We start from the raw sequence: 55,457 nt of genomic DNA on the forward strand, positions 1-55,457 counted from the left end.
GCGCGCCTGGCGATCGCCGCGGAGGCCTGACAGATCAATAATGCAACCCTCGTCCTGCCTGGAGGAATTTGAGTGTCCACGGGTGGGGGAGTTTGAAGTGTCGATCGGGGGGACCAGGACCTGCGCCGGGCCGAGGAGCGGCATGCGGCGCAGGAAAAGCGCATGCTCGAGGAGGTCGACCGCGCTCGCCAGTTGGTGAAACAACTTGATGCTGGGGGCGCCAAGGAACAGCAACGCCGCATCCAGAGCGAGGAAGCCGCGGCCCAGACGCTGGAGGCCGGGCGCCGGATGCTCCGCGAGACGCAGCAAGCGGCGCAACAAGTCGAACGCGAGCTTCGCGATCGCCTCGCCGATCAGGCCAGCCTGCTGGCGCAGGCCCAGTCGCAAGCCTCGACGCTGCAGCAGCGGCTGGATGACGTTGAACGGCACTTGAGCGAAGAGAAGACCGTGCACGAAGCCACGCGAGGGTTGCTCGCCGGCGCCCTGGCCGTGCCCAGCGCGGGCAAGCCGCCACCAAAGACGGCTGCTCGGCGAGGCAAGGCGTCATCACCCCAGCGCGAGTGAGGAGAGAGCTTCATATGCACGCGCTAAGGCGGTGACGTCACGAGCGCGGCGATGAAGGGCCACGCGAGCCGGGGGGAACAACTTAGGCGGCCAAGCACATCACCAAGGACGGCCAGATTGATGACCGTATCGTGATCGAGGGCGATGCAAAGGAAATTGCCTTCAAAGTCTAGGGCCGAACCGTTTGAAGGCCCACTGACAATCGACAAGTCAAGCGACTGTTCCAATGATATTGATTCCAATGCCATGCGGATTTTCAAGCGGTGTCCCGGTCTGGACGGGTTCCGATCCGACAGATCTGGTGATGGCCCTTGGCCAGACCGCGCGGAGACATGGGCTTCTATGACGGACTCCTCATCCACCACTCAGTTCACGACCAATTCACTGGCACGTTCCTCCAGAATACGCGCACGTCGTCCACGGTACGCCGACGACCTAGACGCAGTTCGTAATACAGCCCGGCGACACGGTCGCGCGCATAGAGCCCACGCCACTAGGTCACGGTGCTGCGGTTCTTGCTCACCGGCTGCGTTACATCGGTGCTGGCGTTGCCCGGCCCCCCTGCACGCCAGAACGAGGTGCGCCCTCAGCGTCAGCACGGCAGGCAACGAACGTGACCTCGCCATTGAACTCAATTCGGCACGTTCGACATCAGTGGGCGCAATCTCGGTGCGAATGTTTGCATTGGGCATGTCGACATCTCCAAGGATGCCTCAAGCCAAGCAGTTTTGACGGGACAGGGCACTAGATCAATGCAGACATGCCGGGCTTCTGATGACCATCCGGCTCCGCTTCACTTTGATCGAAGTCATCCATGGGCCGAACTTCTAGACATTTATCATGCATAGCAACCTCCAATTAAAACTAGACCTTCACGAGCCGAATCAAGCCCGCACCAAATCCTTGTCCTTCCAAATCGTACACGCCCGAATACCTAACATCAAACTGAGGTAACTCTTTTTTTATCCAGGCGAGAAACTTCTCGACGTAGTAGGCCCGAAGGGTCAAACCAATTTTTCCTGTTCTATGATCAAAAAGAACGTGTTGCTGAACGAACGAGGGAACGTTGTCGGATCGTTGCGAATGAATTCGGGCTTCAAAATCATCTAGGACGGTGCTAAAGGAAATACCAAGTTGCCGCGCAATTCCATGGGCTATGAAGACCCTCCGTACATGCGACTGAAGGTACCTTTTGTAAGGATCGAAATTCCAAGGCTTGTTTGTTACCGCTATATCGATTAATAGTTCATCTTTGGACTCCATGTGACGAGCAGCCATCAACAAAAAGCTCTCCGTCCCGCAATCCAAATTTCCCAGCGTGTTGCCCAGGATAGAGAATAAGCGCGGCGATTTTGTAGCACTATTGATGTGTTCAAAGATGAAATCCTGTCCGTCTTCGAAGTCCCCGAGCAAACCAAAGGGGACGGTTATTCCGGCCTCGCGAAGTCGGCTGGCGGAGTGGTGGATTAGGCTTTCGCTTATATCGACAGGCACGTATTCAATGGCTCGACGACGCCCGCGGAGTTTTTTGCATATCTGAGTGTCGCGCCGTCCGTCACCAGGACCGAAGGAGATAAAGCTTTGCCATTCCGAGTCGGCCAATGCTTCAACCGTGTAAAGGTCCTCTGCATTTCTTGAGTTTTCCGTAAGTACGCTGCTGAATTCTTCGTTTGCATATGCCAGCCACGCTCTTGCCCCTTCGGTGCTAGAATATAGCGCGCGCTGATGCCAATCTGAGGGGAGTTGATTCGAGTTAATTTTTTGAGCCACATTCGAATCTACTTTCACATGAATACAGTTTGGATGATTTTTTACAGGCGCACCCGCTACGTCTGCTTGGCTACTCTCCACTCCTTTTATCTCTGATGTCTTTCCGCCTGCCGGGCCAAGTGCTGCCCGGTTACGATCGGTGGCAGATTGGTGTGTCTCATCCTGTGCATTCGAGCGCTTAGCGGCGGGATCAGAAACGCCTAGCCGACTGACCACCTCCCCGATTGCAACGCAAGCGGGGCCAAGCGCAGCTTGCCAGTTACGGTCTGTGCGGTCTGCGTCGTATGTTGCGGGGGACAAGCCGAGAAGATCACTCGGCAGATGCGAAGAGTCAACGCGCGGAGCAAGGATGAAACACCTCTCGCGACCAAGGCGTCCGACAAACATTCCAAGCTCGAAAATCACGTTGTCCCGTACCGTCTTATGTTCTTTACCACGCATGAAGAGCACATCGTCTGGTCCGAAGACAAAGATGCCAAAGTCCGTCTTGAAGAGGGCATCAGCGAGTGCTTCCAGGCTGTATTTGGAAGGTGTGAAAACCCCTTGGGTCCACACCGTGATCTCAGCTACGCGCTCCAGGTTGGCATGAACTGCGTACGCGATGTCCAGTTTTTCACTAGACGAACCGATGAACAGTCGTGGCTTCATTGCTTGCCCCACGGGAAAAAGGTATGTTCTCGTACTAACGCCCGACCGAAATAAGAACCGGCCAGCGACAGTTGTTAGGCTCAATCGCGAGCAGATTCTGGATGGCAACCTGAGGCATTGCAAGCACCGGCCGAGAAGCTTTGCTGGGAATTGGCACAGATTTTGTTTAGTCGGGGGTGGTCGTACGCAGGTGATAGACGAGCCTCGTCCTGCCAGAGACCGAGCCGGTAAATTGGCTGCCCTACGTTCTGGAGCCGGCCATGTCTTCCTTCGCCTGGGTTTGATCGGGCCAAGAGGCTCCTTCCGTCCCGGCTGAGCGAGTTTGACCGTGAGCACTTCTTCGAGCTTGGATCGGCGGACGTTGAAACGATCACGGAGCAATTTCGAGCCCAGCCATCGCTTGCTCGCTGCCTTGATGGTGCTGTTCCTGAAAAGGCCGAACTCCGACTTGAGAACTTCAAACTCGGGCACGCCAACATTCTTGGCAGCGCTTCGCCGCGGGTGCCGGGAGGCCACGTTCTGCCCGCTGAGCGAACTCCTGACGATGCACACGTCGCCGGAACTGGCGTACCTGGAAGCCAAGTGGGCGGCGCAAGTCTCCTTCGCATCGGTCAGGGCGCTGCTGCAGGAGGTGCTGCCGATCGAACATGGATTGCATCAGGAGACCATCCGCCAGCACGTTCTGGCCACCGCCGAGCGACTCGAGGCGCAGCTTGGCCCGGAACAGTTCGCTTACGACGGCGGCTCCCAGCGCGAGATCGAAGCTTCGCCGGAGCCTGCCGCCCCGATCACGGTCGGGCTGGATGGAGGGTACATCCGAGGCCGCGACCGCCTGCCTGGCGCCAACGGTTGTTTCGAAGTCATCGCCGGAAGGAGCATTCCGCAAGAAGGTGCGGCCAAGGTCTTCGCCTTCGTTCATCGAGTTGACCAAAAGCCCAAGCGGCGGTTGCGCGCCGTGCTCGAGTCGCAAGGCATTCTCCCTCGTCAGCACATCACCTTCCTTTGTGACGGCGGCGACACGGTGCGCGAGCTCGGCGCATTCGTGCACCCGCGATCCGAGCACATCCTGGACTGGTTCCATGTCGCCATGCGCATCGAGCAGCTCCTGCAGACAACCCGAGGACTGCAAGGCTCAGAGAGGGAGCATCTCCTCAAGGACATCGAGCGCGTCAAATGGTTCTTGTGGCATGGAAACGTGCTCCACGCCGAAGGAGCCTTGTACAACCTGCTTGAGGACATTGCCGATGCACGTGAGGAGCAGCGCAAGGCGGGACTGCCGAGTTCAGTCGTGCTCAAGAAGCTTGATCGGGCGCTGGACGAATTCGCGACCTACATCGACAACAATGCCGGCGCCATCGTCAACTATGGGGAGCGGTACCGATGCGGGGAACGGATTTCCACCGGCTTTGTCGAGTCCGCGGTCAACCAGGTGATCGCCAAGCGGTTCGTGAAGGAAGAAGCCGCAGATGCGCTGGACGCCGCGGGGAGCACATCTGCTGCTCCAGGTTCGTACCCAGGTCCTGAATGACGAACTACGAGCGTCCTTCGAGAGGTGGTATCCGCGCTTCGGCGCTCAGGTTCAAGCGCCGCTCGCAGCGTAGCCGCGGAAGCAGAGTGCTGCACTGCACACCCCCAAGAAATGGATGGACTACAGACATCCCCAAGCCTGGCGCCGCACGCCGTCCAGCGGCCCGTAAGACGAAATAGTCGGCCGGCGATTCGGTTGGCCTATACGCTCTCCTTCACGACGATTGAGCCTTCCCAGCTTCAGGGATGGATGCCTGGCCTGGTCACTTTTCCTCGTGGTCAAGTCGCCGTAGACCGCGCCCCTATTGCACGTGGTGACCGCAGTCATTCAGACCGATCTGCACGAGCAGGGGCGAGCATATTTTGTGAACCAATCCGAGCAGTCCCTGCGGGAGTGCGAATCAAGGCGCATCATGGGTTGATGAATATCCAGCTCGGTTTTGAAATCGCCTACCAGTTTCCCCAGCCGACGCCGATGATCCTGACCCTCAGCATTCATTACTCGCGCGCCTCGGATCTCCTGCGCCCGGACCTTCTGCTCACGAAGCCGGCCGTGCCCACCAGCGCGTACCGCGATCTGTTTGGAAACTGGTGCACACGCCTGGTCGCACCCGCGGGCCGCTTTGTACTGAGTACGGATACCGTGATCCACGACAGCGGCGCGCTGGACATCGTCGTGCCCTCGGCACTGCAGACGCCGGTGGAGTACCTGCCCGAGTCCACCCTGCTCTACCTACTGGGTAGCCGCTACTGCGAAACCGACCTGCTGTCCGATTTTGCTTGGCAGCGCTTTGGGGCTGGACCGACCGGCTGGGGCCGCGTGCAGGCGGTCTGCGATTTCGTGCACCAGCATATCGAGTTCGGCTACCAGTACGCCCGGCGCACCCGGTCGGCCTTTGAAGCCTTCAAGGAAGGGCAAGGCGTGTGCCGCGACTATGCGCACCTGGCGATCACCCTATGCCGCTGCCTGAACATTCCGGCCCGCTATTGCACCGGCTACCTCGGCGATATTGGGACCCTGCCGCCGTACGGCACGATGGACTTTGCGGGCTGGTTCGAGGCTTTCCTGGGTGACCGCTGGTACACCTTCGATGCGCGCAACAACGTGCCCCGCATCGGCCGCGTGCTGATTGCGCAGGGGCGCGACGCCAGCGACGTGGCGTTGTCCAGCACCTTCGGCCCCAACGAGTTGGACGGATTCAAGGTCTGGTGCGACGAGGTTCAGTGATCGAAAAGGAACGCAGCGAACTCTCCGTGGCAGGGCCCCAGGGTGGCCCCAGCGGCCCGACTGACACCAGCGGCCCCAGGGGGCGAGCGGATGGTGGCATGTTCGGCCAGGGGCCCCTTGGGGGGCGTCGGCTTGGCGCGGGCGACGAAGGAGTGCTCACGAATTTCTCTGGTGGGAATTGGTCCGCCCTATTGGTTCCAAGGGTCCCTGTGGTTACGCTCGGCATTTCACTGCACAGGGCCGACGATGAAGGTCATTCACGACGACGAGCCAGCGACCCCACCGGTTGCCGTGGAGCCTGTGCTGCTCCGAGAGCCCCTGGTCGCCCGAGCGCCTGAAGTTCCCCAAGCGCCCGTGGTGCCCAAAGCGCCAGTGGTTCCGGCGGCGAATCCTGACGACTTCCCATTCAGCGCCCCCTGGTGGGTGCGGTATCCGCTGGGAGCGCTTGTGATGTATGGAGCGTGGTACTGCGCCTTCGAGTGGCAATCCACCCAGATCCCGCTGGCCCATTGGATCTTCGCGGGCATGCTGGCGATCATCTCGCTCGGTCTCGTGCGCGAACTCTTCCTTGGCATACTAGTGGCCGTCGTGGTTGGCCTTTTGCTCTGGGCAGGAGGTGCAGCCATCGCTGCTCTACCAGTGAGCGTAGCCGTCATCATCGGCGCGTTGATCATTGCCGGAGCGATGAAGAAGTAGCCAGGACCCCACGGTCCCTCCAGGAAGCCAGCAATCGAGCCAGGAGGAGTCTGGACTTCGAGTTGAAGTTGACCCGATTTCGCGGACACCCGATCCTTACCGAAGAAGAGCAGATTCATCGCAGTTGCGCGTGTTCATTGTCTGGAGGCAGGGATGATTTCATTGCAATCAAGGCTGCGCGATCGATGCGGCGCGACCATGCGTACGTTCGCGATGCTTTTCCTTTTGACGACGCATGTGGTGTTCGCGGGCGCGCAGCCTGCGACACCACAGTTGAAGGCGCAGTCGTCTTCTCAAAGGATCGCACTCGTCATTGCCAACTCCGCCTATGCCGACCCCAAGGACGTGCTCTCGGGCGCCGCCCGCGACGGCAAGGACATCAGGGACGCGCTTGAGCGTCTCGGGTTCACCGTCAGGCTGGAGCAGAACGCGACTCGCGAAAAAATGAAGTCGGCGATCCTACAGTTTCAGGGCGCGCTGCAGTTCGCAGGACCGAGCAGCATCGGGTTCCTGTACTACGTGGGGCACGGCGCCTCGGACCCCGCAGGCAATTCAAACTACCTGATCCCGGTGGACGTGAAGGGAGTCGGCTCGGTGGACGTCGTGAAAGACGGACTCTCCGTCAATGCCGATGTCACGCGCGTGTTGCGGGCGATCGAACCTCATTCTGCGATCGTCGTTGTCGTCGATGCATGCAGAACGCCGTCAACGGAACGGGGCAACGGAAGTTCCTCGCGTGGAGTTCCTGCGTCCGTCGCGCGGATGGCCGACCCGGAGAAGTTTGATGATCTCGGTTTCCTTCTGGCCAATTCGACCAGCGAGGGAAAGCCTGCCTCCGATGGCGGCGACTACGCGAGAGCACTGACTGCAGCGCTTGAAACCCGCGGCATATCCCTGGAGGAGGCATTCGATCAGGCGCGCCGGAAAGTCATCACCTCCAATACTTCACAGCGTCCGATCTTTAGATCGACGCTGACGGAGCGGATCTGCCTCATGGGCTGCCAGAGCGTTGGCAGCGGTCCCGATGCGTTCGCAGTCCTCAAGTCGGCGGTGGAGGTCCGCGCGCTCGGAGACGTCGGGCAGGTGGCCGCGGCCGGTCAACTGGTCAAGGAAGGAAAAAGCCTTGCCGGATTGGATCTGCAGGGCGTCTTCCTCGGTCACGCCGATCTTCCTCACGCCGACTTCAGTGGCGCGCTGCTCGGTGGCGTGGATCTGACCGGGGCGACTCTCAGTCGGGCCAAGCTTGCCAAGGCCGACCTGCGTTTCGCGCGCATGAAGGGTGTGGTGCTCGATGACGAAGCAGACGCCGCGTCCACACGGTTCTATTTCGTTGCGGCGGAGGACGCACGTTTTCCCGGACTCGTCGCCCCGCAGAGCAACTGGTTTGGGGCGTCTCTGCGCAACGCGAACTTCGGCGGCGCAAAGCTCGCGGGTGCGAGCTTCATGGCCGCCGACTTGCGTAATGCCGATTTTCGCGGCGCCGATCTTCGTGGCACATACTTCAGCGGTGCCAACATCATCGGCGCCCGCTTCGACGGTGCGACGCTTGGCAACACGGATGTCACATCCGTTGTCGGCGAGGTCCGCCAGTTCAGCTCGCAGCAGCAGAATCTCCTTTGCGCGAGTTCGGGATCGAGGGGTCTGCGGCTGACGGTGCGCCGTGTCTCTAGGAACGCGCAATCCAGCACCGGATACCGCTATGAGACGTTGATGGATAGCTGGCTCATGGTCAGCGACGGATTCCAGTACATCGACCGTTGCACGGCAGGCGACCCGCAACCCGCCGGATCGATTGTGAGCTACCAGGAAGGGGCGGGACGAGCGCTCAACTACCAGCAGACCTTTGATCTGCCGTACGAAGTGTTCGGGTCTGCTCAACGCGAAGAGGATGCGATAGCACGGGCGCAATCCCTAGTGAAATTCTCGAATGAATCCCACAAGGACGGGCCGATCCTGCGCTTGACCGGCAATGAGCACCAGGCGCTGCTGAAGGCTTTGCAGCAGAATGTGAACGAGACCCGGCTTCTCACCGACGCTAGATTGGACGCGGACGCCTTCGTGATGTATGGACTCAAATTCCATCCGGACACGGACGTCTTCGGAAACTGGAGTGACATGGCTGGCAGTTGGCTCGGCCGTGAAAGCTCGCAGCAGGACAGTCACCCCAATCGATGGTCGGTCTTCTATCCGCCGAAGACCGACTCGTCGCAACTGGCAACGCCCCACGTTGAAGTCTTCAAGCGCTGGACCATCGCCCGCGCCAAGGCCTGTCCCTCAGAGGTGACCCTGCTGCTTCCCGATGTTGAGGGACTGCGCACGGACATCTGGTATCCGAAGGCGCCTCCCGCTGGCGAGGAGGCTGCCCTGACCCTCAGGCCCATGAAAAAGATCGCCGTGGGCGACAACTACTACAGTACGCAGGCAAGGTCCCTAATACGGCCCGATGATAGGCATCTCATGGTGTTCGGGGGGCCGCCGGGTGTGTCAGTATCGGTAAAGTTTCCACGTCCGCTCGACGACTATGTGGTTGAAATTTCGCGCAGCAGATTGGCAGAGCTCAAGGGAAAGCGGATCGGCGCGCGTGTCCGCCTCCGGATTCGCGATGCGACCGTCGTGAGCAACGGGGAAATCCGCGGAGAGATTCTCGACGGCGATTTGCTCGATCTGAAGCTGCTCGGCGAAGACGGCAAGGCCCTGAACTGAAATCGCTCGCGTCCGACTGAGGCGCCATTGACTATCTTGGCGGAATCGCAGGTGCCTCCGCCAAGATACTCTCGTAGAGAAGGGAGGCTGGAAACTGTGTCGACGCGCTGGCTTGAAGCAGAGCGATCGCCTGGAGGCGCCATGTAGGTCCGCCCTCGCGCCAGAGCCACATGGCCCAGGCCGCGCCTTCTGGGTCGGGCTTCCACGTTTTGCCGGCCGCAATCCAGTCCGGTCTGGGGAGTTCGGGCGCAGTCGCCCGCCGGAAATTGACTCCCGCACTCTGACCTGCGCTGTCGACGACAGCCAGCCGCGTGATCGTCTTCGTCCCTTGGTCAAGCGGAATGGTGCAGTCGCCGCGCTCGCCCACCGGAAGCGTCGCAACCACGGTCGCCTGCATGTTCTGCCCCTCGCAGGTGTAGGGCGCAAGCCCGGCGCGCCAAGCCAAATGAACCGGAACCTCGGCCGCAACGACCTGTCCCGAAAGCCGCCGCAACGCGTTGATGAGACGCAGCGGCTCCCTGATGTTCGACTCCTGTCCATTGCGAATGTTGGTACGGATCTCAGCCTTCAAGGGTGCCTGCAAGTCCCCTGCAGCATCCCATGCCGCATCCACGTACTGACGAATCGCCAGAGCAACGGCCGAGGCACCGGAGGGAACGACATGCGTTTCGCCTGCCTTGACGAGAACGCGCTTTCCCCCTTCGAGTAGCTCAACGGTTGCATCTGTCTGCTTGTCATCGAAGACGAGGGCTTGGCGATCGCACAGGACCGCATTTTTGCTCACGCGCGTCTTCACGCCGGTGGCGGGATCGAGCCTGAAGACTTCCAAGTCCGGCGGATCCACACGGGTGATCATGGCCCGGGCTGTGAGCCAACCTGTCTTGCAGGGCGGCTCCGCCGCGTGGGTCGCATCACCCTTCGCACCTGCAAGAATGACCAGCAGTCGCGCTGCTGCCTGCAACATGGACGGTCCTGGAACGGATCTCACGGCGGTTCTCAATGAGGGTCGCGTGCGGAGGAGGGCAGCAGCACTTCTTCGACGAGATGCTCCAGCCAGTGTAAGGCGTCAGCAGCCTTCTCCACGTAGACATCTACTGCGATGGCGAGCACCGGAATAAGGACGTCCAGCGCCGGAATGGCGGTGTCGGTGCTGTAGGACATGTAGACGGCGACCAGGCATACTGCCGCGAGCGTCACGAGATGCAAAGCCAGGATTGGTATCGCTCGCAGCACCGCCCCTGGCAAGGACCTGAACCTAGCTTTCCACTTGGGCTCGTCGCGGTTTGCCTTCAGCTCATGAATACACTTACCGCGGAGCCAGGCCGTCAGGCAGAAGTAGGCCAGCCACAGCAGGCTGCACACCAGCACGATTCGGATCTTCTTGACGAGTAGTTGCGGAAGCGATTTGTCGTGGTTGTGCGGATAGAGCTCGAAACTCAGCATGGCATTCACCATCACCTCTGCACCCGACATCTCACCAAGCGGCGTGTTGTGGCGATCCCTCCGATCCGGATTGGAGCCGCCTATCACAACGACCTTGCCCATGTAAGTGTCCGCGCGTGAGCAGTCGGAAAGGGGGTTCCAGAAATTCTCGCCCAAGCATCGGTTGTAGGCGGGCGCGTACTGGAACAATGCCTCTCGCCGGTGGGCATTCGTGTCGTCCTGATGCGTCTGAAGCGAAGGCAGGGTGTACACGATCCGTGGTGCGTTGTCTTCGGCCGCCGGGCCAGCGCTGCTGCAGCGCTCGGGGCGGCCGTCCGAGGCGTGTGCGAGTTGAGCCGCGAGCCAAGGCACGCTCTCGACGGGCGTGCCTTCCGGAACGATTGTCAGGCACTTCGGGTATCGGCGAACTGTCGAGTCAGGGACCGGAAGAGAGGCGGCCGCGTACAGCCCGTCTGCAGGAGCGGGTTTCAGCAAGCGCTCTCCCTCGAGGCGGACAAGTTCCGGCGACTGCCGGGGCTTGGCCCGCACCAGAGAGTCGACCCAGATCACAGGCACCTTGCGTCGGGTTCCAGGCGCAGCCCCGAGGACATCCGCCAGCGCCTTGTCTTCCGCCGAACCGATGACATCTGATTCTCGATTGAGCAGGATATCGATCACGATCGCGCGTGGCTCGAAGCGTTCAAGCTTCTGGACGAGTTCCGCCAGCATGTATCGATTTACCGGCCTCGCCGAGCTGCAGTTGAGGAAGACCGCGGACCTGCCGTTTGCGGACGATTCCTCCGGTGGCCGCTGGCCCAGTCGGTATCGAACTGCGTCAGCCTTCGCCAGCGCCGCACAGGTTTCGATCCCGGCGCTCCGGCTACTGCTGTTCGCATCTCCTTCGATGCCCGGATCGATGTCGAGGAACACATAGCTCGAAGTGCCGAAGCCCTGCTGACCGCCTCGGCCTTGGTCGCCGGCGCGATCCGAAGGCAATTCGTCAATCGTGCGGAAGCGATGAAGCAACGTGTTCAAGCGCAGCCCGAGATCCTGTCCGTATTCCTGAAGATCAGAAAGAACAGTCGATCCCAGCGTGACCAGCACAATCGCTGTCATGGCGGCGAGTGCAGTGCCAGTGATCCATTTCACGATAGCATGGCGCAGCCACAATGGCATTCCGCCTCTCGGCTCGCGTGCGGCGGGCTCGTTCAACGGAGCAATTGAGGAGGGCATCGGGCGAGATTAGCAGACGACAACTTCGCCAAGGTAGCGAGAGTGCGGCATTTCGAAGCCCAATTGACTCGCATCTCAGACCGTCAACGTGGGCCGCTGTCCGGCAGGTCGGCGACAACGAGCGGTCTTTTCCCGCAGGCCGCGCCAACGACCAGAATCGCAGCCACCGAGCGAAGTGCTGCCTGTCTGTGTGATGCTCGAGAAATGGTTCGCGACGCTTGCCGGAATGCTGGCCTCAATGCGCCTGCCCGCCATCACAGCCCTCCCGAGAAGAGCGAACCGGTGCGCACGCGCGAGACGCCATGTCGCCGAACAAGGTGCGGCGCTTGGGGGTCGAATGAATACGGCCGGAAGGCGTTGTTGACCACCACGTCGATGCTGCCCGCTTCGTCCAGGGCGCGTTCCACCACGGCCTGCACGGCCGCGTCCGAATCGACGTCCGCCTTTATTGCCCAGGCGTCGCCCCGGCCGCCCTGCAATTGGCGACCACATCGGCCGCTGCGGGTGCCAGCGATCCGATCGCAGCCTTCGCAAATCCAGCGGCCCGCGAACCAGTGCCCCCAGTGCTGCCAGTGCTGCCTTTTGTCGCCGCAGCCGCTCGATGACCCGAGCGAGATACACGACTGTAGATGCCGCCGCTCCACTTTCGTGGTCGGCCTATGTCGTTCGGGCGACTGGCCGCCGCCGTCCCATTTGTTGTACCTTGACTACTTGTCGCCTTCAACATCCTTTCAAGGAACCAATGGCCACACCCGCCGCCGAGATCGATCCTTCGCGCATCGCGGCACTGGTACGTCAGGCACCGCTCGAATATGCGCGCGTGGTCTATGGCGTCAACGATCGTGCCAACGGGCGCGCCGGCACCATGGCCGCGAAAGCAGTCGCGCGAACGGTCCGCCAAGGCTACGCCAAGGCTTGCCGGTCACGCGCGCACGCGCGGAACAACGGGCCCGGTCCTATCTGCCGCTGGCAGGCCAGGAGCATTGTCCGAGATGCTGGGTCTTCAATGGGATCAAGACCCCCCTCCGGTACCGCGAAGCGACTGACCTGCGTCCCGAGACCTGTTCGTGCAAGGTGTGCGGCTCCGAGTACGCGACTTCCTTGGACTGAGCCGCGCTTTCCGGTCCGGCAAGACGGAAAAATCGGGCAGACACTAATCGAGGGCGATCGTGCCCAACGTGTTTGAGCAATACAAAGCCCATGTCTTCGAGTGCAGCTGAACATTTGAGCCCTTCTGAAGGGTTCTTCGATGCACTGCCGTTGCTGGAGCACGAGCGCGACGCCTTCGACGTGACCCGCTTTCGTCCAGCGCCGGACGACTGGGCACTCGCGGTCACCGACATCGTGGACTCGACCGGCGCTGTCGCGAGAGGACGTCACAAGACGGTCAATTTCGTGGCCGCCATGGGGATAGCCGGTCTTCGCAACCTTTGCGCGCCGACGCGAATCCCGTTTTTGTTCGGTGGGGACGGAGCGGTCGTGATGGTGCCGCCATCGAAGGTCGCTGCGGCACGCGCCGAACTCGCGCGCGTCCGGGGGCAGTCGCGGCGCGACTTTGATCTCGTGTTGCGCGCGGGTCTGGTCACCGTCGAAACACTTCGCCGCTTCGATTGCGACCTTCTGGTCGGCAGGTTCGAGCCGACCCCGGGAAACAGCTTTGGCGTCTTCCTCGGGGGTGGGGTCCGGGTTCTCGAAGATGCAGTGCGGGGTCGCGGAAATGCCGAGCTGGGTCGCCTCGCCGCCATCCCAGAATCATTGGACGACGGCGAGCCAGTCAACCTCGAAGGCTTGTCGTGCCGCTGGGATACGCTGCATTCGAGCCAGGAAACGATGTTGACAATGATTGTTCGCGGCAACACCGACCTGCGCGAGATCTACTGCGAAGTCCTGAGACTCGCCGGCCCAGAGGCCGAGATCCGCCCCGTGAGCTTGAACACACTGCGCGCGCGCTGGCCGCCAACGGGCTTCATGTTGGAAGCACGGGCGCGCAGACGTGGCGGTTCGCTGCTTGCATGGACGGCGCGGGTGCTTGCGGAAACCCTGTTGGCCCGCGTTGTCCTCGCGTGCGGAAAGCCCATCGGGGGCTTCGATCCCCAGCGCTATCGCAGCGAGATCGTCACCAACACCGACTTCTGCATGCACGACGAGACGCTCTGCTTCGTGATTGATTGCCCGCTTGCCGCGGCAGATGCGATCAAGATGTACCTGGCCGATACTGCGCCAAAGCGAGGGCTGCGCTACGGAATCCATCTCTCGGAGACAGCACTCATGACGTGCCTTGTCACCGCCCCGGCGGACAGCCTCCACGTGCACTTCGTCGACGGAGGAGGCGGCGGCTATACCAGCGCATCCAAGAGCCTCAAGGCGTGATCGACGCCTGAGATAAGTTGAAGCCAGTGCGGTAGTGCGGCAAGTTGGAGCGTGCTTGCAAAGAAACCAGGATGACTCGGGCCCTTTGCGTCTGCCTCGCAATGGGGGGCATTTGGCCCACCTGCCGTCGAGACGCCTTACGCAAATACCTCGAATGGCGTCTTGCCATGGCGCCGCCGCCGCGAGAACAATCCTTGCGGGCTCCCTCCGCTCCCAATGTGCTGTTCGCCGCAGATCGCAGGCCGGAACGCCAGGGAGCCCAGCCTCTTCTAAAAATGGGGTTCCTCGATGGCCAGCGAAAGGCGTTTCACTCGAAACGGCATTTAGCAGATCGAATGGCTCTCTGCTTCGGCGACGGTGTCCTTCGCGGCGCGCCCAGTTCGTTGAGTTCGCGTGCGATATTCCGCACCACGCGCGCAACGTCGGGTACGAAAGTATTACGTATGGTTGAGAATCCAAGCTGTAAAAGACGTCGAAGGGACGAACATTGGTTGGTGGACCGACGGACCCGGCCGGAATACCCGGCCCTCTTCTTATGAGCCGATTTCAGGCCCTATCCGGTTAGGGTCGGACGCAACGCAACACCTTATGTCCATAGATAACTTCGAGTATCCCCAGCTACTTGCCAGATGCCGGGAGGCCCGTGACGGAAGGATTGGCGCGCTCTCTACCGGTGAGCAGCTCGCGGCGGCCCTGGTGTTGAACCGGCCCGAATGGCTCACCCAGATGGGCTACACCATCGCCGAGGCGGTGGACCGCATCGGGCTGATCTGGTGCTCCATGCTATTGCAGGTGCAACGCGATCTGGGCGACTAATTCGGTTGGTCCTGGTTCGCCATTGAGCAGGCTTTCCAGAGCCACCACCGTGTGGTCAAAGTGTGCCGCGCTGCCGTGCAGGCGTTTAGTGCAATCTCGCGGTCAATCCGAAGAGCGCGGAAGCGCAAGAGCGTAAGTGCAGGGTGGCGCGGCAGTGGGACTGTCGATGTGCCTGCGCGCGCGGCGATCACCGGGAAGGCGGTGCGGGAACTGCCCTTCAAGCTGGCTCGAGGAATCCGTTCGCGACCTGCAATGGCCTTTGGGGCCTGACGCGCGCGTCGACAGCCGCCTGGGCAAGTTCACAACGCCGCGCGCCTGCGTGGATGCGGCGATCGTTCAGAACTCATGCCCTCAGTTCAGCAGCGCCCTCAAAAAACGAAAGGCCCCCCAATGGGGGCCTTTCGGAGATGCCCCTTTCGGGACAGCTCAAGAATCATTTGATGAAGGTGAGCACTGCTTGATGCAAGTAGTGCAGAGCCAACATCGCGTAAGCCACTGCAAGCAGGACCTCGGACATTGCTTTCTCCTTGGAGAAACCCGGAATTGATGACTGCGCATTCCGTTGACGCATGCTCTCCTGGTGTGCGCGCATAAGCGCGAATCCCACCAGGACAGCATGCGGAACGCGTCAATCCCAACGTGGGGCTGCAAAGTCGGTGGTGACCCTTGCAATCGACTTCTTCAGTCTATGGCCATGTATTGCTCGACGCAAGATATGGCATGCTTTTTTTGTCGGGCATCGCTATCGACTCCTTCGGCAAAAACCACCCCGGTTTGTGGCGTGCCTTCAGCAGCCCGCCGATGGCTTCGACATCTTGGGTGTGTTCGCGAGCTACCGCCCCGCCGTTGGGCCCGGAGGCGACGGAGCGATCCAGACCTCCAGTGTGCGGCGGGATGGGGTGAACTGGGCGCCCAGCGGCTTCACGACAAACGCCCCACCGGTCACCCTGTTGATTTCTCTTGCGCAACCCTCCGAGTCGCTGCCGTGGAATCGAATTTCGTTCTGCCGAACCGGTGCTGGAGTGATGCGGCCGCGGCGTCTCGCGGTTTCGACCACGTCTTCGATGGACAACGGCTTGGCACCGAGTTGAGCCTCCCACCGCCGTTGAAGGCAGGCAACCTGTGGCTGTTGCGCGGTGCCGTAGGTCTGCACGAAGACCTGCATCCCCTTGCATGCGCCGTTCGAGACCGCAACTGGAGACGCCTTCGCTTCCGCATCGTCAGTACACGACGGTAATGCCCGCCCGGATTGCGATGAGGCCGCCCCAGCGGCGGCAGTCGGGCCCTGTCCCTGGGAGCCGGTCGCCGGCGACCGAGAGGTCTCCGTCCCGGCCGAACTCTTCGGTGGCACCGGTCGACCTTGCTGCCCTTCAGAGCCCGCCTGAGGGGCAGTCTCGGTCTTGGGTGCTTCCGGCGGGGGTGCCGGCGGAACCTTGATCATGCTAGCGGTCATGAACGTGCCACCGAGTTCGAGTTGGAGCCAATCAAGGACGTCGAGCCAACTCACGCTCCGGCCCTGGCATCCGCTCGGGGGCGCAGAGGTTTCTGCAGGCGGTCCGTAGGTCTCCGCGCTTCGCTTTGCGAGGAGAGGTCCGAAGTCTTCCTCGTAGTCGCTTTCCGCCGCGAGCAACGGTGCTCTCAGTGGCTCGCATGGGTGCCAGTAGTCGATGGTCCGGGTCGCCGAGTAGTCGTAGCCCCAGTAGAGAGGTGGCGGGATCGACTCCAGGCTGCGCTCCTTCCAGGACAGACACTTGGGCAGCGGACCCTTGAGATTGGGGTTCGACGCCTCCACCAGCATGTAGCAGGCCGAGCCCGCCGACGTCGCCGTGGCCTTGCTCTTGCCCTTGCGAATCAAGTCCTTGCACTGGCTGATGGCGTCGTTGGTGATCTGGGTTGCGACAGGCGAATCGATGTACCACTTGGCCTCGTTAGTCGGACACAAGGTGTCGGCCGAGCGAACGATGGCCGCGGCGAGATTCGTGAGCGCCAGCGCCGCATCCTGCGGTTTCTGCTCGGCGATCGCTGGTGGAGGCACCTTGGCCCACAGGTCCGTCAGCTCCTTGAGGGCGGCGCGCTCGGCCTCGGTCTTCTTGGCGTAGGACGTTCGGACTCCGTCGATGGCTTGCCAGGTTGAAATCGCCACCGTTGCCACGGCGCCGAGCCCGAGCGTGGTTCCAACTGCCGACTGCCCAATCCGGGAAGGCAATCGGCTAATGGCAGCGCCCGCTTCTGCAAGCACCGAGGGCTGCGCCCTGGCTGCCTTCTTCGCCTCCTCGAAGGGAGAGCATTCGTCCGTCTCGAAGAGCTCGTCCGGATTGGCCAGAAGTCGCTCGATGAATGCTCGATTCAGCTTGCCGCCAAGGTACTGGCCCAGCAGGAAGTAACTCTCCCATTGCGCCTCGGAGAAGAACTGGTCAGCCGTGGGCTGCTGAGGGAACTCCGGATACTGGTCCTTGAAGTTCAATAGGTCCACAGGCAGGCCTTCGCAAATGTTGGGCTTGATGAGGATGAGAATGCCGGTGCCCGGTCGGTCACCACCGTAAACCACCCTGGCCAGCGCCAGGCAGGCGGTGCCGTCCTTCGAGGCCAAATCGTTAATGCTCCCAAAGAAGCCCACTTCATCGGGCGGCTCCTCGAGCGGCCGAGCAGGGAACCTGTTCTTTGTACGAAGGGCGCTCTTGTCCGGCTGACGAGGCGCCGGCGGAGTCTTGGGCCTGAGAAACTGAATGTCCGCGTGCAGGTCGACCCGCGCAATCCGAACCAGATTCTCAAGGTCCCCAAACTTGTACTTGGGATCCGCGCCGCAGTCGGCCACCACGATGACATCGGCACGCTGCGCCAGAAGCGCGTAGGCCGCTGTGTTCTCGAAATGCCCCCCGTCCGAGAGAAACCAATCCGGTCCCGCCGTTCCCTTGAAGGTGCCGAACACCTCGGCAATAAGGCCCTTGGACTTGGAGAGCGGGTTCGTCCTCGCTCGCCCGTGGGTATCATCCCGCTCCTCCTTGCTCCACCAGTAGCCAAGGCGCACGCCGGCGAAGGTCATGAGCGCGGCAAGACCGCCGCGGGTCTGGAAGCCCATGCCAGGTGCGACGGCCGCCCCTGAAATCGCCATCCAGCGCCCTACGCTCATGCCCGACGTCTTGGAAAGCTGGGTCCAGTCTTCCAGGCTCGCTCGCATCAGTCCCCCGGAGGCAACCGTCAACGACAGCCCTCTGCGGTCCTGGTTGAATATCCGACCTCGTGGGTCCTGTGTCTGGTTGACGCACACGTTGATGAGGTGCACGGGCCCGCCGGAGTCCTGAGGCCTGTACGTGGTCAGCGAGATGTCGTCTTCCGGCATCACATCATCGATGGAAGGGCCCTCTTGGCCGACCGGCATCTGGGTCGTGACCTCGGAGATTGCGCCCAGCGCACCACGCGCACCGAACCGACTGGCGTTTGCTGCGCCCATGTAGCTGCGCACCAGACGTGCTCGGTAGAAGGAATGCAGCGAAGACAGGTTCAGGAACGTCAGGTTCCGACCTGTGAAGACCACGTATCCGACGACTGGAGTCGCGAGCAGACCGAGAACGAGCCAACCCCCGGCGTAGTCCAGTTCCTTGCCGACGAAGAGCGCGCCCAAGACTGCCTGATAGACCAATGTGACCCACCAGGAGACGAGGAGGAAAACCAGCAGGTAGCCGCCCGCACGGCCCAGCGTCAGAACAGCGGAGGATCCCTTGCCATCAGTCGAAGCGAAAGTCGTGACCACAGGCATGAGGCCGCGCAGAACCGCGGCGGCAAGAGCCAGCATAAGGCCGACGTTGACCACCGAGATTTCATTGAAAGCGAGAAACCAGGCCACGCGGTCGACCATGCCTGCAAGCACGACCGCGACCATCCAGCGAAGCCTGTTGGCAAAGCGCTTCGTCAGAACATTTCGGGCTGTATCCGCCTGCAATGCAGCGCTGGCGGAGTCTCGGGCCTTGAGAAGCTGCCGCTGCGCGGTGTACGCCCCCGTCACCCACAGCGCAATGAGTATTGCGCACGTCCACCACAAAACGTTCCGGACGACATTGCCCACGCCGGTGTTCGTCGTTCCGTACTCGTAGAAGAGAACGCTCAAAACCAGGTCGGCCAGCAGGACGCCCCCAAAAACAAGCCATGGCGTCTTCACCTTGGAATTTGCCGCTGGCTTCACAGCCCCTGCGGGCGGGCCGTGCGACGCAGACGGCCCAGCGCTGACGCCCTTCGCGTGCGCCTGGGCCCACGGGACCGCCCAGTAGGCCGCTCCCAGCCGAGCTGCGGACAGGATCAGAAATGGAAGCGCGACCGAAATGGTCGGCAACCAGTTGGGAATCCAGCGAAGCAGCTCGAAGAAGTCCCGGTTCGGGAACAGGTAGCCCAGCTGCTCGAGGGCCCACCACACCCCCAGGTCCACGGCGCAGAGCACGAGACCAATCAGGATGGCGATGAGGCCCAGCTCGAAGTGGATGCCGGCTAGGTTGCGCAGATACAGCGCGACTGCAAAGGTCGTGTCCTTGACGCCGCGCGGAATCAGGTAGCGGCCGTTGGCTCGCAGCCACCAGAGAAACCAGCTCGTGGATTTCTCGCCGCCAGGCTTGCCGCCACCGTCCAGCGAAGGGAACTGCCCGTTGATAGCCTCCTGAACCTTTCGCGCTTCGTCACCGTTGGCGGCCCGGTGAAACAAGCTTCCCACGGTGGTGCCAATGTAGCCTCCGCCCGATACGGTCGAAAGAAGGTCGAAGCGCAGCAGCAGTTGACGATTTGCCAACGCCCTCAGAACCCCGAAGCAGAAGGTCGCGCTTCGAATGCCCCCGCCGGAAAGGGCAAGGCCCCACAACGGGTCCTTGTCCGACAGCGGCTCGCTGCCGCCCAGGTTCTTGCGGCGCTTTGCGACTTCCTTTTCGATAGGGTCCGGTGGAATGCCGGCCGGCTTGTCGCTGGCGGAGTCGATCGTAGAGGGGTCGCTCTTCCCTGCTTGAGCAGGCTGCACTCCGACAACGGCTTCAACTGAGTCGCTCACGTCTGGTCTCTCCTGTGCGCCGAGGAGTGTTGATATGCTTGCCCCGTGCCCAGCGCTGGTCCAGTATGAGCGGTGAGTTCGGCGATTGGCAATCGTCCGGTTGGGGTGCCGGAGCGTTTGTTCCTCGATTGACGTAGGCAAGAACGCCGCAAGGAAAGCACCACAGAAGCGGCGCTTGTAGAACAGGGTATCGGTCCTTGTGTGCCAGCCAACGGACTGTTCACAGCTTGACGGGTGCCTGGATGACCGAGCACCAGCGCCGAGCGTTGGTGCGGGTCTTCCGCGATGACAGCGATGCCATGGGGGTGTGAAGTAGTTCACGCACCGCCGACCCGTCGGGTCAGCGCATGTCAAAAGACATACCAAAGCATTAGTCCGACTCACAGAATCGGGACATGGAGAGAGACAACGAAGGCTTTCCCGGCGAGGCGATCAGCAACCCCCATGGAGAGGCCATTAACAAGCTGCGGCTCAACGCGGAGCAATGGCAAATGCTGCAGGCCCTGGCCGCGTGCGCCGGAAACACGAGTGCCAATGCACGGGTCACAGCAGTGGGTCGCCTGACCTCTCACGGACTTGTGGCGATGGACGACAGAGGTTGCGCCTACTTGACCATCGTCGGTTTGCAGCGGCTAGACCAAGGACGATAGCGTCTTCTCGCATCGGGTCCTGCCTTCCCTCCTGCAAGACAGCAGTTGAGCGTCAGCCTGCGAGCCAAGGGGGTGTGTCTGCGGTGCACCGTCAATGCACTTGCGGACAGACCGGCCCCTGGCACCTAAAACATCGGCGGTACTCGGAGCCAGCATCGGCATCCTGAGTCGCACCGCTCCAGAAGGAACTCAAGATTCCGAATCGTGACGACTTCGTGATTCGGTCTCCGTCTACATCTCCCGATGTATTTTTGTCGCCACGACCTTTGGGCTATCTTCGGATTCATGAAGACTGACCCCGACCTTCAACCCTTTGACGACTCGCAGCGCGCAGCGATCAATCGTGCGGTCGAGCGGGAGATGCGCATTTTCAGGCAGGCTGAAGAGGGCAATACCCCATCTCTGACGGAACGCAAATGGTTCCCATGGGTCGCTTTGCCCGTCGGTATTGCACTAGGCGTGTTGGCAGCGTGGACGTTTGGCGCGTAGCGGTCCCCTTTTGCCCAGCATATGGTTTAGGGCGGGGCGCGATCGCCTAGGAGTCGATTTCCGCAGCGCGGGATCCGCTGACGTATCAGCCTATGCCTCTTTCGTGGCGTCCACCATCGCGGCCGCGGCTGCGCCAAAGGTGACCGTGCGACCGCGAACCCGGTAGAGGGCTCGAGGCGTGACGCCGGCCGGTTGCGGCTCCACGAAGACGTCCAGGCGATAGCCGGTGAGAACTTGGGAACGGCCCGTCCTGATGGCCTCCGCGCGCGCGGCTCGGAGAAGTGCTTTGACGGTTGCTTCGTTCATGGCGCAGTCAATGATCAGACACCAATGGTGCTGGCGCCATTCTGCATCCAGCCGAGCACTTGGATTTCCGAGCAACTGTGTCGTTCTTGGTTCGCACAATGCCGATCCCGCCGGGCGCACGGCCAGCGGCAGTAAGGAAGCCGCGCCAAAAGAAAAGGCCGCAGCGCGGCCCTCTCCCATTGGTCCCTTGGACCAAAACAGGTCGGCCCAGCTGTCAAGCCGCCGACGTAGCTGACTCGGGAGTTCCCGGTGCGGTGCCTGCCACGGAAGGCGCCGCAGCTTTCGCGGTCGTGCGCGAGCGGCGGGACTTAGCGGGAGCCTTCGGTTTGGCGGTCTTGGTCGAGACCTTCTTGGGGGCCTTGGAAGCAGCCTTTGTGGCCTTGGGGGCGGCTACCGCCTTCTTTGCTGGCGCCGCCTTCTTCGAGGGTGCGCTCTTCTTGGCCGCGGCCTTCTTTGCGGGACTCTTCTTCACGGCCGGCACTTCAGCGTTGACTTCGGGCGCTGCCACCGGAGCGGCAGCAACCTTCTTGGCGCGAACCGACTTCTTCGCCGGTGCTGCAACTGTACGGGCCTTGCGCACGGTCTTTTTCGCCGCTACAGCGGCCGGCGCCACGTCCGTTGCGACCGGGGGTTCGGCGACCACGCCCGACTGGTCGATGAGGAACTTGTCACGGTTGCGAACCGTGGCAAGCCAAGCGGGAGGTTTGCCGAAACCCGTCCAGGTCTTGCCGGTCTTGGGATCGCGGTACTTCGCAATGCCCGCGCCCTTGCGCGCCGCCTTTGCGCTTACCAGGGCCTTCACTGCCTTGGCGGCACGGCCAAAGAGCTGCTCGACCGTCAGGCCGTAAGTGGCAATGGCTTCACGGATTTGTGAAACCACCTTGGTCGTCTCAGTTGCACGAAGCGCGGCAGCTTGTTGTTCGAGCTTCGCGATGGCCTCTTGCAGTTGCGCGTAGGACTTTGCCATTGAATCTTGATCCTTTGAAGTTGAAGGAGTTCGCCGCTCTGCATCTTGAGCCTCGCGACAAATGGCGTCTGAGCATGTGATGAATCGAGGGAAAGACTCTTTCCTTTAATGCACGCCGGCGCGGAGTTTACACACAGAAGAAGGAAATGCTTCTTTCGCATCTGAAAGGCGTTCACTTTTCGCGTGAGTTGGCGCCCCAAATCTGGCCCCTCCAAATGTGAATAAACAGCGATCGCAGGAATGGAGAGAGCCGATTTGCAGGACGACAAGGAGCAAGCACCCTACTCGGATTGAGCGACATTGCCCATCTCCAAGATGTTCGCAGCGCTCAAGGAAATGGCTGTGGCATCGAAGGCAATCGCGTCAGGCAATGCAAGGAATCCGAGAATGAGTTCGGGGACCCATTCACGGCGATCATTTCGAGCCGCGCGGGCTCCGCGACGACAAGGCCGCCAGCCTGGCGAGGAATCTTTTGGCAAAGGATGGCCTGACGATCGGCTTGTCCCGGTATATCGCGCGCTGTTCTTCGAGTGCAGACTGCAAAGCCGCCCGATTCGCCTGGCTGTAGGGCCAGACACCTGACACAACATGCACGCCCAGTGTCACTGGCGTGACCGTGATGTTCACTGCCCCGATGCGCGCCATTGCCGAAGTGCGCGAGCCGGCCTGCTCGGCGGGACGTCCGAGCGCGTCGATCGGGCGCGCGAACGCGAAGCTGATGGCCTGAATCTGCGGGAAGTGCTTAGTGATGTAGGCACAGAACTCGAAAAGAAGGAGGCGGCCCACGTGCCGGCGCTCTTTCAGGAGGACCTGCGTCGGGATGAACGCCTCGATGTGAATCTCGGTGCCGTTCTTCAGGACTTCAACCGGGTCCAGTGTCCCGAGGAGCGTCTTCCCTTCGAATACCAGCATCGGGCTACCGAGCTTGAATGGCGACCCGTGCGGCCCTGTAAACCTGATCTGCGTGGGTACCATCGACGTGCAACCGCGTTGAAGATCGCCAAGCCACTAGGCAAAAGCCGCGGGGGGCCTAACCTGCCTTGGCTCCAACCTGAAAAGGCTCACCGACTGCACCAGATGGCGGGCCTGCGCCTGAAGTGATTGTGCCGCCGCTGACGCCCGCTCGACCAGCGCGGCTGTCTGCTGGGTGACTTCATCCATTTGCGTCACTGCCTGATTGATCTGGTCGATGCCTGCGGTTTGCTGCTGGCTCGCCGCGCTGATCTCTCCCATGATGTCGGTCCGCGGCGCACGCTTTTCACGATTTCCTCAATGGTTCGGCCGCGACGCCGGCGGCGAATGCCAGTGGGAGCTTGGTGCTGAGTTTCATGGGGGCAGTTTCCAGGATGGGGCAGTTGATGGCGGAGAGAACGCCAGCCCTCGTCGCCACGCGCCGGCCATGGTCGCTTTCCCCTCACTGCGGTTTATCGGCGGTGCACGCGAAGACTTGAGGGTCTAGTGGCTTGGGCTTCGTTCAAGCGCCAGGTGCCGGGGCATTGGTTTCCAGCGGATACCGCCAGGCCACACTTGAGGCGGTACGTCCTTCACGGGAACTTTTCTCTCGTGATCCTCAGTCTGAGGTTGCGTGACCCTCCTGTCCGCGTAGCGTAGGGGCTTCCGTCGTGGACGTTCGCCCGTCGCGGGCCGGCTATAGGTGGCGTTTGTTCCAGTCGCTAGACCAGATCGTGCGCAGCAAGTCGAGACCCGGACGGGCGTGGTGTTTGTCACAGGCAGAAAGTTGCGCTTCGTGGTTGGCAGTGGTACTGAGGAGAGCGGCGGCTCGTTGCGTTGCGCGCCACGCGGCTATCCCTTCTCGGGTTCGAGCGCCCGCCAGCCCTTGTCGGTCAACGAGACGAGCATCTCGTCCTCATCCTCGGATTCAAGTGCGTGCACCAGTCCGGCCGCCCTCAGTGCAAGCACCTTGTTCACGCAATCGTTCTCGCGAACGACGATCGGCTGTCCTGCCTTGCCCATTTGGGCAAGCAATTTCAGGGGCATTCTCTTGTCTCCATTCTTCAAGCAATCAACCTGGGACGACACTTGCGTTCGGCGCCGACCATCGGCGATGACGAGCACTCGTCGCCATCATTTCGTTCCCTGGCAAAAAGGCGCGATTCTCGATGTGCAGCACTGACAGAAAAACGGCGGCTCGTCACATATGTGGGCGTGTTCGTTTGCGGACGTGCCCACCGGATGATTGCGATAAAAATGGGACCCATGAGAACGAATGACATAGGCTGCTTGGAGGACGAGCGCGATGCAGCCGTGCGAGGCTGGTCGGCACTGGCCGATGGTCGGACTTCAACCCGCCGTTTCATGGACAGCCCGGTCCCGGACGAATGGATCGCGCAGATGCTGCAGGAAGCGCGGCGCGCGCCCAGCGGGGCGAATCTGCAACCGGGCGAGTTCATACGCATCGACGGCGCGGCGCGCCAGAAACTGTCGGACCGCCTGGTGGAGATGTACCGGAGTGGCGCTCCCCAGAACGAGGACTACAGCTACTTCCCCATTCCCATGCCGATGACGCTGCGGCGGCGTCAGGTGGCCGCCGCTCAAGCGCTCTATGGCGCGCTTGGCGCAGCGCGCGACGACCAGGAAGCACGGCGCAAGCAGTTCGAACGCAACTTCCGTTTCTTCGACGCGCCGGTCGCGCTGGTGATCACCATCGATGCGCGCATGGGCAGCGGTTGCTACATGGATCTGGGCATGTGCCTGTACGGCTTCATGCTGGCGGCGGCCGCGCGGGGCCTGGGCAGCTGCGCCATCGGGGCACTCGCCTCCTACCCTGGCGTGGTGCGCGAGGTGCTGGGGCTCGACGCCGGCCAGTCCATCGTGTGTGGTCTCTCGATCGGCTATGCCGACCCATCGGCCCCCGAGAACATGGTGCGCACTGTGCGACGCGACGTGTCGGACTACCTGCGCGTGATCCGATAGCGGCGGCTAGAGTTTTTCGACCAACGCTGCCGAGCCGAGGCCACCGGCCGCCGCGATGCTGGCGAGCCCCAGTGCGCCGCGCGGTGCTTCGCGCGCCATATCGGCGAGAAGGCGGACCAGGCTGACGGCTCCGGACGCGCCGATGGGGTGCCCGCGTGCAAGCCCCCCTCCTCCGCGGTTGAGACGCTCGGGCTCGATGCCCAGCGCCTCCGCGAACGCGATGGCCTGGACGGCAAAGGCTTCGTGCAGTTCCGCGCCCCAAAGGGCCGCTGCCTCGATGCCGTGCCGATGAAGCAAGTCCTTGGTCGCGTGTGCTGCTGCCAGCATGGGCATCTCCGGCGCGGTGCCCACTGCGAGCGCGGCCCGCCAACGCAGCAAGGCCGGCGCTCCAAGGGCGGCCGAAGCCCGCGGCGAGGCCATCAGGACAAACGCCGCGCCATCGGCCTGCGGCGCGATCGAAAGCCGGCTCACCGCCGTGGCCCGCCGATCGAAGTCCGATGAGCCCGACTGATCCGAGAGGGCCTCGATGGGCATGCGCGCCGTGCGATCAACCTTGATCGAGCGCGCATAGGTGTCCTGTACTGCCGCCCCAATGGGAACGATTTCCGAGGCCATGTGCGCGCGCCATGCAAGCGCCTTGGCATGACTGTCCACTGCATACGCATCCTGCGCCGTCCGCGTGATGCCCCTCTGCGCGGCATATCGGGCTGCGGCGAGCGCCAGGTCCGGGTCGCGCGATGGGTCGGGTGCGAACGCCGGTCGCTCGTAAGACATCGGTGCCTCACCCTGAGCGAGCGGCCGATGCAGCCGGATCGGCGAGCGGCTCCAGGCCTCGACACCGCCCTCCACGACCACCTGCGCCTGCCCGGAGGCAATCAACCCGGCGCCCATCGAGACTGCATCCAGCCCCGAGCAGCACTGCGTGTCGACGGAGAAGGCTGCGGTGCGATCGGGCAAGCCGGCCGCGAGCGCGACCATCCGCGCCGGGTTGCCGCCCGCGCCGAGCGCATTGCCGCAAACCACCGCATCGACGGCCGACGCATCGATGCCGCTTCGCGCCAGCAGCGCCCTGACGACCGGCGCCGCGATCTCGTGGGCAGCCAGAAGGGCGAGTGCACCGCCCCTCGGAATCACCGCGCTGCGTGCCCAAGCGAGCAAGACAGGTGCATCCGGTGTCATGTCCTCGAGAGCCGCCAAGGCAGTGCTTGCCAGCCCGCTGGCCCCTCCGGATTTGCGGCCAGGCATCGCGCCAGGGCGGCATGATCGGTCTTGCCGCCCGTCGTGCGTGGCCAGTCGGCACAAGCATAGACCCGGCGTGGCGTCTTGTAGGGCTCCAATCGAGCCCTGCACCAGTCCGCGAGGGTCGCGCGATCGATGGGCTGAACCAACTCGAGTACCGCCACTGCATGCTTGCCGCGCACTCCGTCGGGCATAGCCTGGACCGAAGCTGCCGCAATGGCTGGATGTTCGGTCAGGACCTGCTCCACTTCCTCGGGAAACAGGTTCTTGCCTTGCACGACGAACATGCGCTGCTGCCGACCCACCAGGTGGAGCACGCCATCGGCATCGAGATGGCCCATGTCGCCCACGGACAGCCATTCGCCATCGCGCAAGATCGTCGCGCCGCGAGCCAGTGAAGGCGTCACGTAGTCGGTGAACACCATGGGGCTGCGCACGTAGATCAAACCCGGGGATGCAGCGAGAGCCGAGTCTTCGCATGTCCCACCCACCCTCTCGATGCGCAGATCCACGCTCGCAAACGGCCGCCCCACGGCCGTCGCCGGGAGGTCGACGCGGCTCTCGGTCCAGGCGATGAAGCTGGTCTCGGACGCGCCGTAGAACTCGACGATGCGCGCGTTGGGAAACAGCGCCTGCAAATGCGGCGTTCGCACCCGAGGCCATGCTGCGCCCCCGATCATCACCAGTTGCGTCTCCGCGATGGCGCGCAGGCCGTGACGATGAGCCTGCTCGAGCATCAGGATCAGCTGGCTGGGCACGGCGATGAGGCTTCGAGCATCGCCCTGCCCCAGCGCCTGCAACGCCGCGCCCGCCGAGAAGCGCGTTTGCAGGCGCACGCCGGCGCCGCTCCACAAGCCCATCAGCGCACCGAACAGGAACAGCGAATGCGAAAGGCGTCCTGGGGCGAGCAATGGGGTGCGCACTGCGGGGCCGAATGCTTCGAGGCAGGCCTCGAAACTGCTCGTCCACGACCGGTGGCTTCGCACGAAGCCCTTGGGGACGCCCGTGCTGCCAGACGTGAAGCCCACGTAGAACGAGCCGGGAGGAAGCGTCAGATCGCGCGCCGGAGTTCCGGTCGAAGAGGCGCCCAGCAACTCCGTGACCCTGCGTCGCAGCTCGGGTGACCAGTCCGGGTCACCGACCACGGCTGCATGGCCTGCCGCGAGGATGCTCAGAAAGCTGACAAGCTGCTCGCCCGGCGTGCCTGCCTCGTCGACCCATACCGGGGCCGGGCCAAGCGCATGAGCATGCGATCTCGCGGTGGCAGCGATCCCATCGGACAGGGCCTCGAAGCTCAGGCGCAGCGAGCCATCGTCGATGGCCATCGCATTCGGCGTGCGGGCGGCCCAGTATGCGATCGGATCGTGAACGGTTTCGAACTCGATGCGCGAAGCAGTGCGCGCAGCGCCGTCATCGGCGAACGAGCGCTCGCTCGCATGATCGGGATCCAGCATGGCCAAGCGGCGTCGGTCGGCCTCACTCGGCCAGGCGCCAATGCGGCAATCCGCGCACGACCGTCTGTACGACCAATGCGCAGATCGCGCATTTGAGCAGGTCACCCGGAATGAATATCGCGCTGGCGAGCGCCGCATGCTGAACGGAGAGCTTGGCGATCAATGTGAGTCCGGCGATCCCAAAGACATAGACAACGCCGATACCACCAACCAAAGCCGAAATGAATGCGCCGGCCAGGAGCGCGCGGCCACTCGGGCGTGAAAGGCGACGCATCACAAAGCCACTGGCCGCCGCACCGAACGGCCATCCAATCAGGAAACCGGCCGACGGCGCGACGAACACGCCCAAGCCGCCGCGTCCCCCGGCCAGCAGCGGTAGTCCCAGCGCCACTGCCAGCAAGAAGAGGCTGACCGCAAGGAACCCGCGCCTTGCGCCAAGCAGGCAACCCGCCATCATGACTCCCAGGGTCTGCAGGGTGATCGGAACACCGAATGGCAGATCGACCTTGGGGATCATCCCCATCGCTGCAATCAAGGCCGCGAAGAGCGCGATATGTGCGAGGGTGCGGGAGGAATTGGCCGAGGGCGCTTTGTTCATGTTTTTCGCGGGGATGAATTTCGGATTGCGTGAGGTTCGTGCGGCGAACTGCCCCGTTGGTCACCAATGATGCCGATCCGTGACTCTTCCAGGCTCACGGTGAATCGGCTGAAGAGGTGCTTGTCCTCGCGACCGAGCAAATCCGGTTCGGGGTAGATGCCGAAAAAGGCAGGATGTGTCGCGTACAGACCGCTGGCGGTTCACGTTCGCTCGGATATGACCCCCGATTGATAGGTCCGGGCCGGTGACCTGTGAGGACTCGCTCCTCCGTGCACTTGATGCCGAAAGAACTGGTCGTGCAAGACACCCTTGTCTGTCGGCTGAGGATCTCTTTCTACACGAAGGTCTTCGTCGTCCGGCTCACCCTGTGCCGCGCGAACTTCCATCAGACATCGCCTCAGATATCCCATGGGTTGTCCTTCGCGTATCGGTTGTCAGCCAGGCCCTGCGCAGCTGTGAAGAGAACGACCACGAGGCCGTAGTCGGTCACGGTGGCGCGATGGATCGTGGACTCGAGCAGGATTCGGAACATGGGGAGTTCGGAATGGGACAGATGAATCTGGATGAATCGCGCCACCTTCATGACGGCGGTCTCGCGAACCAAAAGGCGCGATTCTGACAATGCCGCCGCTGTCGAAAAACGGCGGTGGGTCACATTTGCGTCGGCCCGTTCCGCCTCCAGCCGCATTTTCGTAGCTCACGATCACTGTCCTTCGGAACTGTGTTGCGCAACGATCTGCGAGCCCCCAAGCAGTGAAGGCCACGACGAGTTCACCGACCTCGCGCATCGGCTCTCGAGCGAAATCATCGACATGCCCACATGCGCGGCCGCCGAGTTCCGCTTCGACGCAAAGGCGTCCTTGCCCGGCGTGTTGGCATGACGGCGGTGCTCGCCCTCACTCTGCTTGAATCCCGGCGTCGTGGATGACCTTGCCCCACTTTCCGAGGTCAGCCTTCATTCGCGTCGCGTACTCCTGGGCCGTGCCGCCCTGCACCTCGATGCCAGCGGCTTCGAGTTTCTCGCGCACATCCGGCTGCTTGAGGGCCGCGTTGATTTCGGCATTGAGCTTGGCGATGACGGGTTGCGGTGTCCCGGCCGGAGCGAGGAAGCCACCATTCGTATTGGCCTCGTAGCCCTTGAGGCCCTGTTCGTCGGCGGTGGGGACCTCGGGCAGCGAAGCGGCTCGCTTGAGCGAGGTCACCGCGACGCCACGCACAGAGCCGGCCTTCACCTGTGCCTGGATTGCACTCACGGTGTCGATGTACAGGATGGTCCTGCCGGCCAGTAGATCCGGTTGCGCCGCAGACGAGCCCTTGTACGGCACCATCAGCATGGGTACTCCGCTGGCGAGCCGAAACAACTCCGCTGCCATCTCCTGGGCGCTGCCACGACCGGAAGTCGCCACTTTTGCCTGGTCCGGATGGGCCTTCATCCACGCAATGAGTTCGGGCAGCGTCCTGGCCGGGATCTGTGGATAGACAGCGAAGACGAGCGGGACCTCGTGCGTGTAGACGATCGGCTCGAAGCTCTTCTCCGGATCCCACCCCAGGTTCTTGAACAGGAACTTGTTGATGGTGTGGCTGCCACCGACGATACCGATGGTGTAGCCGTCCGGCACTGCCTTGGCGAGAACCTCCGTGCCCAGGTTGTTCGACGCGCCGGGTCGGTTGTCGATCACCACTGGCTGACCCATCGAGAGTGAGAGCTTGTTGCCGACGACGCGGGCGAGGATGTCGATTGCACCGCCCGGCGGCGCGGGCACGATGATCTTGATCGGACGGCTGGGATAGTTCTCCGCAGCAACGGAACTGGTGGCCACCACGGCAGTCAGCGCGACGGCCAGAAGCTTGAACAATGAGATACGTGGCACGGAGGTCTCCTCGGCTCTGATAGGGGAACGGAAAGGGTCGAATGTGCTCAGCCTCGACCGACGAAAGGCATGGAACTGGCCATGACAGTCATCGTGAGCACATTCACATCGAGTGGCAGCGTCGCGATGTGGCGCACGGCATTGGCAACGTGCACTGCGGGCATCACGGGCTCGGGTGCCACGGTGCCGTTGGCCTGGGGCACGCCACGCGTCATGCGCTCGGACAACTCCGTCAAGGCATTGCCGATGTCGATCTGGCTCGCGACGATGTTGTAGGCACGGCCATCCAACGCAAGGGCTTTGGTCAGTCCGGTGACCGCGTGCTTGCTGGCCGTGTAAGGGGCGGTGAAAGGACGCGGCGTGTGCGCGGAGATCGAACCGTTGTTGATGATGCGGCCGCCTTGCGGTGACTGCCGGCGCATCAGACCGAACGCAGCGCGTGCGCACAGGAATACACCCGTGACGTTGGTGTTGATCGCGTTGAACCATTTCTCCAATGGCAGTTCGTCTACGGGCACTGCCGGGGCATTGACTCCGGCGTTGTTGAACAGCACGTCGAGTCGCCCGTAGGTGCGTTCGATGGTTTCGAACAGCGCCTGTACGCTCGCGGGGTCGGTGACATCGGTAGACACTGCCAGTGCCTTCTGACCGCGTGCCGCGGCTTCCTGCGCCAGTGCTTGCAGGGGTTCGACCCGCCGGCCCGCCAGGACGACGACAAATCCATCGTCCAGGAGACCCAAGGCTGCGGCGCGACCGATGCCGCTGCCTGCGCCCGTGACGAGCGCGATCCTGGATTCGGCATTGGATGTCATGGGGTCGTCTTCTCGAAGATGTGTGAAATTCGGCGCTCCGTGGCCGGATCAACCGTGACGGAAAACTCGCCGATCCCGCTGATGCCGCCCCGCACCTCATCGCCTGGATGCAAGGGGCCAACGCCCGCAGGAGTGCCCGTGAAAACCAGATCGCCAGGCAGCAACGTGACAGCGCGTGACAACATGGCCACAAGCTCGGAAACGGGCCACAACAGTTCGCCCACATCCGATCGTTGCCGCTCTTGACCATTCACGCTCAGCCAGATGGCGCCGTGCCCGGGATGGCCGCAAACATCGATCGGCACCACCGGCGTGCAGGGTGCAGACTGGTCAAAGGCCTTCGAAGGTGCCCAAGGGCCTGCCACGGCCTTGGCCTGCTGCTGCAGATCGCGCCGCGTGAGATCCATGCCGACCGCGTAGCCCCAAACGTGTTCGGCCTCGATCCGCGCGGGATCCAGATCGCTCCCACCGCGGCCCAGGGCGACGACGAGTTCGATCTCATGGCAGAAATCTGAAGTCTCCGGTGGGTACGCCACCGCGCCGCGTGCCGGAACCACGGCTTGCGGTGGTTTCAGGAACCAGGCCGGCATGTTCCGTGACGCCGGCTCATTGGCCTGCCAGCGGTAGTTGCGGCCGATGCAGAAGACGCGCTGGACCGGGAAGGAATCGCTGCGGCCGGCGACCGGCAGCACCACCTGCTCGGCCGGAGCAAAGGCATAGTCCATGGGCGGACGTCCTCAGTCGATGGTGATGTTTCGACTGCGGATGATCTGGCCGTAGCGACCACGGTCATCGGCGATGAGCTTGGCGAACTCCTGGGGAGAACTGGCACGGGGAACGCCGCCGAGCGCTGCAAACCGGGCCCTCACGGCATCATCGGACAACACAGCGCGCACGTCGGCCGCGATGCGCTCCACGATGTCGGGCGGGGTACCCGCAGGCGCCAGAAGACCAATCCACGAGATCGCGTTGAAGTTGCGAAGGCCACTTTCGGCGAGAGTCGGTACGTCAGGCAGCGCCGAGACCCGCTTCTCGCTCGTCACAGCGAGCGCCCGCAGCCTGCCGGCCTTGATATGACCGGACGCCTCCAGCACGGTCAGGAACGACATCTGCACCTGTCCGCCAAGCAGGTCGGTGATGGCCGGCCCGCCGCCGCGGTAAGGCACATGCAGGATGAAGGTGCCCGTGCTGTCCTTGAAGAGTTCTGCAGCCAGGTGTGGTGCGCTGCCTGCGCCCGAACTGCTGTAACTCATCTGACCCGGCTGCGCCTTGGCGAGCGCAATCAGCTCGGCTGGTGTCTTGACGGGGACGCCCGGATTGACCATCAGGGCCAAGGGCAACTCGGCGACCAGCGACACCGGGGCGAAGGCCTTGTCCGGGTCGTACGGCAGCTTGCGATACAGAGACGGGTTGATCGACTGCGTTCCGACGTTGCCGAACAGCAGCGTGTAGCCGTCAGGCCGCGCCTTGGCGACGCTGTCAGCGCCAATCTGTCCGGCCGCACCACCCTTGTTGTCCACCACCACCGGGTGACCCCAACGCTTGCCCAGTTGCTCGGCCATGATCCGTGCACCGGTGTCGGTTCCGCCACCGGGCGGAAAGGGAACGACCAGCGTCACCGGCTTCGAAGGGAAGGTTTGGGCAAGACCCACGCCGTGCGCGAAGGTCATCAATAGTCCGGCCAACGCGGCCGCAATGCGGGTTGCAAACATGTCTTGTCTGTTTCTCTTGGATGGGCGATTGCCCGATGCTTCGATCCGCCTGACGAGCCGCGCTCGGCTCAGGTCGTCAGGCTCATCGCCGGTCTTTCGCGACTGAATGCCTGACTCAAGCTGTCGAGGACCATCTCTGCCATCGCAGTACGCGTCTCCCATGTGGCGCTGGCTCGATGCGCCTGCAGCGTGGTGCGATCGGACTGGCGCAGTTCGAGCGGTACGTTCGGCTCATCGACGAAAACGTCCAGCGCCGCGCCGGCAATACCGCCTGCGGCCACGACACGGGACAACGCAACTTCATCGACCAGGCGGCCCCGCGCCACGTTCACCAGGAACCCGCGCGGACCCAAGGCGTCCAGCACGGCTGCGTTCACGATGCCCTCAGCCTTGTCTGCTGCAGCGCAGAGCACCAGCGCATCCACTTCTCGAGCCAGGTCAATCAACCCAGGCACGAAGCGGTGTGGCACATCGTCCATGCGCTGCAGATCGGTGTAGCTGATGGCGCAGCCGAATGCGATGGCGCGCTGCGCCACGGCATGGCCAACACGGCCCATGCCGACGATGCCTACATGCATGCCACTGAAACGACGTGCCAGAGGGAGCGCGCCCGGCTGCGGATTGGCGGGCCAGTTTCCGTCGCGCACGAAGCGGTCGCCCGCGCACAGGTTGCGGCAAGCCGCAATCAGAAGGCCGATCGCCAGATCGGCCACATCTTCCGTCAGCGCGCCCAGCGTCGCGGTGACCGGCAGGCCGCGCGCTCTGCAGTACCCAAGGTCCACGGCGTCAGTTCCAACGCCGTTGATCGCAACGACCTTGAGCGCTGGCATTTTCTCCAGCATGGCCCTGGAGACTCCTGTGTGCCCTCCGGTGATGACGGCCTCGATGCTGTCGACATTCGCATCGAGCCAGGCTTGTTTGTCATCGATCTCGAAGAGTCTGTGAACGTCGTACAGCGTCGCCAGCCGTTCGTTGACAGACGGAACCAATATTGGATTGAGCTGAAGGATCTTGGCTTTCATGGAGCAGGAGTGTGTGTTTAGTTGATCAACATGACAATCTTGATCATTAAAATCAACATAATTTCAATTAAATTCAACCTGTGATGGCTACCTGGATCTCAATGGACGACGCGTGCCGCCAGCTGGATGTGCGCCCCCAAACGCTTTACGCCTACGTGAGCCGAGGCAAGTTGGAGGTCATGCCTGACCCGGCAGACTCGCGGCGCAGTCTGTACCGCGCCGAGGACGTGGAAGCCTTGTCCAGGCGCAAGCAGGCCGGCCGCAAGCGCGAGACGGTGGCAACGAACACGCTCTACGGGACTGAGCCGAGCATTCCCACAGCCTTGAGCACCTTCTACCGGGGGCGGCTGTTCTATCGAGGCCACGATGCAGTGCAGCTCGCGCAGTCAGCCACACTCGAAGAAGCCGCACAACTGCTCTGGGCCGCCGAGCAGCCAGTGGACTTCACCGCCGCCGGCGCCACGCGCCCGCCGCAGGCCGGGCGGTCCGCCGCGTTCACCTCGCTTGGGGCGCTCGCCGCAGTCAGTCATTCGACGAGCGGCCGCATGACCCGCGTGCTGCATGAAGAGGCCGAGGACCTGGTGGGGCTTGTAGCTTGCGCGTTCGGCGCGCAGCCGGGCACGCAGCCCTTGCACCGGCGCGTCGCCGCGGGCTGGCGACAGCCCTCGCGAATCGCGGAAGTGTTGCGGGTCGCCATGGTGTTGATGGTCGACCATGAGCTGACAAGCTCGGCTTTCGTGGCTCGCATCGCGGCCTCGACGGGCGCTTCGCTGCCGGCCTGTCTCCTGGCTGGACTCACCACGCTGTCGGGGCCTCTGCACGGCGATGCGTCCGGCAGAGTCCGCGCCCTCTTTGGCGAAGTGGAACGCCTCGGAGAGGACGCAGTACTGGGCCATTACCTCTCCACCGGCTTGCCCCTTCCGGGTTTCGGTCACCACATCTACCCGGAAGGCGACCCCAGGGCAGCGGCGCTGTTCGCGATGTTCGAGCCGCCAGAAGCGATCTCGCGCTTCATCGAGAAGGCGCAGGCGCTCACCGGATTGAAACCCAACATCGATCTGGCGCTTGCCGCACTCGTGGCGCGGATGCGGCTTCCTCAGGATTCGGCATTCGGACTCCAGGCGACAGCGCGAAGCATCGGACTGCTGGCACACAGCCTCGAACAACTGAGCGCGCCGCAGGTCATTCGACCAAGAGGTCGGTATGTCGGGGTCAATCCCAGCACAAACGAAGAAACCGCAGTCGTGCAGTCGCGCAACATCGCAGCACGTCCAGTCCATCGCAACGACACGCCGAAGACATCGTCTCGCAGGCGTTCGGTACGGACCGCTCGATAGCGATGCGCGCGCATCGAGATACCGGGGAGTTTCCCATGCAACCCATTGAACGGCGCCGGTCGCGCAGCCTGAGCGCCAATGTTGTCGACGAACTGGGCAAGCGGATGAGGATCGGCCCGCTGCGCGCGGGCGACAAGCTGCCGACCGAGGCGGCGATCATGCAGGAGTTCGGCGTGAGCCGGACCGTGGTGCGCGAAGCGCTCTCGAAGCTGCAGGCCGCCGGCATGGTGCGGCCGCAGCGCGGCGTGGGAACCTTCGTGGTGGGCGCGTCGCGCGCGAAACCCTTTCACGTGGACAGCACCCCGGACGACAGCCTCGCTCAGGCGATCGCGCTCATCGAACTGCGCATCGGCCTCGAAAGCGAGGCGGCGGCGCTTGCGGCGCAGCGTCGGGACGCGAGCGACCTCGTGGCCACCAAGAGCGCGCTCGACGCCATCGAGGCCGCGATGGACCAAGACATGGACACCGCCCGGCCCGACTACCAGTTCCATCTCGAAATCGCACGTGCCTCGCACAGCCCGCATTTCGCGGCCGTGCTGGAGGCCCTGGGGCCGACCTGCGTCCCGACCGCTTTCCTCAAAACGGCAGACGGGAACGAAGAGGGAGCCAGCCAAGCGTTGGGCGACCAGGTGCGCCACGAGCACCTCGGGATCTACGACGCGATCGCGCAGCAAGACGTCGAAGCCGTCCGCGCTGCAATGCGGGGGCATCTGGTCAACGGCCGGGAAAGGCGGCGTGCCTCCCAAGGACCCGAGGCGCCCGCTCGAAGCTAGATCGCGGTCGCTAGATCGCGGTCGATTGCCGCTCGATCATGCGAAAGCCGACGTCGATGACCGGCTGATCGATCACCTCCCCCTTGCAGCGGGCGACGATGAGGCGGGCGGCGAGACGGCCGATCTCGGCGCCGTCCACGTGCACCGTCGAGATCGATGGCACGGTGTGCGCGCCGAAATCCGCATTGCCGAAGCCGCAGACCGCCAGGTCCTGCGGCACGCGCAGGCCGCGCGCCAGCGCTTCGACGATCACACCATGCGCGAGCTGGTCCGAGCTGCAGCAGATCGCCTGCAGCTTCGGCTCCTTGTCCAGCAGTTCGCCAAGCGCGCGGCGGCCCAGTTCGAGGCTGCTGGGCGCCGGCACGAAGACCGTCGGCACCTCGCGGCCGAGCGTGGTCTGGAACCCGTCGCGCCGCATGCGCGCGCGGTGGTCGTCGCCGCTGGCGATGCCGATTCGCTTCCAGCGCTTCCCGAGAAAGTAGCCGCCGACGGCGCTGCCGACTTTCACGTGCGAGAAGCCCACGAGCATGTCCACGGGGCGGTCGCTCAGGTCCCACGATTCGACCACCGGGATGCCCGAGCGCCGCAGCCGGTCCCTCGCCTTCTGCGACTGCACGAGGCCCGTCATGAAGATGGCGTCCGGCTGCCGGCCGATCATCGCGTCGAGCACCGACTCTTCCTGCGCCGCGTCGTAGGAGGTCTGGCCGAGGATCAGCTGATAGCCCGACGTCGCCAGTTCGGCCGTCAGCGCCTCCAGGGTCGGCAGGAACTGCGCCACCGAGAGCGCCGGCACGATGCCACCCACCATGAGGCTTCGCTTCGACTTGAGGCCGCCCGCCAGGCGGTTCGGGATATAGCCGGTCGCCTCGACTGCGGCCTGCACCTTCTCGATGGTCGCCTTCGACACCACGCCCGGATTCCCGAGCGCACGCGAAGCGGTAATCAGCGAGACGCCAGCGGCCTTCGCCACGTCGTGCAGCGTGGCCGGCTTGGGGGCGGAAACGGGATTCATGCGGGTGCGCAGCAGATGCCATGACAACGATAGCAGAAGTGTTCCGAACCGGGACCCTGCCGGAATCTCTCGTTGACCGCAGAAGATGACAACGCTATCATTCGTGGAAACTCCACCAGGTACATAGGCAACATGCTCGACGACGCCAAAATGCGTCCGAAAATGACAACGTTATCAATCTTCAGAGAAACACCCAGCCAAGGAGACACCCCATGAAGAAATGCCTCGCCGCCTTTGCCCTCGCATTCGCGTCCTTCGCCGCCGGCGCGCAGAACTGGCCCGACAAAGCGGTGACGCTGGTCGTGCCCTTCCCGCCCGGCGGCTCGACCGACCAAGTCGCGCGCGCCATCAGCCCGCGCCTCACCGAGAAGTTCAAGCAGTCGTTCCTCGTCGATAACAAGGCCGGCGCCACGGGCACCATCGGCGCCACTTTCGTTAAGCGCGCGGCGCCCGACGGCGCCACCTTTCTCGTGACCTCCCTGGGCCCGCTGGTCATCGTGCCGCACCTCATGAAAGGCCTGCTGTACGACCCGCTCAAGGACTTCGATCCGATCACCGTGGCGGTGGCCTCCCCCAACGTGCTGGTAGTCCCGGCGGACTCGCCGCACAAGAGCGTGGCCGACGTGATCGCCTATCTGAAGGCCAACCCCGGCAAGATGACGTTCGCCTCGGCCGGCAACGGATCGAGCGACCACCTGACCGCCGAGCTCTTCTGGCAGCAGACCGGCACCACCGGCATCCATGTTCCCTACAAAGGCGGTTCGCCCGCGCACACGGACCTGATGGGCGGCCAGGTCAACGCCTCGTTCCAGAACATCAATTCGGTCGTGCAGTACATCAAGGGCGGAAAGATGCGCGCACTCGCCATCACGAGCCCGAAGCGCTCGCCGGTGCTGCCCGATGTCCCGACGCTGGCCGAGGCGGGCGTCAAGAACGTCGAGGTCGCATCGTGGCAGGCCATCGTCGCGCCCAAGGGCTTGCCGCCCGCGCTGCGCGACAAGGCCCATGCCGCCTTCGTCGAGGCGATCAACGACCCGAAGGTCAAGGAGCAGTTCACCTCGATCGGCTTCGAGATCGTGGCCAACACGCCGGCGCAGTTCGCCGAGTTCCAGCAGAAGGAATACGCCCGCTGGAAGAAGGTGATCGAGACCGGAAAGATCACGATCGATTGACTCACCCCAGGCTCGCATCGAAAGCGACCGCCCTATGACCACCATGACGCCCTCCTTCGCCAACGACAGCATCACCTGGGTCCGCATCTCCTCGTGCTACCTGCCGCTTGCCCATCCGATCAGCGACGCCAAGGTGCTGACCGGGCGCCAGAAGCCGATGACCGAGATCGCGATGCTGTTCGCGGAAATCGAGACCCGGGACGGCCACCGCGGGCTGGGCTTCAGCTACTCCAAGCGGGCCGGCGGACCCGGGCAGTTCGCGCATGCGAAGGAGATCGCTCCGGCGCTGATCGGCGAAGACCCCAGCGACATCTCGAAGCTGTGGACCAAGCTGTGCTGGGCCGGCGCGTCCGTCGGGCGCAGCGGCATGGCGGTGCAGGCCATCGGCGCGTTCGACGTGGCGCTGTATGACCTCAAGGCAAGACGCGCGGGCCTGTCGCTGTCGAAGCTGCTCGGCTCGCAGCGCGACTCGGTCCAGTGCTACAACACATCGGGCGGCTTTCTGCATACGCCGCTCGATCAGTTGCTGGTCAACGCGGCGGCATCTCGCGAGCGTGGCATCGGCGGCATCAAGCTCAAGGTCGGCCAACCCGATCGCGCGCTGGACATCAAGCGTGTGGAAGCGGTGCGCAAGCACCTCGGCGAGGACATGCCGCTGATGGTCGATGCGAACCAGCAGTGGGACAGGCCGACCGCGCAACGCATGTGCCGCACCTTCGAGCAGTTCGATCTCGTCTGGATCGAAGAGCCGCTGGACGCCTACGACTTCGAAGGCCACGCCGCGCTCGCATCGCAGTTCGACACGCCCATCGCCACCGGCGAGATGCTGACCAGTGCGGCGGAACACGGCGAGCTGATCCGCCACCGCGCCGCCGACTACCTGATGCCCGATGCGCCACGCGTGGGCGGCATCACGCCGTTCCTGAAGATCGCGGCGCAGGCGGAGCAGGCGGGCCTGGGCCTCGGCCCGCACTTCGCGATGGAACTGCATGTGCACCTCGCTGCGGTCTACCCCACGGAGCCGTGGGTCGAGCACTTCGACTGGCTCGAGCCGCTCTTCAACGAGCGGCTGGAGATCCGCAACGGCCGCATGCTGGTGCCCACGCGACCCGGTCTCGGGCTGAGTCTCAGCGAGCAGGCCAAGGGCTGGACACGCGAAGAAGCCGAGGTCGGCCAACGTGCCTGAATTGCAATCAATGGCTGAAACGCCCGTACCGGCGCCCCTGTACATCACCATGCACGAGCGCGACAACGTCGCGATCGTGGCCAACGACGGCGGCCTGCCCGCGGGCACCGTCTTCCCCTCGGGCCTGACCCTGCGCGAGAAGGTGCCGCAGGCCCACAAGGTGGCTCTGGTCGACATCCCCGAAGGCGGCGAAGTGCGCCGCTACGGCGTCGCCATCGGCTACGCGCTCAAGCACATCCCCGCCGGCAGCTGGGTGCACGAGCGCCTGCTGCAGATGCCCGCCGCGCGCGAGCTCCAAGGCCTGCCGATCGCCACCGTCAAGGCCCCCGAGATGCCGCCGCTGGAGGGCTTCACCTTCGAGGGCTATCGCAACCCGGACGGCTCGGTGGGCACCCGCAACATCCTGGCGATCACGCAGACCGTGCAGTGCGTGGCCGGGGTGACCGAGTTCGCCGTGCAGCGCATCAAGGCCGAGCTGCTGCCGAGGTTCCCCAACGTCGATGACGTGGTGGCGCTGGAGCACACCTACGGCTGCGGCGTCGCCATCGATGCGCCCGACGCGGTGGTGCCCATCCGCACGCTGCGCAACATCAGCCTGAACCCCAACTTCGGCGGCGAGGTGATGGTCATCAGCCTGGGCTGCGAGAAGCTGCAGCCCGAGCGGCTGCTGCCGCCGGGCAGCATCCCGCTCATCGACGAGCGCAACGTGGCCGATGTGGGCGAGAGCGCCGACAGCCAGCTCGACGTGGTGTGCCTGCAGGACGAGGCGCACGTAGGCTTCATGTCGATGATCGAATCGATCCTGCGGCAGGCCGAGGAGCACCTGGAGCGCCTGAACGCGCGCCGGCGCGAGACGGTGCCCGCCAGCGAACTCGTCGTGGGCGTGCAGTGCGGCGGCAGCGATGCGTTCTCGGGCGTCACGGCCAACCCGGCGGTGGGCTATTGCACCGACCTGCTGGTGCGCGCGGGCGCGACCGTGATGTTCTCGGAGGTCACCGAGGTGCGCGACGGGATCGACCAGCTCACGGCGCGCGCGAGCACGCCGGAGGTGGCCGAGGCCATGATCCGCGAGATGGCCTGGTACGACGCCTACCTGGACAAGGGCCGCGTGGACCGCAGCGCCAACACCACGCCGGGCAACAAGAAGGGCGGGCTCTCGAACATCGTGGAGAAGGCGATGGGCTCGATCGTCAAGTCCGGCAGCGCGCCGATTTCGGGCGTGATCTCGCCGGGCGAGAAGGTGCGCCAGAAGGGGCTCATCTACGCGGCAACGCCGGCGAGCGATTTCATCTGCGGCACGCTGCAGGTGGCCGCCGGCATCAACCTGCATGTGTTCACCACCGGGCGCGGCACGCCTTATGGTCTCGCCGAAGTGCCGGTGATCAAGGTGGCCACGCGCAGCGATCTGGCGCGGCGCTGGCACGACCTGATGGATGTGAACGCAGGCCGCATCGCCGATGGCGAGGTGAGCATCGAGGCCGTGGGCTGGGAGCTGTTCCGCCTCATGCTCGACGTGGCCAGCGGCAGGAAGAAGACCTGGGCCGAGCAGTGGAAGCTGCACAACTCGCTGGTGCTGTTCAATCCGGCGCCGGTGACCTGAAGACCCAAGATGTTGGCCATGCTGTCAGCAGCCAGCGGCGCTTCGCCGAGCTTGCGCAAATGACCGCTCGCGCTGTCCGAGAGGTTGTCGCCGCCCAGACTGGTCGCGAGGACGAATCGGTTCGTCACGTCGGTATGAATGGCGTGCGCGTGGGGCGCAGTCGGGATCATTTGCTGCACTGCCCCAACCGCGCCGTCCTTGCCGATGGAATTGACCGTGATCTTGTGGCCGGGATAGCACGTTGCAAATAGCCAGCGACCAGTGGCGTCCACATGGTGACGAGCATCTCGCAGACCCGCGTCCAGATTGGCTTTCATTGCGATGCCCGTCCAAAGAGCTGCAGGAAAGGCGTTATCCCAAGGTAGTCCACCGATCACGGGGAGAACCATTGACTTTTCGTTTCGATGCGTCCGCACGGCGAACTGCTTACTGGGTCGCGTAGCGTAAGGCCTCGACCAACACTAAATCAGCTAACGGAATAGGCGACTCTGTCCTAACGCCCGCCACAACGGCGATTGCCTGACCACGCTCCGTCCTCCAAAACAGTCGACAATGGCGCCCGTCGCCGTTAGCTGATTTTTATCGATGTCCCGAACCACGTCCAGTCTGTCCCTGTTCGACGATGCGCCTCCTTCCGGCGCCGCGAAAGGCTTCGAGGAAGCGTTTGCCGCTTGGGTGGCCGACCAGCGCGACATGGGAACGTTGCGGCGGCCAGGCGGCACGGAGGTCTACCGGGCGATGTGGGAGAGCTTCTCGCATTGGTGCCTTGGCCAGACACCGCGGGTCACCGTGGCCAATCTCTCGCTGCAGGACCTGCAGGCCTACCAGGCGGCCCGATTCGGCCGCAAGGCGCCGGATCGCGCCCTCTCCCCTCGCTATGTCTTGCGCCTGATGCGTCTGATCGACCGCGTGCTCCGGCACCGCGCCGCGCAGACCGATTCGCTGCCGAACACGGCCGCCGCAGACTGGATCGCTGCCAACCCGGAGGTCCGCTATGCCGATGCCGAGCGCGAGGACCCGCTGCCCGAGTACCTCTCGATTGCGGAAGCCCGCCAGTTGATTGCCTACCTGTCGTCTGCCCGACCCCGCCCCGGACGAAGCCGCGATGCGCTGGCGGCCATGACCTGGCAGGAGGTGCGCAATCGCACTTCGGTGGCGCTGCAGTTGGGGGCCGGCCTCACGCCAGGGGACGTGCGGGCGCTCACGCTGGAATCGCCTGTGTTGCAAGGCGCACGGATTCGAGGACAACCGTGGAAGCTGCAGGTGCCGGGCAACGGCACGTCGCAGCCGCGCGAGACGCCGATCGCGGCCTGGGCGGCGCAGTTGCTGCAGTACTGGCTGCAGGTGCGCGAGGAGGCGCGCGTCGCCGGCGTATTCCTCTTTCCCTCCACGCGCACGGGCAAGCCCTGGCTCGCCGACTCACAGTACAAGAATGCCCGCGACGTGCTCGAACTGGCCGGCATGGAGTCGCGCGAGGGCGGATCTTTCCGGCTGCGCCACACCTTCGCCATCCGCCAGCTGCGCCGCGGCACGTCGCCCGAGCAGGTGGCCCGATGGATGGGCGTCGAGCCGGCTGAAATGAAGCGCTATGAGCGGGTGCTGCCCGCCCATGTCGAGGTGGTTTGAGTGGCGATTGTTCGGTGGCACGCCGCCGGGGGAGATCAAGACCCTCGCTGGAGGTCTCTGAACAGACTCAGCGCTCGCAGCCCAGCAGTCCCTGTACGCCGCGGTGAAGCGGTTGTGAGCAGTCGCTTAGTAGCCCCTGGAGGCACTGCTCACATGCCGCGACGCCGGACCTCTCGATAGAGCACGGCCCCAATCTCGCCAAGAACTATCCAGTCTTGGTCGGTGAGACGGTCACGTGCCACGTCCATCCAGTTGGCCAGATCGGCGATCGCATCGTCCAGGCTCTCTCTGCTGCCGTGCAGATCCTGCACTAGGGCAAGCAGTTCAAACAGTTCGACGTTCCTGTGAGCCATCGCTCTGATTTGCGCGCCGACTCCCCGCAGGAGCCGGCGTGCCGCCCTTCTACTCGCCGATTCCGAACCGCTGAAAGAGTGCCGACTTCAGCCGCTTGATCTCGACCATCGCATCTGACTTCGGTGCCTGCTGCCCTGACAAGACCGCCGCAGCTTCTGCCGCAGCGTCCCTGGCAACGCGAGCATTGAGGGAGCATCGAATCAATTCTTGCTTTCGGTCCTTCGGATCGACGACGGCGAAGTTCTTCATGAGCACTTCTGCAACCTCGAGGGCCGAAACCGCGGCGGAGAGCGTCATGTGGATCCCCGCGCGCACGCGGTTCCCGTAGTCGGTCTCTTCCTTGACGTTCAGCTCCCTCTCCTGCTCGAAGGGAGGAAGCGTTCCGATGTTTGTGGGAGCGAAGTACGGCACAGGTTGAACGGCATGCTCGCGGGCCGAGATCACCTCCTGAAGCGCGACTCTGACCATTTGGACGGTCTCTAGATCCGGGGATTGCATCGAGTTGGTCATTCACCCTATTGATTGAAACTACTACAGGGGCAAGTGAGACGCCGTGACAAGGAACCGGCAAACCGGGTCGCAATGCTCCTACGTGGGCGTGATGGGCTCGGCACCTGCCTCGGGTCTTTAACCTTTGGCAACAACTCTAACGAATGAGCAAATGAACTGTAAAGCCAGTTTCAGAGCTGCCCCACGGGCCGCTGCACAGATACGCCAGGCGAGCGCGACAAGACCGGCATGCCCAACTGACTAATCTCCCGATCGTCCCCCTCATAAAAGAAGGCGGACCTCATCGAGCGCCGGCGTGTAGCGCGGCCATTGGAGCCTTCCCTTCGAACGATGGAAGATCACCACCGCCCATTGTTCGCGGTTGCTGGCGAACATGCTAAGCGGCGACTCGCCGGAAATGGAGTTGGAGACCCGAAAGAGCGTCGACGGATTGACCTCGAGGTCTTGAGGAGCCGGTCTTTGAGCGTCTTGGGAGGTGCGGACAGGACGCTCATCCCTGAGCGAAGCCCTGCGCCGAATTCACCACTTTGTCGAGCTGACCCGCCGCCAATGCCTCCAGTGGCGTCTTTCCTGCGAGGGAGCCACGGGCGCCCAGGAAAAAGTGCAATTTGGAAGCTGCCAGCAGATCACCGAGCACTTTGCTCACTTTCTCGAGTTTGGCCCGGTCATAGCGGGGATCGAGGAAGAACGCGGGGTAGTACCGCTCGCCTTCGATGTCGAGCGAGAACACCCGATTGGCTGCCTGCGCCTTGCTGAGCGCCTGCTTGCTGAAGCCCCATTCCTGCAGGAACTTCGAGGCCTCGACCAGTGTTCCATCCGCCACGAGCTTTCTCTGGCCGACACGAGCCGCTTCGCGAAGTCCGTCTCTGTTCATGAAGTCTCAACGCACGACCGCACCATTGGTGCGCTGATCAATAATTCTTGAAATCGGCCACGATGATTGCCGACCCCAGTATGCGGACCAAGTCCGAGACGCCGTCTCGGATTGCCCGGTGCCACTGTAGAACCATTCCGGGACAGCGTCTCGGAAATCCGCAAGGGTGGATAGGCGAGATATAACAGGCGCATCTGTTCCAGGTTGTCCACGCTGAAAGCCCGGCCAAGGCGGCCCCCAAGGTCGGCGGGCAGTCGTTGCAGCAACTGCGACCGCGTGCGGACCGCTCCCGCCCATCTTGCTCATATTCAACAATACGCCGACCAATCTCCCAGAGCTCGCGGTCATCAACGCGTTGACGCTACGCACTGCCGCGCGGCGCGTGTCCTCCAGCAGCACGACGATGTCGGCATGAACGGCGGCGTAGTCGGCCTGTTCCGCAGGGGCTGGCGTGGTGCGTTCGTTCATGCCGACACCTCGGCCGCCAAAGCCTCAAGAGATTACATGCAGCCGCGCGATCTCGGTGTTCAGGCGCCCGCGGGCAGCGTGGCAGTCAACTCGATGCCCAACGCCCTCATCACGGCCAGCGTGGTCTTCAATGTCGGATTGCCGTTCTCACTGAAAGAGCGGTAGAGCTGCTCGCGGGACAGGCCCGTCTGGCTGGCGATCTGCGCCATGCCTCTGGCCCTGGCAACGACCCCCAACGCATGCGCGATGTAACCCACATCATTCGTGTGGAGTGCTTCGGCCATGAAGGTCGCGACTGCTTCATCGGTCGTGAGATCCTCGGCGGGATCGTAGGTCGTCAGTTTTTCAGCCATTTCATTCGCTCCATTCTTCGGCCAGGCGTTGGGCCGTCATGATGTCCTTCGTCTGCGAACCTTTGTCGCCACCGCACAGCAACACGATGATCGTGTTCCCGCGACGCTGAAAGTAGACCCGGTAACCGGGCCCATGGTGGATGCGCAGCTCGCTCACGCCGTGCCCTACCGGCTCTGCGTCCCCGGCATGTCCGAACGCAAGTCGGTCGATTCGCGAAGCAATCAAGGCGCGTGCTCTTGTGTCCTTCAGCCGTGTTCGCCATTTCAGAAAAGTCTCGGTCTGCTTGATCTCGATCATCACAGGCGATTGTAGTTTACAAACTACATTTTGCCGAATCCGCGGTAAAGATCCAGCGCGTCGCTGCTGCCTTGCGAACGATGGTCCGGGCCACGCACCTTGAGGCAATGGCTGTAAAATGACCAGTCAGATGACTAGTTTCAAGAGATCACCATGAATACCTGGTCTGTTCAGGATGCCAAAGCGCGGTTCAGCGAGTTTTTGGACAGATGTCTCTCCGAAGGACCACAGATGGTCACCCGTCGAGGCGCCGAGGCGGCGATCCTGGTGCCCGCCGCGCAATGGAAGCAGATGCAGGCGGCCGCACGCCCTTCCCTCAAGGAGCTATTGCTGTCGGATCAGGCTCGCACGGAGCAACTGACTCCCGAGCGCCAGCGCGGCCAAGCCCGGCGACGTCCTGCCAGGGCCCTGCCCTGAGAACATGGGCATCTATCTGCTCGACACCAACGTCGTCTCGGAGTTGCGCCGCCCCAAGCCGCACGGCGCGGTGGTGGCTTGGCTGCAGTCGGTGCCCGAAAGCGATTTACGCATCTCGGCAGTCACCATCGGTGAGATCCAGGCGGGCATCGAGTTGACCCGGGAGCAGGACCCCAGGAAGGCCGCCGAAATCGAGCAGTGGGCACAGCACATGGCAGACGCATTCGAATGGCTGCCGATGGATGCACAGACGCTTCGCATCTGGGCACGCCTGATGCATCGCCGATCAGACACCCTCTATGAGGATGCGATGATCGCCGCCACGGCCATTCACCATCGCCTCACGCTTGTCACTCGGAACATCGCCGACTTCAAGCAGTTCGACGTTCCCCTCCTCAATCCATTCGAGTTCCAATAGCCCATCGGGTGATGTGCGATACCTTCATCGCCGCGTACCCACCGTGCTGGCCATACCAGCGAGCTTCCTTGCGATTGCCGGCGACGACGTGGCGCAGCACCACGTCAGCGACGTACCGCTGCGGCGAGCCCTGCGGACCCTGTGTGGCGACAGGTAGCCCGGTCGAGGGAAGCGTGCGGGGTGAAGAGAATGCTTCGAGGTCGACGCGCTGCAGGCGGCCCTCAGTTGCCGTCTGCCTGCAGCTTTTCAACGTACTTGTTGAAGGCCCGCTGCGCGGCTTCCACGGCTTCCGCGGGCCCTCGCAATGTCACCTCGTTCCATCCCGCCGGCAGATCGTGCGTCGACTCCAGAACGGCCTTGCGAATCGCATAGATGCGCTGGAGGATGAGACCATATTCGGCGGCCAACAGCTTGGGCCGGTCGCCCTGGAGGAAGAGCCTGCGCGCGATCTCCAGCGTGCGCGGATCGAATCGGCGCTTCCGGGCGATGCGCTCCAGCTGGATGGCATCAACGCTCGTAGTCATGGGAAGGCAGCGACATGAAGAGACTCATCAGCCCCAGGTAAAGCCAGTACAGTGCGAGCGCGCCCACCGAAACGGCGAGCATGCCCCAGCGCGGGAACCGTGGGTCGCCGACCAGGAACCCAAAGACCATCGTCACCAGGAAGCCCAGGAAGGCGAGCGGCACCAACACCGCCCGCATCACGGGCTCACCCAGCACCAGGACTGCGCAGAGGGCGCACCGCACCACCTGCCAAACGGCGAACATGGCCCACCAGAGAGCGGCGCCCGTCCATCCCACAAGCGTGCGCGCAGACAGGCCACCACGCTGCTTTGCAGCTTGTTCAACGCGTAAGTCCATCATCTCGATTCCTCCGTCGCCCAACACACCAGCTTCAGCGCGGCCAAAGGCACAGCGCTGCTGGAACCGTCGCCGAACCGCACTTCACCGACGTCACCGTCACGCGCCTTGATCCGAAGCGAGCCGCGGCGCCCTTCATGCTCGACCACCAGCACGGTGCGGCCGCCGCTCACCGTCTGCCCATTGCGCACCGATCCGGAAACACTGGACCTCTCCGCGCCCCGAGCGCTCGCAAGCAACGCGTCCACGTTGGTCCGGTTCACGGTCTGTGCCCCCTGCACCACCGCACGAAGCACATCGGGCGTCTCTCGCCCCGCCGAGACAAGTCGATAGAGGGTGCGCACATCCTCACCGACCCGGCCTTCCTGGACGGCCTTGCGCAGATCCGCCGATGCATCGATCAAGGCTGCGGCCTCGGTGATGAACGAACGCGGTTTGGCCAATCGCCGCGCAATCTCCGCTCGCGTCACCCCTTCGTGCTCACGCTCGGCAATGAACTGCGCCAGGTCAAAAGCCGACATGTCCTCGCGATGCAGGTTCTCGACGGCCTGGGCGAAAGGGTCGATCCGCTCGTCGATGAAGACCGGCACGGTCCGCAGGCCCGCTCGCCGTGCCGCTCGAATTCGCCGCTCGCCGCGGTTGACGATGTAGCGGCCCGGCGCATCGGGCCTGGTGCGCACCGACACTGGCTCGAGCACCCCATGCAGCCGAATCGACATGCTCAGTTCCTCGATGCTCTCTTCCCGGAAGCTGCGCCTGGGCTGGGCCGGATCAAGATCGATGAGGTCCAGATCGACGTGCGTGGCCGCCGCGGGCGCCGACACGCCCTCGCCCACCGCGAGCAGGTCCGACGGGCGAAACTGCGCCAGCGCGCTCAAGTCCAGATCCAGATTGTTCACGCCGCGACCTCCTGAGCAACGATCTGCTGCGACCGCTCAATGCGCCTTTGCAGCAGCGTGAAGACCTCCTTGACCTCCGCACTCGCCTCGCGCGCCGAACTTTTCGCAAGCTCCCACACCGCCTTTCCTTCGGCAAGCGCCTCGGGAATCGCCGAACGCGTCGAGATGCGCGCCGGGACCACGAACTCCGCATAGCTTGCGGCCAAGTGCTGCATCGCGGTCTTCTGCCGTACCGAATGCGCATTGAAGCGATTCAGAACGATGCCCGCCAACTCCAGCCTCGGGTTGTAGCGCTGGCGTACGCCGAAGACCGTCTTGAGCATGTCGGTGACACCATCGATGCTGTACTCCTCCAGTTCGATCGGGCAGACCACATCCGTTGCCGCGATCAGCGCGGCGCTCATGCGCAGGCCGAGCGCCGGCGGCGTATCGATCACCACCGTTTCGAACCGCTGTGCGAGTTGCGCGACGCTCCTGCGAAAGGCAGGCACCACCGTCTCGGGCTTCGCGAGTTCGATGTCTGCCAGCTTCTTCGTCGCGGCGATCAAGGCGATCGTGCGTTGTGCGCCTGGTGCACGCACCGGCACCACGGGCGCCACCGCATCGGCAAAGAGATCGACCGCCTGCACGCCCGTACGAAACGGGTGCAGCGTCTTCGATGCATTGCCCTGTGTGTCCAGATCGATGACGCACACGGAGTGGCGATGCACGTCGGCAAGCCACAGTGCGTAGAGGATCGCGAGCGTGGACTTTCCAACGCCGCCCTTCTGGTTCCCGAAGACCACCACATTGCCCATCACTCACCTCGCCGTGTCGCTCGCCGACGAAGATCACGTCGGCATGTCACGAAGATTCCGCGTCGCCTCTGCGATACAAGAAGTAAAGCCCTTTGCCGGATGCTCAATGCCAACACATCGCTGCGCATTTGTGCCGGATTCGCATTCGCTGCAACTCTCTAGCGAAATCGCGCAGTTAGCGTAGTCCTTGGCGTTTCGATTGTCTATATGTTCTATAGCTGGCTATAGAAACTAAGTTTCCTCTGATTCATTGACAAGCCCGGGCGACGTGGCAGACAGTGCGCCTCATGCGAGTCGAGGGCGGTCATCAACGTGCATGTGTCCGGTCCAACTGGTGCCGGGCATCGTTGCGACTGGTCGCACTCCTGGGTTGGTTCGCCTGCGCTGGAACGGTGCTGGCCGAACCCTTCGGCACGCAGCAGCACGTCGTTCCTCCAACCGAGCAGGCCGCGCGCGACGGCGAGCGCGTGGGAATCCTGCGCGAGGAGCTGAAGAAGTCCGAGGCGTTGCTGGAATCACTCGCGCGTCGCAAGGCCGAGCGGTTGGCGGCATCGGATGCCGCCGGCGCGACCGAGGTCGAGGAGCAGCACGCCCGCACCGTGAGCGACATCGCCGGACTTCAGCGCGAACTGGTCGCTGTCACACGCGCGCAGACTTCTCGAGCCACGCCGGCTCCGTCCAGCGCAAGCGCCAAGCCGGCTGCGCTGCCTCAGACATCCTCGGCCGCCAAGCCTGCGTCTACGACACCCTGGTGGGACGTCTACGGCAAGGTTCGACGCGCCGAGCCTGTCGCTCCGATCTCCCTTGTGCCCGCCCCTGAGTCGGCGGCACACCCGGTTTCAGCCCGTCGACTGGAGTAGCGCCATGAGAAACGTTATGAGAAACGCCATGACTGCGTGGACTTTAGTTCACAATTCCGCGCCATCTCATTCATTCACGTTCGCCCATGACCTCTGCGGTGCGGCCCAAGCCCAGGACGACAACAAAGGCGCGTTCCGCCAGCGCACGGAATGCCGACTCCCCCCACGCGCCGCCGAGCCGCGCGCTTGCGGCAAGCCCCGTCAACCAGCTCGAGCTGGTCGGACTCCTGCACAAGAGTGCCGTGATCGAGATCGTGATCCCGGAGGTGGAACCCGGCCGGTATCAGGTGCACCTCGTCGTGGCCTGGCGCTATGGACGAAGCGTCTTGACGGGCGCCTCCGGTCAACCTCGCACTTTTCGCAGCCTGGACACCCTCAGGACGCATCTGAAGACGCTGGGTATCGGCAGCACCCTGGTACGACTCGAACTGCTTCCCTAGCACGGGCTGCGTCGTCCGACCGCACGATCTGGCTCGACGCCGGCAAGAATCTCGGGGCCACCCGTCTGTGGCTTCTCTTCCTGGCCGCACTGTGCGCCCTCGCGCCCGAGCTGACTTTTGCCGGCAGCCCTTTCGCCACGGGCGCCAATGCAACCCAGCAACAGCTCACCTCGATCCTGACGCCGATCGCCGCCGTAGCGGTGATGGTCTCCGGCGCCATGGCCTGGTTCGGGCGGCTCAGCTGGTGGTGGATGGTCGCGGTCGTGATCGGCACCGTGCTGGTCTTCGGCGGTCCACAGATCGTCTCGTGGATTCGGGGCCTCTTCGGGGTCTGAGGAGGCACGCCGTGAATCGCAATCAGGGCATCGTGGCGGACCCGCTGTTCGTGGGGATGACGCGCCCGTCCATGGTCTGGGGCGTCACCTACTCGGCCATGATGTTCAACATCATCATCACGACCGAGTCCTTCATCGTGACGAAGAACTTGGCGTGGCTGCTGGCCTTCCTGCCGATTCACGGCATGCTCTACCTGGTGTGCCTGTACGAGCCAAGGTTCTTCGACCTGCTGCAACTGTGGGGTCGCACACGCCTGCCGGCCATGATCAGTGGCAACCTGCGGTTCTGGCGGGCCAATTCGTACAGCCCGCTCGCGATCGAGGTGCCGGACTTCTCGGGCCGTCGGCGCCAACGCGCCGTTCCGGCGGTGCTTTGAGGGGCGTGCGATGCAATTGCTCTCCCGCTCCGATGCCATCCTGCGCCGCGAGGTCAGCGCGGCGGCGATGATTCCGCTGGTCGCCCATGTGGATGAGCATGTGGCCCGCACCCGCGCGGGCGATTACGTCCAGACGCTGCGGATGGCCGGAGCGAGCTTCGAGAGCGCCGATGACGAGGACATCAACAGCTGGCACGAGCGCCTAAACGTCCTGCTGCGCAACATTGCCTCGCCGAACCTCGCCATCTGGGCGCACGTCGTGCGTCGCCGGGAGACCGGCTATCCCGTCGGTCGCACCGTGCCGGGCTTCGCCGAAGAGGTCGATCGGCGCTACCGCCAGAAGATCGCCGGCGAACGGCTGATGGTCAATGAGTTGTACCTGTCGATGGTCTTCCGGCCGCAGCCCACCCGGATCGGCAATGCGGCGCTGCGCCTGCTCAAGCGGACGGATCCCGCAGGTGCGCGGACGGAGATGCGAGACTCGCTGGACGGCTGCGCCAAGCTGCGCCAGGAATTGCTGGCTGCGCTGGAGCGCTATGACCCCGAAGCGCTTGGCGTGTACCGGATCGACGGCGTGCACGTTCTCTTCTCGTCGCTGATGGAGTTCCACGGGCTGCTGATCAACGGCGAGTGGCAGCGAATGCCGTTGCCGCGATCGCCGCTCAATGAGGCCCTGGCCACCACCCGGCCCTTCTTCGGCAACGAGGCGATGGAGTACCGAACTGGCACCCAAACCCGGATCGGTGCCTTTCTCGGCATCAAGGAGTACCCGACACCCACGGCGCCGGGCATGCTCAGCTCCCTCCTGACAGCGCCGTTCCCCTTCGTGCTGACCCAGAGCTTCACCTTTTTGGCGAAGAGCACGGCCACGGACATGATGAGCCGCCAGCACAACCGCATGGCCTCTTCCGGCGACTTGGCCATTTCCCAGGCCGATGAGCTGAAGGACGCGCTGGACGACCTGATGAGCAATCGCTTCGTGGTGGGAGACCACCACTTCACGCTGCATGTTCTGGCCGATACCTATGACGGGGTGAGCGAAGCCGAGGGGCGGCCACGCCTGAAACAGTTGAACGACAACGTTGCCCGAGCCCGCTACCTGCTGGGCGATACCGGGATGGTGGTCGCGCGCGAGGACCTGGCGCTGGAGGCCGCCTTCTGGGCCCAGTTGCCGGGGAACTTCGGCTACCGCACGCGCAAGGCGCCGATCACCAGCCGCAACTTCGCGGCCATGTCCCCGTTCCACAACTTCCCCACCGGCCGGGCAACGGGCAACTACTGGGGCGATGCGCTGACCATGTTCATGACGCGCGCCGGCTCGCCGTACTACTTCTCCCTGCACGCCAGCGACCCGCGCAGCCAGGACGGCGGGAGCCGTCGCGATGTGGGCCACATCAATGGCGTCGGTCCCGTGGGCACGGGCAAGACGACCTTACTGGGTTTCTGCACGATCGCCATCTGCAACCGGCTGGACGCCACCCAGGTCATCTTCGACAAGGATGAGGGCCTGCACATCCTCGTGCGCGCACTGGGCGGTCAATACCTACCCCTGAAGAATGGCGCGCCCACCGGCTGCAATCCCCTCCAACTGGACGCCAGCATTCCGGACAACATCGAGTTCATGCGGCACTGGCTGCGCAGGCTGGCGATGCGCTCCCCCGCCGACGTCTTGACGGTGCGGCAGGAGGAGGATCTGGACCAGGCCCTTCGCGGCACGCTCAAGCTCGACGCGCCATTCCGGCGCCTCTCCCGGCTCATAGCGTTCCTGGACGTGACGGACCCCGAGGGCATGTTCGCGCGTCTGCGCAAATGGTGTGCGGCTGAGCAAGGCGACTACGCCTGGGTCTTCGACAACGACGACGACAAGGTGGCGCCACTGCTTGCCCATCACAGCCTGGTCGGCTTCGATGTGACTGACTTCCTGGACAACGACGTGGTGCGTGCGCCGCTGACCATGTACCTCTTCCATCTGGTCAACCGAATGGTGGACGGACGCCCCCTCGTGTGCTGGATGGACGAGTTCGCCAAGCTCCTGGGCGACCCGGCCTTCGCACGCTTCGCCAAGAACGGCCTGGAGACATGGCGCAAGAAGAACGCCAACCTCGCCACCTTCACCCAGAGCACGAGCCATGTGCTGGACTCCAGCATCGCCCGCGCCATCATCGAGCAGACGCCGACCAAGATCCTCTTCCCGAACCCGGAAGCGGACTACCGGGAGTACACCGAGGGCTTCAACCTCACCGACCGGGAGTTCGCGCTCATCAAGCAGGAGCTCGAGCCCGGCTCGCGCCAGTTCCTGATCAAGCAGAACCATGTAAGCGTGGTGGCGCAACTGGACCTCAAGGGATTCGACGACGCCCTGCACGTGATCTCGGGGCGAACGAGCAATGTGCGGCTCATGCGCGAACTCATGGCCCTGCACGGGCCGCATCCCGAGCAGTGGCTCGGGCCCTTCCGCGCGGCCTGCGCTGGTCCGGCTTCCCGTTCCTCGTCAACCGCGGAGGTCTCCCATGCGTAGGCATCTCCTCGCCTTTCTTCTTGCCGCATCGGCCCTCCTGGCCCCGCCGCATGCCCGCGCCGGCATACCCGTCATCGACATCACGGCAGTCGCCAACCTGATGCAGCAAGTCTCCTACTGGCAGCAGCAGATCTCGGCGATGCAAAAGCAGTACGACCAACTCCAGGCCGCCAACGCGCAGCTCGGCCAGACCTACAACGCCATGACCGGCAGCCGCGGCATGGGGCAGTTGCTGCCGACCTCGGACCTGTCGCGCAACTACCTTCCGTCCAACTACAACGAGCTCATGAGCACCCTCAATGGGTCGTCGGGCAGCTATTCGGGCCTTGCGAACCAGGTCCAATCCATCATGAAAGCCAACAGCATCCTCTCCAGCACGCAGATGGGCGCCTTGAGTCCCGAGCTGCGACAGGTTGTCGAGCAAGGCCGGCAGGCCTCGGCGATGCTGAACGGAACAACGCAGACCGCCTACCAGAACACGAGCCAGCGCTTCTCGGCACTGCAGCAGTTGATCGACGCGATCGGGCGTACGAACGACCCCAAGGCGATTCAGGAACTGCAGGCCCGGATTCAGGCGGAGCAGAACATGCTCACGAACGAGCAGACGAAATTGCAGAGTCTCTATCAGATGGCCAAAGCCGAAGAAACCGCCCAGCAGCAAAGAACTCGCGAGCAAGTCATCTCCGGTCATGGAGGCTTCTCGTCCCGATTCATCCCAAGCCCCTGAGAACTATGTCCAAGTCCGCCGTCATCATCGTTGTAGCAATCATCGCCCTGGGTGCGGCGAGTGGCGCGTACTACTTCATGAGCCGAGAGTCGCTGACTACACCTCCGGCCCCCGGTGTCGCGGAGCGAGTGGATCCACCTGCCTCGGCCCCGCCGAGCACTCCGAAGCCGGATCACGGCAACTTTCAGAGGCGCTTCCAGCCTTCCATGCCGCCCGCGGGCACGGGCAAGTAGGAAGCAACCCAGGAGGTGGGCGATGTTCTTTCAGCAGTTTTGGACTTGGTTGACTTCGCAGTTGACAGGCTACATCGCCACGAAGTCTGCCGTGGTAGCTGGGGCGATGGAACCCGCCGTCGTAACCCTTGCAACGATCTACGTAATGATCTGGGGATACTTGAGCCTGACAGGCCGAATCCAGGAGCCGATCTGGGAGGCCATCAAACGCATTTTGTTCATTGCGATTGTTTTGGGCCTCGGACTGAGACTCTGGCTCTTCAACGAAGCAATTGTTGATACGTTTTTCACTGCACCAGGACAGCTGGCCGCGGTCATCACAGGGTCCAGCGATCCTGTCACAGTCATTGACACCATCTGGGACAACGGTGGCACCGTTGCGTCGAATCTTTGGAACAAGGGCGGAGTCCTCAACGGGGACTTCGGCTTCTATCTCGCTGGGGCGATTGTGTACCTCATCATGGGTGGGGTTGCGGTCTACGCCCTATTCCTCTTGGCACTTGCCAAGCTTGCCCTAGCGCTGATTCTTGCAGTTGGTCCTGTCTTCATTTGCCTCCTCTTCTTCGAGGCAACCCGGAGATTCTTCGAAGCTTGGATCGCCCAGCTAGCGAACTACGCCCTAGTGGCGGTGCTCAGCACCCTGGTTGCCACACTGATGCTCAAGGTAGTTTCGTCGTATGCAACTCAGACCGCCGCAAGAGGGACTGCCATCGTGACGGTAGATGCGCTGAACATGGTCCTATGCGCGGCACTCGTCTTTCTACTCATGCGACAGGTGATGCCAATAGCCTCCGGTCTTGCCAGCGGGATCGCACTTAACTCCTTCGGTTTCGTGAGCGGCATGGCTCAGTGGGCCCTCGGCGGTGCCAAGCGTTCCAGCTACGAATTCAGCCGCGGTGTCATCGACGGCATGCGGCGCGAACCCGGCAGCCGATGGGATTCGTTCCGCCGCCTG

General features: G+C 63.3%; 55 protein-coding genes and 3 pseudogenes (1 of these 58 running past the window's edge). 26 read left to right on the forward strand and 32 right to left on the reverse strand.

Going from position 1 to position 55,457, the window contains the following annotated elements; genetic code table 11:
• Nucleotides 1–162 precede the first annotated feature (162 nt).
• A complete protein-coding gene (locus WKW77_RS29270; RefSeq protein WP_340360410.1) occupies nt 163–564 on the forward strand; it encodes a hypothetical protein in 402 nt (133 codons plus the stop codon).
• An 864-nt stretch (nt 565–1,428) separates the two neighbouring features.
• Here WKW77_RS29270 and WKW77_RS29275 read toward each other — a convergent pair.
• On the reverse strand, nt 1,429–2,982 hold the full coding sequence (locus WKW77_RS29275; RefSeq protein WP_340360411.1) for an L-histidine N(alpha)-methyltransferase: 1,554 nt from the start codon (nt 2,980–2,982) through the stop codon (nt 1,429–1,431).
• Nucleotides 2,983–3,310: 328 nt separating this feature from the next.
• Between WKW77_RS29275 and WKW77_RS29280 the strand changes: the two genes are divergently transcribed.
• From WKW77_RS29280 to WKW77_RS29295, 4 genes are all read left to right on the forward strand, one after another.
• Nucleotides 3,311–4,510 carry an ISKra4 family transposase gene (locus tag WKW77_RS29280; protein ID WP_340360412.1) on the forward strand — a complete coding sequence of 400 codons (1,200 nt, stop codon included), beginning with the start codon at nt 3,311–3,313 and terminating at the stop codon, nt 4,508–4,510.
• 420 nt (nt 4,511–4,930) lie between these two features.
• Nucleotides 4,931–5,737, forward strand: a complete 807-nt coding sequence (locus tag WKW77_RS29285) for a transglutaminase-like domain-containing protein (protein WP_340360413.1) — start codon at nt 4,931–4,933, stop codon at nt 5,735–5,737.
• 246 nt (nt 5,738–5,983) lie between these two features.
• Entirely contained in the window at nt 5,984–6,433 is a 450-nt protein-coding gene (locus tag WKW77_RS29290) for a hypothetical protein (RefSeq protein ID WP_340360414.1), read from the forward strand.
• Between the two features lie 153 nt (nt 6,434–6,586).
• Complete coding sequence (locus WKW77_RS29295; RefSeq protein ID WP_340360415.1) at nt 6,587–9,136, forward strand: pentapeptide repeat-containing protein; 2,550 nt, start codon at nt 6,587–6,589, stop codon at nt 9,134–9,136.
• A 31-nt stretch (nt 9,137–9,167) separates the two neighbouring features.
• Here WKW77_RS29295 and WKW77_RS29300 read toward each other — a convergent pair whose 3' ends face one another.
• The 4 genes and pseudogenes from WKW77_RS29300 to WKW77_RS29315 all read right to left on the reverse strand — a co-directional run.
• Nucleotides 9,168–10,100 (reverse strand): hypothetical protein, encoded by a 933-nt coding sequence (locus tag WKW77_RS29300; RefSeq protein WP_340360416.1) that lies wholly within the window; start codon nt 10,098–10,100, stop codon nt 9,168–9,170.
• A gap of 32 nt (nt 10,101–10,132) precedes the next feature.
• Nucleotides 10,133–11,734: a CHASE2 domain-containing protein gene (locus tag WKW77_RS29305; protein WP_340360417.1), complete on the reverse strand. Its 1,602-nt coding sequence runs from the start codon at nt 11,732–11,734 to the stop codon at nt 10,133–10,135.
• Between the two features lie 311 nt (nt 11,735–12,045).
• The gene (locus WKW77_RS29310; RefSeq protein WP_340360512.1) at nt 12,046–12,198 is read right to left on the reverse strand and encodes a hypothetical protein; all 153 of its coding nucleotides are present in this window, start codon (nt 12,196–12,198) and stop codon (nt 12,046–12,048) included.
• A gap of 6 nt (nt 12,199–12,204) precedes the next feature.
• A pseudogene (locus tag WKW77_RS29315) lies at nt 12,205–12,435 on the reverse strand (hypothetical protein); the annotation flags it as partial.
• A 556-nt stretch (nt 12,436–12,991) separates the two neighbouring features.
• Here WKW77_RS29315 and WKW77_RS29320 point away from each other — a divergent pair.
• The gene (locus WKW77_RS29320; protein WP_340360418.1) at nt 12,992–14,161 is read left to right on the forward strand and encodes a DUF3095 domain-containing protein; all 1,170 of its coding nucleotides are present in this window, start codon (nt 12,992–12,994) and stop codon (nt 14,159–14,161) included.
• Between the two features lie 588 nt (nt 14,162–14,749).
• Complete coding sequence (locus WKW77_RS29325) at nt 14,750–14,977, forward strand: hypothetical protein (RefSeq protein WP_340360419.1); 228 nt, start codon at nt 14,750–14,752, stop codon at nt 14,975–14,977.
• An 832-nt stretch (nt 14,978–15,809) separates the two neighbouring features.
• Here WKW77_RS29325 and WKW77_RS29330 read toward each other — a convergent pair.
• The gene (locus WKW77_RS29330) at nt 15,810–20,003 is read right to left on the reverse strand and encodes a patatin-like phospholipase family protein (RefSeq protein WP_340360420.1); all 4,194 of its coding nucleotides are present in this window, start codon (nt 20,001–20,003) and stop codon (nt 15,810–15,812) included.
• Between the two features lie 395 nt (nt 20,004–20,398).
• On the opposite strand from WKW77_RS29330, the gene WKW77_RS29335 reads away from it, so the two are divergent.
• Together WKW77_RS29335 and WKW77_RS29340 are read left to right on the forward strand one after the other, a co-directional pair.
• Nucleotides 20,399–20,653, forward strand: a complete 255-nt coding sequence (locus tag WKW77_RS29335; RefSeq protein WP_340360421.1) for a hypothetical protein — start codon at nt 20,399–20,401, stop codon at nt 20,651–20,653.
• A 285-nt stretch (nt 20,654–20,938) separates the two neighbouring features.
• Nucleotides 20,939–21,142: a hypothetical protein gene (locus WKW77_RS29340; RefSeq protein ID WP_340360422.1), complete on the forward strand. Its 204-nt coding sequence runs from the start codon at nt 20,939–20,941 to the stop codon at nt 21,140–21,142.
• Nucleotides 21,143–21,232: 90 nt separating this feature from the next.
• Here the strand turns inward: WKW77_RS29340 and WKW77_RS29345 are convergent, their stop codons facing one another.
• From WKW77_RS29345 to WKW77_RS29365, 5 genes and pseudogenes are all read right to left on the reverse strand, one after another.
• Nucleotides 21,233–21,448 (reverse strand): hypothetical protein, encoded by a 216-nt coding sequence (locus WKW77_RS29345; RefSeq protein ID WP_340360423.1) that lies wholly within the window; start codon nt 21,446–21,448, stop codon nt 21,233–21,235.
• 214 nt (nt 21,449–21,662) lie between these two features.
• On the reverse strand, nt 21,663–22,415 hold the full coding sequence (locus WKW77_RS29350) for an H-NS histone family protein (RefSeq protein ID WP_340360424.1): 753 nt from the start codon (nt 22,413–22,415) through the stop codon (nt 21,663–21,665).
• Between the two features lie 414 nt (nt 22,416–22,829).
• Entirely contained in the window at nt 22,830–23,327 is a 498-nt protein-coding gene (locus WKW77_RS29355; RefSeq protein ID WP_340360425.1) for a hypothetical protein, read from the reverse strand.
• 96 nt (nt 23,328–23,423) lie between these two features.
• Nucleotides 23,424–23,698: pseudogene (locus WKW77_RS29360) on the reverse strand (methyl-accepting chemotaxis protein); the annotation flags it as partial.
• A 520-nt stretch (nt 23,699–24,218) separates the two neighbouring features.
• Nucleotides 24,219–24,413, reverse strand: a complete 195-nt coding sequence (locus tag WKW77_RS29365; protein ID WP_340360426.1) for a hypothetical protein — start codon at nt 24,411–24,413, stop codon at nt 24,219–24,221.
• Between the two features lie 219 nt (nt 24,414–24,632).
• Here WKW77_RS29365 and WKW77_RS29370 point away from each other — a divergent pair, with 219 nt between their 5' ends.
• A complete protein-coding gene (locus WKW77_RS29370; protein ID WP_340360427.1) occupies nt 24,633–25,349 on the forward strand; it encodes a nitroreductase in 717 nt (238 codons plus the stop codon).
• A 6-nt stretch (nt 25,350–25,355) separates the two neighbouring features.
• On the opposite strand, the gene WKW77_RS29375 is transcribed toward WKW77_RS29370, so the two are convergent.
• The 4 genes from WKW77_RS29375 to WKW77_RS29390 all read right to left on the reverse strand — a co-directional run bounded on the left by WKW77_RS29375 (nt 25,356) and on the right by WKW77_RS29390 (nt 29,172).
• On the reverse strand, nt 25,356–26,528 hold the full coding sequence (locus WKW77_RS29375) for a thiolase family protein (protein ID WP_340360428.1): 1,173 nt from the start codon (nt 26,526–26,528) through the stop codon (nt 25,356–25,358).
• The gene (locus tag WKW77_RS29380) at nt 26,525–28,042 is read right to left on the reverse strand and encodes an AMP-binding protein (RefSeq protein WP_340360429.1); all 1,518 of its coding nucleotides are present in this window, start codon (nt 28,040–28,042) and stop codon (nt 26,525–26,527) included. Before WKW77_RS29380 ends, WKW77_RS29375 begins: the two co-directional genes overlap by 4 nt.
• 22 nt (nt 28,043–28,064) lie before the next feature.
• Nucleotides 28,065–28,640, reverse strand: a complete 576-nt coding sequence (locus WKW77_RS29385) for a biotin transporter BioY (protein ID WP_340360430.1) — start codon at nt 28,638–28,640, stop codon at nt 28,065–28,067.
• A 397-nt stretch (nt 28,641–29,037) separates the two neighbouring features.
• On the reverse strand, nt 29,038–29,172 hold the full coding sequence (locus tag WKW77_RS29390) for a hypothetical protein (protein WP_340360431.1): 135 nt from the start codon (nt 29,170–29,172) through the stop codon (nt 29,038–29,040).
• Between the two features lie 31 nt (nt 29,173–29,203).
• Between WKW77_RS29390 and WKW77_RS29395 the strand changes: the two genes are divergently transcribed.
• Nucleotides 29,204–29,521, forward strand: coding sequence for a hypothetical protein (locus WKW77_RS29395; protein WP_340360432.1), 318 nt, complete (start codon nt 29,204–29,206; stop codon nt 29,519–29,521).
• A gap of 15 nt (nt 29,522–29,536) precedes the next feature.
• Here the strand turns inward: WKW77_RS29395 and WKW77_RS29400 are convergent, their stop codons facing one another.
• The 5 genes from WKW77_RS29400 to WKW77_RS29420 all read right to left on the reverse strand — a co-directional run bounded on the left by WKW77_RS29400 (nt 29,537) and on the right by WKW77_RS29420 (nt 34,057).
• A complete protein-coding gene (locus tag WKW77_RS29400) occupies nt 29,537–30,511 on the reverse strand; it encodes a Bug family tripartite tricarboxylate transporter substrate binding protein (RefSeq protein ID WP_340360433.1) in 975 nt (324 codons plus the stop codon).
• Between the two features lie 47 nt (nt 30,512–30,558).
• Nucleotides 30,559–31,323 (reverse strand): SDR family oxidoreductase, encoded by a 765-nt coding sequence (locus tag WKW77_RS29405; RefSeq protein WP_340360434.1) that lies wholly within the window; start codon nt 31,321–31,323, stop codon nt 30,559–30,561.
• Nucleotides 31,320–32,048 carry a fumarylacetoacetate hydrolase family protein gene (locus WKW77_RS29410; RefSeq protein WP_340360435.1) on the reverse strand — a complete coding sequence of 243 codons (729 nt, stop codon included), beginning with the start codon at nt 32,046–32,048 and terminating at the stop codon, nt 31,320–31,322. The genes WKW77_RS29405 and WKW77_RS29410 overlap by 4 nt, the downstream gene beginning before the upstream one ends.
• 12 nt (nt 32,049–32,060) lie before the next feature.
• Nucleotides 32,061–33,035, reverse strand: coding sequence for a Bug family tripartite tricarboxylate transporter substrate binding protein (locus WKW77_RS29415; RefSeq protein WP_340360436.1), 975 nt, complete (start codon nt 33,033–33,035; stop codon nt 32,061–32,063).
• A 68-nt stretch (nt 33,036–33,103) separates the two neighbouring features.
• On the reverse strand, nt 33,104–34,057 hold the full coding sequence (locus WKW77_RS29420) for a 2-hydroxyacid dehydrogenase (protein ID WP_340360437.1): 954 nt from the start codon (nt 34,055–34,057) through the stop codon (nt 33,104–33,106).
• A gap of 83 nt (nt 34,058–34,140) precedes the next feature.
• Here WKW77_RS29420 and WKW77_RS29425 point away from each other — a divergent pair, with 83 nt between their 5' ends.
• Nucleotides 34,141–35,394 (forward strand): citrate/2-methylcitrate synthase, encoded by a 1,254-nt coding sequence (locus WKW77_RS29425; protein ID WP_340360438.1) that lies wholly within the window; start codon nt 34,141–34,143, stop codon nt 35,392–35,394.
• A gap of 2 nt (nt 35,395–35,396) precedes the next feature.
• Nucleotides 35,397–36,167: a FadR/GntR family transcriptional regulator gene (locus tag WKW77_RS29430; protein WP_340360439.1), complete on the forward strand. Its 771-nt coding sequence runs from the start codon at nt 35,397–35,399 to the stop codon at nt 36,165–36,167.
• 10 nt (nt 36,168–36,177) lie between these two features.
• Here the strand turns inward: WKW77_RS29430 and WKW77_RS29435 are convergent, their stop codons facing one another.
• On the reverse strand, nt 36,178–37,179 hold the full coding sequence (locus tag WKW77_RS29435; RefSeq protein WP_340360440.1) for a LacI family DNA-binding transcriptional regulator: 1,002 nt from the start codon (nt 37,177–37,179) through the stop codon (nt 36,178–36,180).
• A 212-nt stretch (nt 37,180–37,391) separates the two neighbouring features.
• Between WKW77_RS29435 and WKW77_RS29440 the strand changes: the two genes are divergently transcribed.
• Genes WKW77_RS29440 through garD form a run of 3 tightly spaced genes read left to right on the forward strand, consistent with a single transcriptional unit; the run spans nt 37,392 to nt 41,137 of the window.
• Nucleotides 37,392–38,351, forward strand: coding sequence for a Bug family tripartite tricarboxylate transporter substrate binding protein (locus WKW77_RS29440; RefSeq protein WP_340360441.1), 960 nt, complete (start codon nt 37,392–37,394; stop codon nt 38,349–38,351).
• A gap of 34 nt (nt 38,352–38,385) precedes the next feature.
• Nucleotides 38,386–39,537: an L-talarate/galactarate dehydratase gene (locus tag WKW77_RS29445; protein ID WP_340360442.1), complete on the forward strand. Its 1,152-nt coding sequence runs from the start codon at nt 38,386–38,388 to the stop codon at nt 39,535–39,537.
• Between the two features lie 10 nt (nt 39,538–39,547).
• Nucleotides 39,548–41,137 (forward strand): galactarate dehydratase, encoded by a 1,590-nt coding sequence (gene garD, locus WKW77_RS29450; protein WP_340360443.1) that lies wholly within the window; start codon nt 39,548–39,550, stop codon nt 41,135–41,137.
• A gap of 92 nt (nt 41,138–41,229) precedes the next feature.
• Here the strand turns inward: garD and WKW77_RS29455 are convergent.
• Nucleotides 41,230–41,526 (reverse strand): annotated as a pseudogene (locus tag WKW77_RS29455) (beta-propeller fold lactonase family protein); the annotation flags it as partial.
• A gap of 196 nt (nt 41,527–41,722) precedes the next feature.
• Here WKW77_RS29455 and WKW77_RS29460 point away from each other — a divergent pair.
• A complete protein-coding gene (locus WKW77_RS29460) occupies nt 41,723–42,763 on the forward strand; it encodes a tyrosine-type recombinase/integrase (RefSeq protein WP_340360444.1) in 1,041 nt (346 codons plus the stop codon).
• 149 nt (nt 42,764–42,912) lie between these two features.
• Here WKW77_RS29460 and WKW77_RS29465 read toward each other — a convergent pair whose 3' ends face one another.
• The 6 genes from WKW77_RS29465 to WKW77_RS29490 all read right to left on the reverse strand — a co-directional run bounded on the left by WKW77_RS29465 (nt 42,913) and on the right by WKW77_RS29490 (nt 45,620).
• Nucleotides 42,913–43,116, reverse strand: a complete 204-nt coding sequence (locus WKW77_RS29465) for a hypothetical protein (RefSeq protein WP_340360445.1) — start codon at nt 43,114–43,116, stop codon at nt 42,913–42,915.
• A 49-nt stretch (nt 43,117–43,165) separates the two neighbouring features.
• Nucleotides 43,166–43,627 carry a hypothetical protein gene (locus WKW77_RS29470; protein WP_340360446.1) on the reverse strand — a complete coding sequence of 154 codons (462 nt, stop codon included), beginning with the start codon at nt 43,625–43,627 and terminating at the stop codon, nt 43,166–43,168.
• Nucleotides 43,628–44,117: 490 nt separating this feature from the next.
• Nucleotides 44,118–44,501 (reverse strand): hypothetical protein, encoded by a 384-nt coding sequence (locus WKW77_RS29475; protein WP_340360447.1) that lies wholly within the window; start codon nt 44,499–44,501, stop codon nt 44,118–44,120.
• 6 nt (nt 44,502–44,507) lie between these two features.
• Complete coding sequence (locus WKW77_RS29480; protein ID WP_422823290.1) at nt 44,508–44,969, reverse strand: hypothetical protein; 462 nt, start codon at nt 44,967–44,969, stop codon at nt 44,508–44,510.
• Nucleotides 44,970–45,028: 59 nt separating this feature from the next.
• Nucleotides 45,029–45,322 carry an addiction module antidote protein gene (locus WKW77_RS29485; RefSeq protein ID WP_340360448.1) on the reverse strand — a complete coding sequence of 98 codons (294 nt, stop codon included), beginning with the start codon at nt 45,320–45,322 and terminating at the stop codon, nt 45,029–45,031.
• A 1-nt stretch (nt 45,323) separates the two neighbouring features.
• Nucleotides 45,324–45,620 carry a type II toxin-antitoxin system RelE/ParE family toxin gene (locus tag WKW77_RS29490; protein WP_340360449.1) on the reverse strand — a complete coding sequence of 99 codons (297 nt, stop codon included), beginning with the start codon at nt 45,618–45,620 and terminating at the stop codon, nt 45,324–45,326.
• Nucleotides 45,621–45,773: 153 nt separating this feature from the next.
• Between WKW77_RS29490 and WKW77_RS29495 the strand changes: the two genes are divergently transcribed.
• A complete protein-coding gene (locus tag WKW77_RS29495) occupies nt 45,774–46,037 on the forward strand; it encodes a type II toxin-antitoxin system Phd/YefM family antitoxin (RefSeq protein WP_340360450.1) in 264 nt (87 codons plus the stop codon).
• Between the two features lie 10 nt (nt 46,038–46,047).
• Nucleotides 46,048–46,455, forward strand: a complete 408-nt coding sequence (locus tag WKW77_RS29500) for a type II toxin-antitoxin system VapC family toxin (protein ID WP_340360506.1) — start codon at nt 46,048–46,050, stop codon at nt 46,453–46,455.
• A 221-nt stretch (nt 46,456–46,676) separates the two neighbouring features.
• On the opposite strand, the gene WKW77_RS29505 is transcribed toward WKW77_RS29500, so the two are convergent.
• From WKW77_RS29505 to WKW77_RS29520, 4 genes are read right to left on the reverse strand one after another with little or no spacing between them, the layout of a single operon-like run.
• Nucleotides 46,677–46,979 carry a TrfB-related DNA-binding protein gene (locus WKW77_RS29505; RefSeq protein ID WP_340360451.1) on the reverse strand — a complete coding sequence of 101 codons (303 nt, stop codon included), beginning with the start codon at nt 46,977–46,979 and terminating at the stop codon, nt 46,677–46,679.
• The gene (locus WKW77_RS29510; protein WP_340360452.1) at nt 46,963–47,319 is read right to left on the reverse strand and encodes a hypothetical protein; all 357 of its coding nucleotides are present in this window, start codon (nt 47,317–47,319) and stop codon (nt 46,963–46,965) included. Before WKW77_RS29510 ends, WKW77_RS29505 begins: the two co-directional genes overlap by 17 nt.
• A complete protein-coding gene (locus tag WKW77_RS29515; protein WP_340360453.1) occupies nt 47,316–48,215 on the reverse strand; it encodes a ParB/RepB/Spo0J family partition protein in 900 nt (299 codons plus the stop codon). The genes WKW77_RS29510 and WKW77_RS29515 overlap by 4 nt, the downstream gene beginning before the upstream one ends.
• Complete coding sequence (locus WKW77_RS29520) at nt 48,212–49,012, reverse strand: ParA family protein (protein ID WP_340360507.1); 801 nt, start codon at nt 49,010–49,012, stop codon at nt 48,212–48,214. Before WKW77_RS29520 ends, WKW77_RS29515 begins: the two co-directional genes overlap by 4 nt.
• 347 nt (nt 49,013–49,359) lie before the next feature.
• Here WKW77_RS29520 and WKW77_RS29525 point away from each other — a divergent pair, with 347 nt between their 5' ends.
• From WKW77_RS29525 to WKW77_RS29555, 7 genes are all read left to right on the forward strand, one after another.
• Nucleotides 49,360–49,872: a hypothetical protein gene (locus WKW77_RS29525; protein WP_340360454.1), complete on the forward strand. Its 513-nt coding sequence runs from the start codon at nt 49,360–49,362 to the stop codon at nt 49,870–49,872.
• 86 nt (nt 49,873–49,958) lie between these two features.
• Nucleotides 49,959–50,312, forward strand: a complete 354-nt coding sequence (locus WKW77_RS29530; RefSeq protein ID WP_340360513.1) for a hypothetical protein — start codon at nt 49,959–49,961, stop codon at nt 50,310–50,312.
• Nucleotides 50,313–50,377: 65 nt separating this feature from the next.
• Nucleotides 50,378–50,647 carry a TrbC/VirB2 family protein gene (locus WKW77_RS29535; protein ID WP_340360508.1) on the forward strand — a complete coding sequence of 90 codons (270 nt, stop codon included), beginning with the start codon at nt 50,378–50,380 and terminating at the stop codon, nt 50,645–50,647.
• Between the two features lie 11 nt (nt 50,648–50,658).
• Nucleotides 50,659–51,024: a VirB3 family type IV secretion system protein gene (locus WKW77_RS29540; protein WP_340360455.1), complete on the forward strand. Its 366-nt coding sequence runs from the start codon at nt 50,659–50,661 to the stop codon at nt 51,022–51,024.
• A gap of 10 nt (nt 51,025–51,034) precedes the next feature.
• Nucleotides 51,035–53,542, forward strand: a complete 2,508-nt coding sequence (locus tag WKW77_RS29545) for a VirB4 family type IV secretion/conjugal transfer ATPase (RefSeq protein WP_340360456.1) — start codon at nt 51,035–51,037, stop codon at nt 53,540–53,542.
• Nucleotides 53,535–54,269 (forward strand): P-type DNA transfer protein VirB5, encoded by a 735-nt coding sequence (virB5, locus tag WKW77_RS29550; RefSeq protein ID WP_340360457.1) that lies wholly within the window; start codon nt 53,535–53,537, stop codon nt 54,267–54,269. The genes WKW77_RS29545 and virB5 overlap by 8 nt, the downstream gene beginning before the upstream one ends.
• Nucleotides 54,270–54,524: 255 nt before the next feature.
• A protein-coding gene (locus WKW77_RS29555; RefSeq protein WP_340360458.1) for a TrbL/VirB6 family protein crosses the window boundary here: on the forward strand, nt 54,525–55,457 show its 5' portion. 120 nt of this gene lie beyond the right edge of the window; the window shows 933 of its 1,053 coding nt (coding positions 1–933); its start codon is at nt 54,525–54,527; its stop codon lies beyond the right edge, outside the window.

The sequence above is a fragment of the Variovorax ureilyticus genome (genome assembly GCF_037889935.1).
In the GTDB taxonomy this organism is placed as follows: Bacteria; Pseudomonadota; Gammaproteobacteria; order Burkholderiales; family Burkholderiaceae_C; genus Variovorax; species Variovorax ureilyticus.

Excerpts from the sequence above, each read along its gene's own strand:
- WKW77_RS29270 (WP_340360410.1), top strand. The coding sequence starts at position 163 with ATGCTCGAGGAGGTCGACCGCGCTCGCCAGTTGGTGAAACAACTTGAT.
- WKW77_RS29275 (WP_340360411.1), bottom strand. The coding sequence starts at position 2,982 with ATGAAGCCACGACTGTTCATCGGTTCGTCTAGTGAAAAACTGGACATC.
- WKW77_RS29285 (WP_340360413.1), top strand. The coding sequence starts at position 4,931 with ATGAATATCCAGCTCGGTTTTGAAATCGCCTACCAGTTTCCCCAGCCG.
- WKW77_RS29290 (WP_340360414.1), top strand. The coding sequence starts at position 5,984 with ATGAAGGTCATTCACGACGACGAGCCAGCGACCCCACCGGTTGCCGTG.
- WKW77_RS29295 (WP_340360415.1), top strand. The coding sequence starts at position 6,587 with ATGATTTCATTGCAATCAAGGCTGCGCGATCGATGCGGCGCGACCATG.
- WKW77_RS29300 (WP_340360416.1), bottom strand. The coding sequence starts at position 10,100 with ATGTTGCAGGCAGCAGCGCGACTGCTGGTCATTCTTGCAGGTGCGAAG.
- WKW77_RS29305 (WP_340360417.1), bottom strand. The coding sequence starts at position 11,734 with ATGCCATTGTGGCTGCGCCATGCTATCGTGAAATGGATCACTGGCACT.
- WKW77_RS29320 (WP_340360418.1), top strand. The coding sequence starts at position 12,992 with ATGTCTTCGAGTGCAGCTGAACATTTGAGCCCTTCTGAAGGGTTCTTC.
- WKW77_RS29325 (WP_340360419.1), top strand. The coding sequence starts at position 14,750 with ATGTCCATAGATAACTTCGAGTATCCCCAGCTACTTGCCAGATGCCGG.
- WKW77_RS29335 (WP_340360421.1), top strand. The coding sequence starts at position 20,399 with ATGGAGAGAGACAACGAAGGCTTTCCCGGCGAGGCGATCAGCAACCCC.
- WKW77_RS29340 (WP_340360422.1), top strand. The coding sequence starts at position 20,939 with ATGAAGACTGACCCCGACCTTCAACCCTTTGACGACTCGCAGCGCGCA.
- WKW77_RS29345 (WP_340360423.1), bottom strand. The coding sequence starts at position 21,448 with ATGAACGAAGCAACCGTCAAAGCACTTCTCCGAGCCGCGCGCGCGGAG.
- WKW77_RS29350 (WP_340360424.1), bottom strand. The coding sequence starts at position 22,415 with ATGGCAAAGTCCTACGCGCAACTGCAAGAGGCCATCGCGAAGCTCGAA.
- WKW77_RS29355 (WP_340360425.1), bottom strand. The coding sequence starts at position 23,327 with ATGCTGGTATTCGAAGGGAAGACGCTCCTCGGGACACTGGACCCGGTT.
- WKW77_RS29365 (WP_340360426.1), bottom strand. The coding sequence starts at position 24,413 with ATGCCCCTGAAATTGCTTGCCCAAATGGGCAAGGCAGGACAGCCGATC.
- WKW77_RS29370 (WP_340360427.1), top strand. The coding sequence starts at position 24,633 with ATGAGAACGAATGACATAGGCTGCTTGGAGGACGAGCGCGATGCAGCC.
- WKW77_RS29375 (WP_340360428.1), bottom strand. The coding sequence starts at position 26,528 with ATGACACCGGATGCACCTGTCTTGCTCGCTTGGGCACGCAGCGCGGTG.
- WKW77_RS29380 (WP_340360429.1), bottom strand. The coding sequence starts at position 28,042 with ATGCTGGATCCCGATCATGCGAGCGAGCGCTCGTTCGCCGATGACGGC.
- WKW77_RS29385 (WP_340360430.1), bottom strand. The coding sequence starts at position 28,640 with ATGAACAAAGCGCCCTCGGCCAATTCCTCCCGCACCCTCGCACATATC.
- WKW77_RS29390 (WP_340360431.1), bottom strand. The coding sequence starts at position 29,172 with ATGTTCCGAATCCTGCTCGAGTCCACGATCCATCGCGCCACCGTGACC.
- WKW77_RS29395 (WP_340360432.1), top strand. The coding sequence starts at position 29,204 with ATGAATCGCGCCACCTTCATGACGGCGGTCTCGCGAACCAAAAGGCGC.
- WKW77_RS29405 (WP_340360434.1), bottom strand. The coding sequence starts at position 31,323 with ATGACATCCAATGCCGAATCCAGGATCGCGCTCGTCACGGGCGCAGGC.
- WKW77_RS29410 (WP_340360435.1), bottom strand. The coding sequence starts at position 32,048 with ATGGACTATGCCTTTGCTCCGGCCGAGCAGGTGGTGCTGCCGGTCGCC.
- WKW77_RS29415 (WP_340360436.1), bottom strand. The coding sequence starts at position 33,035 with ATGTTTGCAACCCGCATTGCGGCCGCGTTGGCCGGACTATTGATGACC.
- WKW77_RS29420 (WP_340360437.1), bottom strand. The coding sequence starts at position 34,057 with ATGAAAGCCAAGATCCTTCAGCTCAATCCAATATTGGTTCCGTCTGTC.
- WKW77_RS29425 (WP_340360438.1), top strand. The coding sequence starts at position 34,141 with ATGGCTACCTGGATCTCAATGGACGACGCGTGCCGCCAGCTGGATGTG.
- WKW77_RS29430 (WP_340360439.1), top strand. The coding sequence starts at position 35,397 with ATGCGCGCGCATCGAGATACCGGGGAGTTTCCCATGCAACCCATTGAA.
- WKW77_RS29435 (WP_340360440.1), bottom strand. The coding sequence starts at position 37,179 with ATGAATCCCGTTTCCGCCCCCAAGCCGGCCACGCTGCACGACGTGGCG.
- WKW77_RS29440 (WP_340360441.1), top strand. The coding sequence starts at position 37,392 with ATGAAGAAATGCCTCGCCGCCTTTGCCCTCGCATTCGCGTCCTTCGCC.
- WKW77_RS29445 (WP_340360442.1), top strand. The coding sequence starts at position 38,386 with ATGACCACCATGACGCCCTCCTTCGCCAACGACAGCATCACCTGGGTC.
- garD (WP_340360443.1), top strand. The coding sequence starts at position 39,548 with ATGGCTGAAACGCCCGTACCGGCGCCCCTGTACATCACCATGCACGAG.
- WKW77_RS29460 (WP_340360444.1), top strand. The coding sequence starts at position 41,723 with ATGTCCCGAACCACGTCCAGTCTGTCCCTGTTCGACGATGCGCCTCCT.
- WKW77_RS29465 (WP_340360445.1), bottom strand. The coding sequence starts at position 43,116 with ATGGCTCACAGGAACGTCGAACTGTTTGAACTGCTTGCCCTAGTGCAG.
- WKW77_RS29470 (WP_340360446.1), bottom strand. The coding sequence starts at position 43,627 with ATGACCAACTCGATGCAATCCCCGGATCTAGAGACCGTCCAAATGGTC.
- WKW77_RS29475 (WP_340360447.1), bottom strand. The coding sequence starts at position 44,501 with ATGAACAGAGACGGACTTCGCGAAGCGGCTCGTGTCGGCCAGAGAAAG.
- WKW77_RS29480 (WP_422823290.1), bottom strand. The coding sequence starts at position 44,969 with ATGAACGAACGCACCACGCCAGCCCCTGCGGAACAGGCCGACTACGCC.
- WKW77_RS29485 (WP_340360448.1), bottom strand. The coding sequence starts at position 45,322 with ATGGCTGAAAAACTGACGACCTACGATCCCGCCGAGGATCTCACGACC.
- WKW77_RS29490 (WP_340360449.1), bottom strand. The coding sequence starts at position 45,620 with ATGATCGAGATCAAGCAGACCGAGACTTTTCTGAAATGGCGAACACGG.
- WKW77_RS29495 (WP_340360450.1), top strand. The coding sequence starts at position 45,774 with ATGAATACCTGGTCTGTTCAGGATGCCAAAGCGCGGTTCAGCGAGTTT.
- WKW77_RS29505 (WP_340360451.1), bottom strand. The coding sequence starts at position 46,979 with ATGACTACGAGCGTTGATGCCATCCAGCTGGAGCGCATCGCCCGGAAG.
- WKW77_RS29510 (WP_340360452.1), bottom strand. The coding sequence starts at position 47,319 with ATGATGGACTTACGCGTTGAACAAGCTGCAAAGCAGCGTGGTGGCCTG.
- WKW77_RS29520 (WP_340360507.1), bottom strand. The coding sequence starts at position 49,012 with ATGGGCAATGTGGTGGTCTTCGGGAACCAGAAGGGCGGCGTTGGAAAG.
- WKW77_RS29530 (WP_340360513.1), top strand. The coding sequence starts at position 49,959 with ATGACCTCTGCGGTGCGGCCCAAGCCCAGGACGACAACAAAGGCGCGT.
- WKW77_RS29545 (WP_340360456.1), top strand. The coding sequence starts at position 51,035 with ATGCAATTGCTCTCCCGCTCCGATGCCATCCTGCGCCGCGAGGTCAGC.
- virB5 (WP_340360457.1), top strand. The coding sequence starts at position 53,535 with ATGCGTAGGCATCTCCTCGCCTTTCTTCTTGCCGCATCGGCCCTCCTG.